Source organism: Flavobacterium fluviatile (genome assembly GCF_010645065.1).
Classification (GTDB): Bacteria; Bacteroidota; Bacteroidia; order Flavobacteriales; family Flavobacteriaceae; genus Flavobacterium; species Flavobacterium fluviatile.
In genome coordinates, this window is the sequence record NZ_JAADZW010000018.1 from 57,672 (window position 1) to 114,214 (window position 56,543).

Sequence of the window (56,543 nt, forward strand, 5' to 3'; positions counted from 1 at the left end):
TATACGAATGAAACTGTGTATAAACAGGATTTGCAAATCCGGCAGTTGACATATTTGTCCCATCTACATCAATCGATGCATCAGAAGTCTGCTGTGTCACCTCTAATGTTGGTGTAGAGCGATAGGTAAAACTCTTTTCATAGTGGTATGGTTTTCCTATTTCCTTTTTTTCAACTGTTCCGTCTGTATAAGTGAATTCAGGTGTTACCGGCACCGTTACTTTAGAAAAATCAAATACTTCTGTAGTACCCGTTTTTAATAAAGAAAGAGGCGGTGTAGAACTTGGGATTTTTAAATCTTCCGCTTTCAGATCGTATCGCAATGGCATTACCTCAACTCTATACTCTCCCGATGCGGCGTTTGTTAAAAAGTTAAACTTCGTATAAGGCGTAACATTTGCTCCCACAGGTGCATATCCTAAAGTAAAGCTGGCCTTACCAATATTGTTTTTAGCACTTACCTCAACAGTTGTCGTGTTTCCATTAGCATCTTTAACCGTTTTAGTCACCAGACCTTTGTCTCCAAAGCCTGTCACTTTAGCAGCTTCTACAGGGCCACCCACAACTTTACCTGCTACTACCACTCTTGTATTATCAACAAACACCACCGGCTCATTTGAATCTTCAAAAAACTCTTTAAAGTCATTTGCCGGGAAACGTCCGTTATACGTAAAGACATGGCCTTCTTTTTTTACTGTAATATAATGGTTTCCTATAGGCACACTGATGTCAAAGAACCCTTTATCATCTGTTAGAACCGGCACGTTATTTTTGTCCAATACAATAATTCCGTCTATATACACATTAGCGCCTTGCGTAAAAATGGCTGCATATCTGTCTAAAAAATCATCTGATTTATCTGCAGGAGTACCTGCATCATTCATCCAGTACTGCCCTTTTGCGTATTTTTCGCCTGTAGAAAGTTCATAGTAATTGTAGCCTTCGTCCAGAATGCCGGGACCACTGATCCATGATGTACCCACATTAGAAGCCGTCTTCGTATCAACATCAACGAATGAAGGGAAAACCCCTCTCGTATCATACTGCACCACCCCTTTGAAACTGAAAGAAGATTTGTCTATGAAATTTACCTTATTGACTACCTCAGCACCCTGTCCTAAAAACACCAATTGCTGTGCCGATTCGAACTTGTGGTTTCCGTACATAGGCGTTATGGTAAAAGATTCCCCTGTACCAGAATATGGTATGGCCGTAATTTCGTAATTACCATTTTTATCCGTAACCCCCAAAATACCCAACTGATCTGCGGTAGGGAAATTTACTGCCCCCTTTGCCCAGGAAACATTTTCGAAGCTACCGTGGTTTTTATTGTAATTAAATCCGTTTCTGGACAAATCGTAAGCATAAAGCCCTACTTTTTCATTTGCTCTCAGATAGGCTATCAAACGTGGATCGTTACCGCTAATATAACGGGCGTAATCTGTCCTGATTGCTGTTGATTCCAGTTCTGCTTTCCAAATTCGGATTTCATCGATATAAGCATCGTTTCCTCCCCCTACATTCACTTTTGTCCAATCTGTTGGATTTCCGCCAGAAGACTTCAGTGAGTTTGCCTGAGCAGGAACCGTCACATTAAAATAAGGTGCTGTATAATTTGCATCGACCCCAATTAATTTACTGTTTACAGTTTCTTTATAAGCAGTTGTTACCGGCCTACCATTGATGAACAGCAATGGAGCCTTGCCATCATTTATTACTACAGAGAAATGTACAAAACTGTTGTTAAATTCGCTGACAGGAACCAGAAGATCATCACCCCTTGAATTTAATTTTCCTGACGGGAAGTAATTTTGTATTTCGAATACGCTGTTCCCTACTGCTACCGACAGTTTTTTTGACGCCGCCAGTAAATTGGCCGTTACATCCAGATTCGTACCCTCCAGGTTTACCAGCCTAACCAATCTGATTGGTGTGCCACTGTCGTTTGTAAACTGGTTTTTAGGTTTTACCCAAGCCTGATACGTTACCGCATTTGTAATTGGCGTTTTAGAATTATCAATCTTAACGCTTCCGGCAGCCGCAATATCCAGTGAGCTGCCCGGGTTTACGCTGTTACCGGCAGTACTTGCCATGACAATAACATCCTTAACCGGATTACCCCCTTCATAACTTATATTACCGGTAACAATTGCTGTTGGATTTCTGTATCCATAGCCTGTAATATGAGTCGTGTACAGACTTTCCATTTTGCTTACACCTTCTGCGACTACCTTATACTGAAACAGTACGCCTCCTTCTGCATATTTATCTTCGTACTGGGTTACACTTGGTGCCACACTGCCTACAAAAACATATTTGCTATCCGGTTCGCTGTATTCTTTTTTGTAAATTTTGATACTGCTGATGAGCTCAAAATTGCTTCTCAAATCCCAGGTGATCAAAATTTTATCTCCGAAATACCCTTTAGAAACATCAAAAGATTCTTCTGCAAAAGTATTGTACAGGTATAATGTTGACCATGGGAACCTTACATCTACAGGCTGTATTGTTCGGGTTGCGCTATTTTTATTCTGCCCTAAAAAAGGAAGTCCTACCTGTATGGTGAATCCATTGCTCTGAACCGCCTGTGATGAGTTTACCACTCTGGCACCCTGACCCACCTGCGCCCATAAGCCCGTAACCATCAGCCCGAAGACTAACGTTATAATTAATTTTTTCATCATTATTAGGATGCTTACAGTTTAATGATATAGTTTACACCATAATTGACTGGTCGGGTTTCAGTACCACCCGTTGCAGCTGTTGAGCCGGAGATGGTGTGGGTATGGTTCCCTGCTGCAGCAATTACATCAGTTTGTGTACCACCAATTCTTGTAAATTCAGCGTGGCTGCCCCCGCTACCCGAGTCATCCCCTTCTGTTCCGAAGTTCCAGTTATGTGTGTGGCTACCATTTGTGCTATTCACAAGATTCCCTGACCCGTGGCTGTGTGATTCCAAATCATCATTCTGAGTCCCTTTTAAAGCCGGACCTGCCTGAGAATTCACCGGACTGGTTCCTGTTCCCCTCAAAAACATACCCTGCAGGTTTGGAGCGGTATTTGAGCCCAACAAGGCAATTAAATCTGCAGCACCAGGAACAGATACTAAACTTTGTCCGTTACAGATTACCCATCCCTGAGGCGCTGTTGTACCAATAAAAGGCATTATTGATCCCGTAGGCACTCCATTGCTGGCAGAAATTGCATACGGAACATGACGTAATTTTTCATCTGAGATCAGTACCTGACCGTTTTTTATTCTTAAATATGCTACATTGTTAGCAAATTTGCTGTTATTAGCAGCAGTCGGATCAATTACATAAGAGAAAATACCAAAAGTATCGGTCATTAAATTTTCATCTTTTTCATAAATTTTCTGCTCAATGCTTGAAGCATCCAGATAATATAAAGTAAAAGTTAGGTTGATATTTTTGCTTGCAATAGCTGTGTTATTAGCATCGCGGGCAATACCCTGTACTGCAATGCCGGCCTGGGTCGCTGAAACCTGAGCATAATTTGATGCTACAGCGCATAACATTAAAGATAATAGAAAAAGTAATTTTGACTTCATAGTTAAGGATTTGTTAGGTTTTGTTTATGTTAAATTATTAATCTTATTCTCAAATTTTTTGCAAATAAAATATTTATTTTTCAATTGAAATAATCATTTCTATATAATAAACAGTTAAAAAAAATGATTATCAGGTCAACTCCTGAAAATAAAGGAAAGAGGCTTTTTAGGGTATTTTTGTTTCTGTGGGAAATTATTTATTTTGATAAATTTTCATGATAAAAGTTATCAACTCCTAATAGCTTTGTGAATGGTTATATTCTTATTGCAGGTGGATGAAGCAGGAAGAGCCACACGAAAGGATTCGTAGCGGCAGCGGGGCAAAGTCAGAGACATCAACGCAGCTTTTCATAAGGAAAATTTCGGACAGCTGATAATAAAAGCCATACAATTCCATCGCTTTTTGTGAATAGATTTATACGTTTACCTCGCCGGTAAATTTAGCAGGAAGCTGTACTACCTTATTTTAAAAAAAAGTGTTATATCTATTGCAAATTTTATCATTTTAAAATTCATACAGTTTCTATTTTGTTTTTTTGAAGTAATTATTTCGAATTTAACATTTAATATCGATTAAAAATATCATTTTATCGATTAAGTACACATGTAAGCATATTTATATTAAAAATCAAAACAGGTATTGTGGCATAATAATTTTTGGTATTCTTTTGCATTTTATTAACATCTGATTTAAATGAGAAAGATTTTAACCTTTTTAATGTTTGTAACGTTCTTTTTATCTGCCGCACAAGATAAACTAACGTTTTCATATGATCCGCTGACCGGAAATCAAATCGTCAGAGCACTTTGCTTAAACTGTCAAACCCAAAAACCTGCCAAAGATGCTGCAAATGAAGCCATCACCAACGAAGATTTACTTCAATTTTCGTCTGAAGATGTGATTTCTTATTATCCTAACCCGGTAAAAGAAGAGTTGTACCTCAAGTGGGAACTTACTAATGACAATTCTGTCAGCTCGATACAGATAACAGGGATAACCGGTCAGGTATTAGCCACATACCGCAATACCGCTACTGTCGATTCTTTTAATATTCCTTTTCAAAGTTACTCAGGCGGGGTTTATATTGTTTCACTGACGTACCGAAACGGAGCGCCTAAAACAATAAAAATTATAAAAAAATAACAGCATAAAGCAATTTTACTTTTCGATATTATTTCTAAGTTTTTCACTTTTTATTTCTGCCCAGACCAACCCAACAGGTACATCTGCCGAAACCGGTGTTACAACGGGAGATCTGGCTGTTACCTTATCTGGTGGTGCATCTTATACTATACCTATTGCAGTACCTCCGGGAATTAACGGAGTTGTACCACAAATTACTCTGTCTTACAATAGCCAGAGCGGTCCCGGGCTTGCAGGTTATGGATGGAATGTTTCCGGAGTTTCTAAGATTACCCGTATTCCTAAAACTAAATTTCATGATGAAAAAATAAAGTCAGTAGATCTTTTAGATGACCGTTTTGCTTTAGATGGTGAACGATTGGTTGTAAAAAAAGGAACTGGTGGAATTTATGGGGCAAATGGTACGCAATATGAAACTGAAAACTTCTCTAATGTCAAAATAACTTCATATACAAATCCAAGCTATCCCTATTCGGGACCAGTTTATTTTTTGGTAGAATATCCAGACGGATCAAAAGCTTATTATGGATATCAAAATGGCGAAGGTACATCTTTGGAATGGGGAATTACTTATTGGGAAAATGCACAAGGTGTTAATATTAAATATGAGTACACTCAGTCTGGCTTTAACGGTTGGAAAAACATAACCTCAATTAAGTACGGTACACGTGGATCTTCAACACCTATTAATGAAATTAAATTTACTTATGAACCAAGATCCCGTAAAGAAAGTTCCTATATAGGAGGAGCCAAATACGATCAGGAGTACCGATTAAAGGAAATTCAATCCATAAGTAACAATATAGGATTTCGAAATTATTTGCTTGAATACACTCAAACTACACAAAATTATGACCAATTAAGTAAGGTTACAGAAAAAAATGGTAATAAATCAAAAAGTTATAATCCAACTGTTTTTCAATACAATACTACTGAAAGTACTCTCAATTATATTCCTAATCCAAATACTATAGACGTTAACAATGTTTCTTCGATAAATGCTTCTACAGTATCGGGTGATTTTGACGGCGACGGTGCTATGGATTTTATTTTATATCCTACTACAGGATCTGATGCTAAAAAAAAATACTGGCTTTTTACCGGTATTAGCCCTAATACTGGTGCCCAAACCTATCCAAACTTTGGACAGCAAATACCAGAGGAATACGGTTTTGATGAAATTTTTCCGGTTTCTTTTTTAACGCAAAATAACAAATACTGGTACAGTAAGGGCTGGACGGTTGTAAAGAAACTGGTAATGGCAACAACTTTTGATACCTATGCCACTGACGGTTCCACACTTATTTATCCACAAGGTTCTAAGTCATATGTTTTTCCTACATTTTCACATCCATTTACTGATTGCAACGGTACCAGTACAATGACAGAAGATATTCCTAAACTTTATATGAACGGTGATTTTAATGGAGATGGAATAACTGATGTTGTCATCATAGAAAAGACGTTTACTTATTATACAAGAAATTGTATTGTTGGTCCCAAAACAACAGGTACGTATAATGGCGGTAAATCGTATTTTGTCAATTTAGACAGAAGACTCGTTTCAAATTATGCAAATGAATCAGGCACACTACCCATTACTGCACAAAGTCAATGCTATGTAGCGGATTATAATGGGGATGGAAAATCGGATATTTTCGTATTTGATACCGGAGTCTTGAAAGTTTATACCCTAAATGAAAATAATACTCTGGTTAAAATATCCGAAACCATTAATTCAGCTATCAGACTGGACGTAAAAATTGTAATAGGAGATTTTAATGGAGACGGAAAATCTGATTTTATCATACCAAGCCCCGGTACTGCTAACTTGTGGTACAGGTTTCCATCAAAAGGGAATGGATATACTATAGAAAACTTACCTAATTATGCACCCTTTACCGCTAATGATTCACGTAACAGTTATAATTATTTTGCAACTGATTATGATAATGATGGAAAAAGTGATTTAACAATAGTAAAAAACACAAGAAAAACTTTTCCCCTTGCCGGAACTATTCAGGTCAGCACCTATACGGAAACGGCACCTAATACCTACATTACTAAAACTGCAATTAGTTCTGAACAATTTAATATTGACATCTATGCATTACCTGTATATTTACCATCCAATGACCAACATCTTCCACGTTTTGAAATTGCATTTATCAACAAAAATAAATTACATTTTTTCAGTTCCCCAAAAGATACTTCCAAAGAATTGCTAACCCGAATTACAGCCGGAAATGGCGTACAGGAGTTTATCACGTATCAGCCCTTAGACGAGATGTATGAAAATGATTATTATTCCATCTATAAGTCAAGTCTTGGAACAGAAACCTATCCATACAGCGACATCGTGTCGTCTCCCAATTTTCAGATTGTTACACAGTTAGAAAAAAAGAGCGGCAGTGTTTCCAAAAAGAAATTATATGGCTATTATGGAGCAGTAAGCCATTTAGAAGGCCTTGGTTTTATGGGATTCAAATCTATGATGGAAACCAACTGGCATGACAGCAGCAACATCATCATGAGTTCTGTAACCAACAGAGACTTAAAATTAAGAGGCGCAGTAACCGATAGTTATGTGCTGCCTTACCTGACATATCCTTATGCTGGTTTTTCACCTTCAAACTTTACTTCTAAAACTACTTTGTCTTACACACCGTCAACCGCAGAGGTCGCTTTGCAGGAAAATAAAGTCTTTAAACTACAAAACACAGACAGCGTACAATATAATGGTTTAGATAATACTAGTGTTACTACCACCAATACTTTTGATACTGAAAATAATATCAAAAGCATCGAGACTGTGACTCAGGGATCTGGTGACACGCACACTGCCCTTACCACAATAGATTATCAGGATCCTATTATAAGTCCGATTTACATCTTAGGAAGACCTTCTCAAAAAACCCAAAGTGTGAGCCTTAGCGGTGCCCCTACTATGAGCAGTAAGGAAGTTTATACCTACAATTCCAATCAGTTACTTTCGGACATTGATAAGAGCGGAACAGGAACAGCTACCATAAAGGAACATAATGATTATGATTCATTTGGAAATATTACCAAAAAGACCATTACAGCACCACTTCCTTTACAGCCAAGGAGTACGATGTATGAATATGATCCATCCGGGCGCTTTGTAACCAAAATAACGGACAATGATTTATTGTTTTCTACTTTTGAATATGACATCAATGGGTTACTAGAAAAAGAGACGGATACCAACGGATTTTCCACCTCTTACACCTATGACTCCTGGTCTAAGCCTTTAACCGCAAAAGACGATCAGTTAAATTTGACAACCACGACAACTTATACGCAATTATTTCATCCTCAAATCAGATCACAAACTACAATTACAACAAATGCACCTGATGGCAGTGCTTCTGTGCAAATATTGGATGATTTGGGACGTAAAATAAAATCGGGAGTAAAAGACATCAATGGTGCTTTTTCATACGTATCCTATTTATATGACATTTATGACCGTGTTTACAAAACAAGTGAGCCTTATTTTGGATCGGCTCCTACACAATGGAACGAAACCAAGTTTGATATCTACGGCAGACCAACAGAAACAAAACAGTTTAATGGCAGAACAACAACAGTCAGTTATCCACTAGGCCTTGTCTCTACTATTACTGATGGCTTAAAAACCAAAACCATTACTAAAAATGCCGTTGGGAATGTAGTTTCTACTAACGAAACACTGGGCGGGACAATTAATTATTCCTACTTTGCCAACGGGAATTTAAAACAAACCCGTTACAACGATATAAGTATCGATATGGAGCAAAATGGCTGGGGTCAAAAAACTGCCCTTATTGATCCTTCTGCCGGTACTTTTAGATATAAACACAATGACTTTGGAGAACTAGAAGAAGAAACTTCACAAAATGGCAATGTAAAAACCACTATTGTCCGTGATGGAAGCGGAAGAATTACTAAAAAAACAACGACAGGACCGGGTACCAACAGCGAAACTACTTATACATATGATGGTGCAAAATTACCGTTGACCATAAGTTACAAAGATTTAAATGAACCATCCGGAGCAAATGATATTTCAACTTCTATCATTTACGATCCTACATTTAAACGTCCAACTTCTATTACAGAACAAAAAACCGGAGCTTACAAATTTATCAAATCTTTTGATTATGACGCTTTGGGAAGGGTTATTACAGAAACCAAAACTGCCGAGGCCGGCGGGAAAAGCAGTACTGTCGTAACTAAAAATGTATATAAAAACGGTGCTTTGCATCAGATTCTTGATGTAAACAACAAAGTATTATGGCAGGTCAATACCGTTAGTGCTAAGGGGCAGCTACTCGAGAGCATCACAGGAAATGGCATCAAAATGACCAATACCTATGATACAGACGGTTATTTATCTAAAATACAACATGATAAAACTACACAGCCAACAGACAATATCATCACGCTTACCACTAAATTTGATAAAAATACAGACAATCTGGACCAACGTATTAATAGTGCTTTTGGTAATTATACAGAGGATTTTGACTATGATGAGCTTGGAAGATTAAAAGAATTCACTAATAAATACAGTGTTCAGGAAACCCAAACTTATGACGCTTCGGGAAAAATAACGAGCAATAATCTGGGCACTTACGATTATGATCCGAACAAAAAATACCAGAATACAGCCATCACTTTAAACCCTGAAGCTACCGGTTATTATGCCAACAGAGAAGGAATTTATAATGACAGTATGGAAAGCCGAACCGGATGGGGAACTGAAAAACATCCAAATAACAACTTTTTTAGTTATGACGATACCAAAGTGCCGCATGGCAAAGGAAAAAACACTTTAAAGTTATCCAACACGACTACTACCGAACAGTATGTTTTTTCAGACAAATGGATTGCAATTGATAATGCAGTCCCAACAGCGTATACTTATTCGGCATGGGTGTATAGTGACGGTCCCGAGACACAGCTGTTTTTGTTTATGGAGGACGGGCTCAACGGTATTACACATGATAACGTAGTCAGCAATGTTACTGGTGCATGGACCCAAATAACCAAAACTTTTCTGGTACCCGCCTCTGTAAAAAGAATACGATTGCGTTTGGACAATAATGCACAAGGCAACATCTGGTTTGATGACGTGCAAATCCGTAAAACCAGCAATGCCCCTACAACTGAACGCAAATTGAATATTACTTATAACGCCTTTAAAAGCCCAATACAAATTGAGGAAACCGGTGTCGAGAAAATCAGTTTTACTTACAATACCGATGAACAACGCAGTACGATGTATTATGGCAGTTTAGAAGACAAAGAATTAAGACCTTTACGCAAACATTATGCTGCTGATGGCAGTATGGAGATCAAACAAAATATAACTACCGGTGCCATAGAATTTGTAACTTATATTGCCGGTGACGGATACAGCGCTCCTATTGCCGTAAAGAGCGATGGTATAAACCCTGCAAATTATTTATATTTACACCGCGATTATCAGGGCACCATTTTGGCCATAACCAATGATGCCGGTGCGGTTGTCGAAAAAAGATTATTTGATGCCTGGGGCGACCTTATAAAAGTACAGGACGGAGCGGGTAATACCCTTAACGGATTAACTGTTCTGGATAGAGGTTATACAGGTCATGAGCATCTGCAAAGTGTTGGGCTTATCAATATGAATGCCAGACTGTATGATCCTTTATTACACCGGTTTTTACAGGTTGATAATTATATACAGGATCCTACTAATACGCAGAATTATAATCAGTATGGGTATGTATTAAATAATCCGTTGTTGTACAGTGATCCTAGTGGAAATTTTTCAAATTGTGATATTTGTCCAAATAATAATATTAAAAGCAATGAGACTAATCAGAATAATGGACCAAGTGATACCCAACAAGGTATTATGGGAGGTATTTTTTCTACGCTCGTAAATAATTGGGATAGTTGGGGAATCAAAGACTGGGCGAATAAAAATATAAGCTTTAGAAAATGGGGAGTCAGTGACTGGACCAAGAAAAATTTAAATTTAAATAACTGGGGAAAAAGTATTTCTAAATGGTTTGGTGGCGGAGACGGACCACCTCCTAATTTGAGCAGTTATGTGAATTTGAATAATAATAATAATTTTGATTTTAAAGCAGCAAATAATATAGGTAGTAATGAACCCTTAATAACGCAATATAGTCAAAATCCGAAACCTGTTTTCGAATATGATACAACTGGAGGTGTCTTAACAACAATTGGTACTACATTGTCATGGGCTGAAAATAAAATGTTTAATAATCAAACTTGGTACAGCATTAAACAAATGAAAACATACAGCCAAAATTTTAATGGAAATGGTTATACAGGAGGAAAAATAGCATCAGGTTTAAGGATTGCTAATAGATTTAAGTGGGCAGGAAGAGCTTTAGGCGCATACAGTGGCTTGTCTATTTACAATGATTATCAAGATAATAAAATTAATGGTTTTACTTTTGCTACAGAACAAAGCTCAAATATTTATAGTACTTTCGGTGGACTTTATGGAGCTGCTTGGGGAGTTGGATGGGAAGGAGGAAGGTTTATAAGCAAAATGAATTTTTACCAAGATTGGAAACAAAGGATATGGTTACCATACAGGAAAGAAAAATTCGGATATTAATATCAAATATTTATATGAAAGTTATATATTATTACAGTTTTTTATTTTACACAAAATTTGTGAAGGACGATACTCCTCATTCAACAACTATTTGGGCAATAGGCATTGCTGAAGGTTTTTTTGCAAGTGCAATTTTTAATTTATTAATAATTCATTTTTTTTGTTATAATACGGGAAAATGGCCCATGATTGGAATTACTTTGATTTTTCTACTAATGAACTATATTTATTTTTCTAAATCAAACAGATCGAAAATTATAAAAGAAAAACCCGTTTTTTTTGGCAGTCATAAAATCTCAATCCTACTAACAGCTGTTTTTTATATAATTTTATTATCTTCCTTATTTTTGGGACCAATTTATGGAAAGTATCTTTTAAACAATTGTTGAAAGTAACTGCTTATGTTGGTTTATTTTACATATTCTTACTATCGAAGTTACAATACTAAAATATTTCGGGACTAAATTCCCCCCGCTGGCGCGAGCATCATGCTCGTGAACGCAAAGTATATCTTTTACAGTAACTCAAAACTACCCAACTCTTAAAAGAGAAGTATTTCTTACATTAGCTCAAAAAAATAAATGAGCAGAAAATACAAGTTTGGAGAAAAGACCGGAGCATACTTTATAAGTTTTGCTACAGTTTACTGGATAGATGTATTTACAAGGGATGAGTATTTTGGAAATATTATTGAATCATTAGACTATTGCAGTAAACATAAATCAATGGAAATTTATGGCTATTGTATCATGCCTAGCCATATTCATTTAATTTTTAGATCAGCAAGCGGAGATCCTTCAGGATTAATAAGAGACTTTAAAGGATTTACATCCAGAAAAATGCTCAAAGCAATCGAAGAAAATCCACAAGAAAGCAGAAAAGAATGGATGCTTTGGATGTTTGAAAGAGCCGGAAAGAAAAACAGCAACGTTAAATTCAGGCAATTTTGGCAGCAAAACAATAAACCCATTGAAATCTGGTCTCTAAAAGTTTTTGAGCAAAAATTAAATTACATCCATAATAATCCGGTCGAAACTGGCTTTGTAACGAATCCTATAGACTGGAAATACAGTTCTGCCAGAAATTATGGCAACAATGACCAAACTGTTTTAGAAATTGATATTAATTAATTGATTGTGCGTAAGTGCACGAGCGGGACGCTCGCGCTAGCGGGGGGTTATATGGCATAGATTTTTTAATCCAGTAAAAAAAAGATAATGATAATTGATTTCAGTTTTCAAAGTAGTTATAGTATAGAAGTTTTAGAAAAACTTGGGACAGAGGATAGATATTACTATCCGAATGGAACATCAAATGGAGGAAAAGACGGATTGATTGTAAAAGTTACTCCTTCAAAGGGTAAAGCATGGATTGGGGTCTTTGCTTTTGGTGAAATAAGCCATAATGGTTTACATGGAGTTTATACTACCCCCAATCTTGATAAATTTTGTGTAATATCAAGAGGAGCAGGTTATATTATTTCATCTTTAAATCCAAATGATTGTGAGGAAGTGCAATCTATACCTATTATAGATGTTCGCTCTATGAAGTTTCAAAGCATTATAGTTTTCGCTGATTTTACTGATCTGATAGCCTATGATGAAAATGGAATTAAATGGCATACTGAACGCATTGCTAATGATGGCTTTAAAATAACAGAGGTAACAGATAGGTATTTGAGAGGTCAATTTTGGAATATCCGTAATGAAGCTAATGAAACATTTGAAGTAGATCTTTCATCTGGTTATCAAGTCGGAGGAATCAAAGAAATATGAAATGCCTCCCACGATTAATATGATTTAAGCAAATAAAAACTATAAAAATTTAACCTCCGCTCACCGAAGAGTTTCTTATGAAAAAGCTGCGCAAATGTCTCTAGAATGCACCCAAAAGTTTAGACGAATTTATTAATTAAATTTGATAATAATGAGCCCGATATTGTATCGGGCTCATTCCTTTTAGATTTAGTTTTATTCTGTCGTTATATAACCGATTATATCCCACTTCTTTCCGTTACCTTTAAATTTGATAATAAAACCGTTTTATCTTATAAATGATTTTGCTTCTGCTCTTCATATTTTTGAATTACCAGAATTTCTCAATTTAATTACCTGAAATCATCTTAACATATTTCAGGCTATATAGAAGTCAAATTAAAAGATAAAATTATGAACACAACTTTTAAAAAAAATCAGGAAGTACGGCAGGAATTTGGCGGGCCTGTAATGAAAGTAATTGGTTTTGAACCTGAACTAATTGAAAATGTTATTACCCAATGGGAAGATGAAGAAGGCACTATCATTACCGGAAAATTTATGGATTCTGTGCTTGTACCGGCAGATGAATAACCGGAATTTACTTCCGGTTACATCACCTGCTTATCCTTTATTTTTCCGTATTTCGTTTACTTCCCTCTTTACATCTAAAATCAATTCTTTCAGGTCCTGAATTTCATTTAATTCCTGTTTCTTATCTGTACGCCCAATATTGCAGCGGTACTCCCAGATTTCTATAATGTCTGAGAGCCTGACTTCATAATTCGGATAGAAATTATTATCTGATTCTAAAACCAAAGCGTTTTTTTTATTTTTATTCAGACGCTTGTACACCATTCCTTCATTTTTAGTAATGAGGATGTAGGTTTTGCCGTCCTGTACATCTCCCAGCCTTTCTACATAACGCCCTACAATGATGCTCCCGTCTTCATGCGGCGGCATGGAATCACCTTCGACAGGAAACCCCCTGTGTTTGCCCGGTCCCAGAAAAGGAAGTGAAATCTGCTGGAGGCTTTCGATATATTCCGGGTCTGAGTAGCCATTGAGATAGCCTGCTTTTACTTTTTGTGTTACTATTTCTATAAAATTTTCCCCGCCATGATCTACGAGAATTGGCAGAACTAATCTGTTGCTTTCGAGTTTAATCAAATGCTGCATGTCAATTTTTCGGATATCAACCGAAAGCAGCAGATCAATACTCATGTGATAGTAGCGTGCTATTTTTTTTAAAATTTCATACGGAGCTTCAGAAGTACCGTCTTCGTATTTGACATACCTTCCTCTGGTAATGTGAAGGTTCTCTGCTAATTTTTCCTGTGAGATTTTTTGCCTAACCCTTAAAACCCTGATGTTATCTGAAAATAAGGACATAATCTGTTTGTTACAATTTATAACCACAAATATATAAAAAATTGTTATTATCTGTGCTAATTTTATGTTTTCCAAAAAGCAATGAAAATGACACTTTTTAACGATACCGAACTGTTTTCGAGCGGTACAGGAGGCAAAAAGCAGTTTGATGTTCCTGATGCCGACTTACTTTTAATCGACAACTTTTTCTCAAAAGAAGAATCCGATTATTATTATACTGTTTTGCTAAACCAAACGCAATGGCATGAATATGATATGCCTATGTACGACAAAATAGTTACCGCTCCCAGAATGATTTCGTGGTACAGTGACGCCAATTTAGACGGCCACAATTCCAGTGCAAACTGGCCTGATGAACTGCAAGATATCAGGGAGCGTGTTGAAAGGGAAACCCATATACAATTTAATGCCGTACTGCTCAATCTTTACCGAAACGGAAAAGACGGTGTGGGATGGCACAGCGATAAGACCAAAAGCAGTAACAAGAACATGGATATCGCCTCTGTTACTTTTGGAGAAACCAGAATGTTCAGGCTCAGGCACAAGTTTAGAAAGGAAATTCCGCAGATTGAAATTCCACTGCATCACGGCACATTCTTACTGATGGCAGGCGCTACTAACAGTTTCTGGCAGCATCAGGTTCCTAAAACCTCCCGTGACGTCCTGCCGAGAATTAACCTGACTTTCAGAAGGGTTAAATGATATTATTTATTGCTATTAAAACCTTTCTCGTTTAAAAAAAATATTCCTAATAATATTATTTGTTATTTTTTTTAGTAGTCCTTTTTTTATTGTTGTTTTTTTTCAAAAACGTCTAAAAAAAATAACCCCTTCTTTTTTCCTGTTAATTTTATCTTATATTTGACCGCCCGTTAAATCAATTATTATTAAGTGATTATTTACACGTAAATCCAACTGTAAATAAAAACTTAATTTCAACTTAACCTGTGTCAAATTTGAAAAAAATTACTTCTAAGTCTATTTATTGCGTATTTAGTTTTGTTTTATTTATAATCAGTAGTACTTCTTTTTCGAATACTAACGATACAATTGTAGGTCAAAAAAAAGATAAAGTAATCTTACATAAAGCTGCATCTGAACTTCATGTACTAACGAATTTTTCTGAACCTGCGACTTCCGAAAGCGAATTTACCAATGCTTTTCTCAAAAAGAATTTCCCTATTTCGGTACAGACTAATGATGATTTAAGCAAGGCGATGGCCACCTGCGAAGAAATCGACAAGAACATGAGCCTTCTTACTGATTTTTTAGAGCCCAACAAATTTTCTACCCTGCCTTTAGGAATAAAGAAGACGATTGGTGGAATACAGTACCTGCTAGGCATCAGTAATGCTAAATTTACTCCTGAATATACCGAATTAACCGCTTTTGTCAGAATTACTATCCCACAGGATGAAGATGGCAAACAAAAACAATTATTTTTCGGTGCTAATAATATCAAACTTTCGCACAAAGGAGGTTTAGTAGGTGACACTAATCTGGTTTTATTAGGTGATGTTCCGATTAAAATTAATGGTGAAAATTTATTGCTCGTACTCAAAGGTGGCATGGAAATGTCTACCGGCGAAGTTAAAAACAAAACCTATGTTACGATCGATTGTAATGGTTTTAAAGAGCTCGGTATAGATGCTGAAGTCGTTTTTTCGAGAAGCTTACTGGAACCGGTTGATGCAAGCTACAAGCCACTTCCTGATACAGAAAGAGTTAAAGCATCTTTTAAAACGGTTATCACCAATTGGAATGATATTATGGTAGAAGTATCCCTGCCAACATTTCAACTCACAAAATATAAAGGAACCTGCTTTGAACTCAACAAAGCTGTAGTTGATTTTAGTGATATCAGAAACTCCGGCAATATCGTCTGGCCACCTGATTACCAAAAAGATTATTTAGTTCCAGGAAACGAAAACCTATGGAGGGGATTTTATGTAAACTCCTTAAAAGTTGTACTGCCTCCTGAATTCAAAGACAAAGAAACCAATAACAGGATTAGCTTTAAAGCAACCAACCTGTTAATAGACAGAATGGGAGTTTCGGGTAATTTTTCTGCAGATAATGTTTTAGATTTAGGAAAAGGAAGTGCTGCAGGATGGCAGTTTTCCGTTGACCATATCGAAATGGAATTTAAAGCAAATGCATTAATGTTTGCCAAATTTAATGGCGCTATTGTCTTGCCTTTAACGGACAAGTCAAAGAAATGTTCTGCCAAATCCCGTGGCGAAATTGCCTATAATGCGCTTATAAACCCAATAGACAATGAATATCTTTTAAAAGCCGAAGTAAGTGAAAATGTCTGTTTTCAGGCATTTAAAGCTACAGCAAAATTCGATAAAGGTTCTTATATAGAATTAAAAGTAAAAGAAGGCAATTTTCTACCTAAAGCTTTCCTGAACGGAAGCATAGCCATAAAAGGCAGCAACAAACCAAATGCTGACCAGGAACCGGAAACCAAAAGCCCTGAATTATCAGGCATGGGAATCGCTATGGCACAGGGAACACAAGTAAAAACCACCGCTCCTGCCTCCACTACTCCTGCCCCTCCTGAGGAGGATGAAGATGAGAAAGGGGCTGTCGCCTTTAAAGGGATATTGTTTCAAAATTTAGAATTACAAACCGTAACCCCTATTTTTAAGGCCGATTATTTTGGTTATAAAAATGAAGCCGAAACCGACCCTAGCTCTTCTAAAGTCGCTAATTTCCCGATAACGATTCATGAGATTGCGCTTACGGCAGATGATGTATCCGTCTCCCTGAAAATTGATCTATCCGTTAATTTAATGAAGGACCAGTTTAACGGAAGAACCAAATTTAATATTGTCGGAAAATTCGGTAAAGATGAAGGGATACAGAAATGGAAATTTTCTCATTTAAAATTTGAGCGGGTAGACATTGCAGCCGATTTAGGCGGAATGAAATTCAAGGGAAGCATTGAGATAATGGATAATGACCCTGTTTACGGCAAAGGTTTCAAGGGATCCCTAAAAGCAGATTTTACAGGAGGCATATCGGTTGAAGCTAATGCTATTTTTGGTTCTACCACTTTCAGGTACTGGTATGTGGATGCTATGGTTGACAACCTGAATATCCCTGCCGGAGCCATTACTTTTAAAGGTTTTGGAGGCGGAGCCTTTTACCGAATGAAAAAAGACGGATTCAGCAACCGATTTGCGGCTTCCGGATCCAACTATGTACCGGATTCAGATTCAGGGCTTGGGGTTAAAGCCATGATAAAATTTGCCGGCACCGCAACTGCTGATGCTTTTTGGGGAGGCGCAGGTTTTGAAATTGCGTTTAATAATCACGGAGGTATCAACAGGATAAGCCTTTACGGGGAAGGCCATGTCATGCAGCCATTTGAAATTCCGGGTGCTGAAGAATTGACCAAAGTGTTAAAAGCGGTTACAGAAAATGAATCCCTGATGTCACAAGTTGCTCTTGAGGCATTAAAAACATCAGATTTATCAAAGGCGGCAGAACAGCTTTATCCTAATGATGTAAAAAACTCGATGGGTATCAATGCCTTTGCAGCTATAGAATATGATTTCAGAGCTAAAACACTGCACGGTTCCTTCGACTTATATATTGATACCCCTGGTGGTTTTATAAAAGGCCGCGCTTCCGGAAACAGAGCCGGGTGGGCCGTTCTACATTTCGGTCCGGACAAATGGTATATTCATATGGGAACTCCAACTGACCGTTTAGGTATTAAGTTAGCAGTAGGATCAATTGAAGTGGAAGCCGGAGGCTACTTTATGCTTGGTGATGATATTCCCGGAAGTCCGCCACCTCCAGCAATTGTTGCTCAAATCATAGGTGTTGATGTTGCCAAGCTTGACTATATGCGTAATGAAAATATGATTGCCGCAGGAAGAGGTTTTGCATTTGGAGCTGACTTTAGCATGAAAACAGGTAATATGAGTTTTTTAATGTTTTATGCCAGTTTTCAAGCCGGTTTTGGTTTTGATATCATGGTCAAAGACTATGGTGAAGCAGCCTGTAAAGGTTCCGGACAAATTGGTCTGAACGGATGGTATGCCAACGGACAATCCTATGCTTATATGCAGGGAGAACTGGGAATCAATATAAAATTATTCTTTGTACGAAAGAAAATAGCTATAATTAAAGGACAGGCTGCCGTTTTACTACAAGCAAAATTACCTAATCCATTGTGGATTCGGGGTTATATGGCCGGTAAATTCAGTATTCTGGGAGGGGCAATAAGAGGCAGCTACAGATTTAAGCTACAATTTGGAAAAGAGTGCGAATTTATAAATGCAGACCCACTCGCAGGATTGAAATCTATTGCTGACATAACACCAACCGAAGGTTCAAAAGACGTAGATGTTTTTGCTATTCCACAGGTTGCCTTTAATATGCCTATCGATAAAAACTTTACACTTGAAGATGATGCAGGAACCAAAACATATCGACTCAAACTGGAAGAATACACTATAAAAAAAGACGGAGTTCCTATAACTGGTACTTTAAGTACAAACACCTCCAAAGATTTACTAAGTTTTAATGCTACTGATGTGTTGCCTCAAAACTCTAACCTGACATTAACTGTAAAAGTAAGTTTTCAGGAAAATGTAAACGGTACATGGAAAACTATTATGGATCAGGGCCAGGTTGCTATAGAACATGAAGTAAGGAATTTTACAACTGGTGCAGCTCCTAAAAATATTCCTGTAAGCAATATTGCGTATTGCTATCCTGTTTTTGACCAAAAATATGTCTATCAAAACGAAAGCAAAGAAGCTTATATCGTATTAAAACAAGGTCAGCCTTATTTATTTGACTTAAAGCCGGGACAATCCCAAAAAGCTTTTTATAAAACAGGGAATAAAATTGCCAATAGTGCCATTAGATATAATAATGATTCAAGAAAAATAAGTATTGATATTCCTCTACTGGAAAATACAAAGCCATATAATTTATCCTTGATGACACTTGAACCTCAAAGTGATGCCAATGGTAATCTGACTGAAAATTACCAGTCCCAAAATCTCGAAGATGACAACAATATAGATGTAAAAGATAATGAGCTTAAAGAAGTTGTTTCCGGAGGAGAATCAATCGAATTGGTACAGTACAATTTCAATACCAGCCAATACAATACTTTTCAGGAAAAGATGGCCGCCAAAAAGCCTAAACAGACATTAGTAGAAATCATTTATATGGATGTCCATGCTTTGCAGTCTTTAAACAGTTCTACAGAGCCTTTTGATGAAGCAGAACTTATTGGTAATGCCAAAACCTTGTTTCAGCCGTTGGTAAGTACAGAAGCTATTTTGGATAACAATTATTACAACAACGAAATTTATCCACTAATTTATAAGGGATATCCTTTAGAAGCTGATTTAAAACTGAACAAAAGCAGTAATTTGGCTTTAGGCATTCCTCCTGTAAAGGGTGTAGAAACCATGGCCTGGTATCAGGATTATATATTTAACAACCCAACCAGTTTTATGCTGAAAGAATATCTCCCTTATCGTTACAATTTGCCATTTCATTTTAAAAATGATTTTATTGATTTAAGATATAAAATCGTAAACAAATATGTTACTACCAATAATCAGGCTATGATAGCGAAATACGATTATATCATCAATGGGGAATTTCCATATATAAAAAAAGGCACTTATAACATTAAACTAAATTATACCCTTCCGGGCGGTCAGGCAGGAACAAGTTCTATTTTTACTTTCAACAAATCAAATTAAGCATGAGAATCCAATTTTCAATCCTATTCCTTTTTATAATAGGTTTTACCAGTTTTTCCCAAAGTAAAAAAGATACTGTTTCACCTGAAAAGAAACCTGAAATACAAGTAATAGCCAGAGTACAAAAAGACAGGATCTTATTGAGATGGGCTGCAACGACGCCTATTGCCTGGAAAAAATTAAACACTTATGGCTATACTGTAGAAAGATATACCGTAACCCGCGATAATAAGACATTACCTCAGCCTGAAAAAGTAATTTTAGCAAAAGCATTTAAACCAGAACCAGCTGAAACATGGGAAAAAATTATTGAAAACAATGATAATGCCGCTATTATTGCCCAGGCCATTTATGGTGAAAGCTTTGCGGTAGAAGGTGGCGGTACCAGTACTATTGAAAGCATTGTAAATCTTTCTGAAGAAAATGAGCAACGATTCACATTTGCCCTATTTAGTGCCGATAAGGATTTTGAAATTGCCAAAAAAGCCGGTCTTGGCCTTGAAGACAAAAATGTGAAACTAAATGAAAAATACGCCTACAGGATATTATCAAATGTGCCGGAAAACGAACTAAGCATTGATTATGGTGGAGTGTTCGTTAGCTTAAAAGAATATGAGCCATTACCGCAGCCTATGGACTTTACTGTTCATTTTACAGATCAAAGCAGTATGCTGAGCTGGAATTTCAAAACATTGTCGCAGGTTTACGGAAGTTACTATATCGAACGTTCAACTGACAAAAAAACTTTTGAAAGAATTACAGATAAACCCTATACGAGCCTAAATCAAGAAAACGCAAATAATAATCGTATTTTTTACGTTGATTCTATTGCGAACAACAAACCATACAGTTATCGAATTCAGGGAATTTCTCCGTTTGGGGAATTAGGACCTTATTCCCAAATTATTACCGGAAAAGGAACTTCTATTTTAAAATTTGTCCCTCACCTGAGAGTTAAGGAATTTAAAGATGACACAACGGTAACCTTATCATGGGAATTCCCGGAAGAAGGCGACAGCGAAATCTCGGGATTTGAATTAAACCGTTCTGACAATGACGATAAAAATTATACTACCGTTGTAAAAAACATACCTCCCAAAAACCGCTCTGTTACGTATAATAAACTTTCTTCAACCAATTATTTTACTATTACCGCCATAGGAAAACAAGGGAGCAACAGGACTTCATTCCCTATGCTTGTTCAGCCCGTGGATTCAATACCTCCTGACAGACCTGTTGGTCTAACAGGTGTTATTGACAGTCTCGGAGTTGTAAAATTAACCTGGACCCCTAATAAAGAAAAGGATTTATTTGGATATCGTATCTATAAAGGAAATACTGCTCAGGAAGAATTCAGCCAAATAACCGTTAGTCCGCATGAATCTAATTTTTATACAGATAAGGTTATCATTAAAAACTTAAACAGCAAGGTATTTTATAAAATCATTGCTGTTGACAACCGCTATAATATGTCGGCATTTTCAGAAGTACTGATTCTTAAGAAACCAGATGTTATTCCGCCGACGTCACCAATATTTACCAATTTTGCAATAAAAGAAGGTTCTGTTTTCCTTGAATGGATTAACAGCCAGAGTGAGGACGCTGCCAGTCATCAGCTGTACAGAAAAGAAAATGACCAAAAAGACTGGAAATTAATTCTGGATACCAAAAATAAGGAAGAAAAGTATCAGGACAAAACCGTTGTGGAAGGCAATACCTACCGTTATGCGATTTTTGCCAAAGATGAGAGTAACCTGATTTCTAAACCATCGCCAGAGATCGCTATGTTTGTTCCTAAATACTCGGTAATACCTCCTGTAAAAGGCTTTTTTGCGCAGGCGAATAAAACCACCAATACCATCGACTTATCATGGGAATATCCTAATACTGAAGTGGGCAGTTTTGAAATTTACAAAGCTTCTGATACAGAACCTCTTCAGCTTATTCAGGTACTTGCCGGTAAAATAAAACGTTTATCAGATCCTACGATTACTATTAATACCACTTACAAATATGGTATCAGAGCGGTGTATAAAGATGGAAGGACATCTAAAATGGATTTCTTTAGTTTAAAATTTTAAATCGTCATAATAAATTGACTATGAAAAAACTTCTACTCTTTTTTGTTTTTATAAATTCTTACTGGACATTTGGACAGCTTACTTATAGTTTTGATGCTGAGTATTATTCGTGTGGAAACTATTATTCACAATATTGCCAGCCTAATACCACTATTACATCAACTGGATTTTCGGAACCTTTTAATGTTTTTTCCTGGAGTTTTGGAAATGCCAGCGATGATTACCACAGAGGCAGCAAATCATCCACTAAAAAAATTACTTCAACAATAGCAATTGATTATGAATTTATTCTTACTACGAATTATGATTATGATAACTCATTTTATACTTTAGATGCTAAACCGCCTGGAAGAGCTGTTTATGAACCCAGCTGCGGTTATTGCGATTACAAAAAAGACTACGCTAATGAACCCTGGAATAATCCGGGTGGCGCCAGATATTATAGTGAATCCAGAGGGCGTATTTTTTTTCAGGGAAGATATATTAACTGGAATTATGAAGCTTACAGGGAACCACAAAATACATCAGGAACGGCAGATACACAGGACTTTTTATCTGTAAAAATACCTATGACCAGAATGGCTGGTTCTAATTGCTATGACAGTGATTACTGTGTAGAATGCTCAGTTGTTACAGGAGGTATTGCCTATGATAGTGCTGATGATACCCCTGACGGTCAAATTATACTAAGTAACTTCCGCCCAAACGACTTAGTTATATCAAAACCCGGATATAATCCTTATGCTACGGGAGTTTACACACCACCTGAAATTTTAGCAGGTGAAACTTTTGATTTAATAGCATCAACTCCCAGCGTAAATACTACCATGTCGTTCCCCGATTTTGTATACCACTGGCAATATCGTCCAGAAGGAAGCCAGTCCTGGGAAGATGTTCCTAATACTGTTATAAACACATTACAAACCAACAATACTCCAAGACCAGTTTTCACTATGCGTGACTTACCTTGGGCTCCATTTGGAGCAATTGATTTCAGACTCGGTTATGGTCCTGATGACAGAGCTTTTACTACTGCCTATCGTATTATTTATAAACCCGGCGCACCGGTAATAACTAATATAGAATATGTTCCACCAAAATGTAATGGAAATGCAATAACAAGCATTGACGTATATTTTAACCGGGATTTAGTTTCGGGAGAATCTTTTTCGCTTTTTAGAATTGTCCCTTTTCCTAAAGTAAGCGGTGATGCCGTTAGATTTTCTCAGCCTGAAATAAAAAATCTTATTTATGATCCCATAAAAGATCAATACAAATATTCTTTCATAATACCAACGTCAAACAACACCTTAGAAAACAACAAAAAGTATGTTGTGGAATATCAAGCAGCATTAAACGGAGTTCCGAAAGGAACGATGGCTGAGGCACAACCTTTCCTATACCAAGACCCTGAAGAACTTACTTTTTCAATAGTACCTACAGATCCCTTATGCCATAATGGTGAAGGCGGTCTTACCCTAAATGTTAAAGGTGGATCCGGAGTCTATAGTTACTCGCTTGACGATGGTACTGCAATCCCGTTTACTGTTACAACCGTTGAAACCTCAACTACTACAAACAATATTACCACTATAAGCCGGACTGCGAGCCAGCCTATAATCTTACCTGTAACTGACACCAAAAAAAGTTATAAAATAAAAGTAACTGATAAACATGGGTGTATTGAAAAAACGCTTTAGTATATGAAAAAACTTTACTTCTTATTGTTTTTTTGCTTTTTTCTGAATGGATTTGGGCAAACACCAACATATACGTTCACCTACAGTATAGATTTTTTTGGTGATCTTGGCTGCCCTTCTAATTATTCAGCAGGAGATTATTATTGTTCTTTTAATGGTTATGTAGATCGCGATATCCTTCCTGATCCTGTTATAGGAAATGTTAAAACAAAATTTGTTACTTATACAAATGTACCTTCAAACCTAAATCAATCTAATTTTGAACTGACCTTTCATTGTGAATGCGAAGACGAAGAGTCGTACTATAATCCTCCCCGCCAGGAAAGGATTTATTTATTTCCTGTTGGCAACTTTATAGAAAATGGTTTATACAGTTTTACCAGTATGATTTGCCCTATTAGATTTTATAATGCTGACATAAAACCCAATAATCTCTCCATAAATAATATAGGCTCAAAAACTGAAGTGTGTGCCGGAGAAATGTTAAATCTTGCTGTAACACCAGATGGATTTCATAAAGAAGTTTATCATTGGCAATACTCTTTAGATAACAAGGCTACCTGGAAAGACGTACCTGCAAAAAAAGTTAATGGACTTGATATTACGAATGTAAAAACTTCCAATTTTACAATCTATGATATTTTGGGGGACGATCATGTTAATCATTTTGGGCCAATCGATTTTAGAATCGGCTATGGAGGAGGAAGTCTTACCCCTATAAATTACTCCAGTTATCATAATGATGGTCCAAGCAGACCTTTTTCAACCAATACTATCAGAATAAATTATATTCCTTGTGCTCCCGTTGTAACCGATGTGAATTATGAAGGTCCTAAATGTAATGGTGATGCTATACAAAAGCTAGAAATTTCTTTTGACAGACCTTTGGATGCTTCAAAGGGAGAGTCAATATATCAATTATATATAAGAGAAACAACAAACAATGCCTCTCCGATTAAAACAACGCCAATGTTTTCTGTAGGTAATGTAACATACCCTGATGATTCTAAAATTTATTCGTATTCAAACTTCTTACAATTTTCAGGTTTAGAAAATGGTCGCGAATACGAAGTAATGTATCAGGCACAAATGAACCACCCATTTAGCACTGAAAAAATACCAAAAGGATTAATGGTTTCTGCAAAGAAATTTACTTATAATGAACCTGCTGTCCTAAAATTTGAAATAAAAAAAGCAGATAACCCTATATGTTTTGGAGATCTTGCAGAAGTATCTATTGCTGTTACCGGCGGAACAGGTGACTATAAATTTTATGTAGATGGTGTAGAAAAAACAAGCCCTAAACCTGTAAAGGAAGCTGACGGTTATTATCATGTCAAAGGATTAGTCCCAACAGCGGTAAATAGTATTAAAGTAATGGATGAGAATAACTGCATTGAAAAAAATCCTTAGTTTATGAAAAAAATATGCTTATTATTTTTTGTTTTTTTCCTGAATAGTTATATACAGGCTCAGGCTACTTACGACATCGTTATTGCCTACGAGCGACAGCCATCGCCTGAAAAAGCTCAAGAGTACTCTAATACCTATCCCAGTGTTTCAGCTGAAAATCTATGCTGGGCTTTAAATGGTAACAGTAACAGATTGATAAAGATGAAAAGTAGTGACAACAATTACGACAGTCATATTGATGATAATCTTGGTTATTACATAAGAAAAACTTACGGATCAAATCTAACCTATATCAACTTTCTAAATGTACCTGCGGAGAGGGAATTTATCGATTATTTTATCGATGTTTCATTCGTATTTTATAATGGAAAAAATTTATATCATGTAGATTCTGGTGAATATAATATTGAGTTTAATAATTTACTAATGGCTGGCAATGTCAATGAATTTGATAAAATTCACACTTATATGGGAAATTTTTATGTAAAATCATTTAAACCAAATGTTTCTATAGCTTTCCCTCCAAACAGAAATCCAGCTACTGGAACTAAAACTATTTGTGCTAATGAGCAATTTGGGGTATATGCCTATCCCGAAGAGTTTCCTGCAGAAATTTATAACTGGCAATATAGTTTAGATAATAAAATTACATGGCGTGATGTACCCTCAGAATTTCATAAAGCTAATCCAGGTTTTACGATTAATGATCTTTTAGGAAATAATCATTTGAATTACCTTGGTAAAACTATCTACTTCCGTATGGGCTATGACTCAATGGTTTTTGCAGGAGGTACAGTATTTCCTTTAATCTATTCAGCCTGTGGACCAACTGTTTCAGAAGTTTCTTTTGAAGGCCCTGGATGCAATGGGGATATCGTAAAATCATTATCTGTAACATTTAACGAGAAACTGAATTCTGTTATAGGAGAACAATTGGCTTCAATTTCTGTTGTAGATATCAATAATGATTCAAAAATATTCATGCAGGTTGACGGACCTGTATCATATCCCGATGACAGCAAAAAATATACATACACCAATTTTCAACAATTAGAAACTGGACATACCTATAGGATAAAATATCAGGCACAAATACCAAATCCTAATGCAGCTTCAAATCCTATTATGAGAGGAGTTTTATATTCCCCGCCAGAATTCAATTTTACCTACACAGAACCTAAGCCTCTTACTTTTAAAGTCAAGGCAGATAATCCAATATGTTATAACGATAAAGTTGACATAACCATTGAAGCAAGTGGCGGTATCCCACCCTATTATTATGATCATCTAAACGGAGAAACTGAAATTATCGATGGGGTGTCACAGGTTAAAAGAATCCGTTTTGATTCTTCTGACATAAATAGAACCACAGTTGAATTAAAAGATTTGGAATTAAAAAAATACAACATCAAAGTAACTGATACCAATAAATGCATCGAGCAATAATCCTAAAATAAAACTATGAAAAAATATTTACTCTTACTATTGGTTTTCACAAGATTTTTGGGTTACTCTCAAACAACTCAGGCTACTGTCTCTGGCTTATCAGAAGGATCAAGAACGGTAACTTTTGTTAATCCTGTGCCTATTGAGATTGATGGAACTCCTACCATTATTTCAGCAACAGTATTTGGGGGAAATAATGGGGCTATAGTTATTACTTTTAAAGGCGGATCAAATAATTATAATTATATCCTCACAAAGAAAAATGTAATACCAAATACTCCTATTTCTGATTTGACAAAACTAACGGCAGGAGATTATATTATTATAGCAGAGGAAAAAGAATCCGGGTGTAAAAGCGAACCTTATGAGTTTACAATAAATCAGCCAGACAAGTTGGTTGTTACTATTGAAGGTACTGCAATAAAGTGTCATGGCGGAGACACAGGAACGCTTTCAGTTTTACAAACCCAAGGAGGAACTATAGGGACAGGTTATACGTATGAATGGTTTAAACACGATGGAAGTGAATTTGTAAGTACAGGCCGTACTGGAGCATCAATTTCTAAGCCATTGACAGCAGGAAGATATAAAGTAGAAGTAACCGATAAGTCTATTCCTGCTAATACTGAATCGTCTAATGAGTTTATAATAACCCAACCATCAGCTCCTATAACGGTAACAGAATCTAAAACAAATGTAAGCTGTAATGGAGGCAGTAATGGCACCATATCACTCACCATTAATGGCGGCACTGCCGGATATTCCATCCTTTGGAATGACGGTGTCATTACAACTCATATTGCAGGACAACCAGACAGAGCAGGTTTAGTTCCAGGAAATTATTATTACACAATCTCGGATACTAATGATTGTAAATACTATAGTACTGATGATATCATAATCACAGCTCCCCCAGTACTAAATATCTCTTCCATAACACCAACACAACCAACAAATGCAACCAGCAATGATGGAAAAATAACGATTACAGCTACCGGAGGAACAGGCGCTTATACCTACTTCCTTACCAAAGGAGGAATTACTACAAACTACAGCAGCAATACCATTACAAATCTTGAAAATGGGACTTATGAAGTTTTTGTAAAAGACGCCAATAATTGTACTTCTTTATCTTCTACAGTAAAATTAGAAGCATTGGCGGTAACTTTAGTAACCCAGCAAAATGTGTTGTGTTATGGTGTCAATACCGGTTCATTAAAGGTTCAGGCTAGCGGAGGAACACTTTCCAGTAACTCTGAGTATAAATATCAATGGTATAAAGGTGCTGATAAAATTGATAATGAAACAAATGCAGAGATAAAAAATCTTTCAGAAGGTTCTTATACCGTTCAGGTAATGGATGATAAAATGATTCCAGTAACTTCTATAACCTATACAATTACATCACCTGTACAGGAATTATCCGTTACAAGTAATGCTGCAACCCAGCAACAAAATGTTTCCTGTAATGGCGGAAATGACGGTAAAATTGAAATTAGTGTGAGTGGAGGAACATGCGGTTATACGTACAAATGGAATGATGGCCCAACAAGTAAAGACCGATCAGGCTTAACCGAAGGAACGTATTCTGTTACTGTTACAGATGCAAATGGATGCGAAAAAACACTAACCGGTATTGTAATTTCTGAGCCCGAAAAAATAACCATACCTACACCAGCAATTAAAGATGTTGCTATCAACGGTCAAAGTACGGGATCTATTCTGTTTCCTTCTGACCCATTGGGCGGAAATGGAAATTATAGCTACCAATGGACATCCAATAATGGTTATTCGGCAAGTACAAGAGATTTAAATGGCATAAAGGCAGGCACTTATTACTTAACGATATCTGATAAAGAATTATGTTTGTCAACTCCATATACTTTCACTGTTGATGAGCAGCCTAAACTGGAAGTTACTATAAAAGAATCTGCATTTATTAAGTGTAATGGAGATTCTAATGGCAGGCTGGTCGCAGAAGTTACAGGGGGAGTTGCTCCTTATAAATACAGATGGGAAAAGAATGGGGTCACACTATCCGGGGAAAATTCATCGAGCCTCCCAGCTATAGGATTTGGCGACTACAGCGTTTATGTAACAGATAGTGCAAACCCTGAGCCGGGACCATTTGCTGCTGCACAACAACTCAATTTTAAATTGACACAGCCTGACGTATTAAAAGTATCACTTGCCAAACAAACCAATGTTTTATGCCATGGTGACACAACCGGAGCCATCGAAATTGCTATTGAGGGAGGAACTGCTCCTTACACACAGCAATGGACTAAAAATGGTGTGATCTATACAGGTAATTTAAATCAGCTTGAAAAAGGCGAATACAATGTTATTGTTACCGATGCCGTTGGGCACGGATGTACTGCTACTCTCAACCAGCCTGTTACAATCACACAACCTGCTGCCCCACTACAAGTTTCAAGCCCTGGACCTGTTCATCTGAAGGGTTTTGAAACCGCTGACGGAAGTATATCTGTTACAGTTTCCGGCGGAACCCCAAATTATACTTATCAATGGCGTAAAGATACATCGGCAACGATAATTGGTACCGGATCTTCAATTACCGGTTTAGCTGCTGGCGTGTATCATTTACTTGTAAAAGATGCCAATAACTGTACACTACCGGAAATTAACTATACCGTTAATCAACCTGATAAGTTAGAGGTGGTTAGTTTAACCCAGACTCCTTTTACAGACATAGCCTGCAAGGGAAATCTTTCGGGAGAATATACCATGATAGTAAAAGGTGGTGTTAAAGAATACAGTTTTGAGTGGCGAAACACAACAACGGGAACAAAATATACTTCAACTGAGACAATTTTAGCAGAGTCAACGACTTCAAAAGCATCTGGTTTAGGGGCAGGTAATTATGTTGTTACCGTTAAGGATGCTAATAGCAATACCCTTTTTGGTACCAATACCTTTACTATCACTGAACCGGACCTATTGACTTTTACTTATACTACACAAAATGTATCCTGCTTTGAAGGCAATAATGGCAGTATAAAACTAAACATTTCAGGCGGAACGAAAAGTTCCGACATCACAAAACCTTACACTATTTATAGCAGCGGAACAATAGACTATCAAAATGGTATCATTTCGGGTTTAAGTGCCGGTACCTACATTATAAAAGTAGGCGATGCCAATAATTGCCAAACTCCTGAGCAAACTATTACAATTACAGAACCTTCTGCTTCAGTATATATTGCAAACAGTACTGTAACCCCTGCTACAGGTTTTGGACTAACGACCGGAAAAATAGCAATAACGGCTTCAGGAGGTACTATCGGATATAACTACCAATGGAAAAACAACTCAGGTTCTGTAGTGGGAGCCAATAGCCCGAATTTAATAAATGCAGCTGCGGGAACTTATAGCGTTTTGGTAACCGATGCGAGCGGTTGTACAGCTTCGGGTGTTTACACAATTGACCAGCCTGCAAAACCTGTTCTTACCGAAACACATCAGAGCTCAAAATGCAACGGTTTATTAGGTTCATTAGAAGCCACAGCAACGGGAGGAGCGACTTACAATCAGAATCAGGCGGACAGAGTTTATACTTATAAATTGAAGAATAAAACTAGCGGAGCTGTTAACTCGATCAGCGGGAATATTGCTAGTTTTACCAATATTGCTGATGGTGAGTACACCCTTACTGCTACTGACATAAGCGGAGTTGACTCAAATACTGTTGATGTACTTTTTACGCAGCCTACACCAATTGTAGTTTCTTTAGTTTCAAAAACCAACGTTAACTGTTTTGGAGATAAGGATGGTTCAATAACTATTTCCGTATCAGGCGGAACTCCGCTTACGACTGCCCCTGAATATACCTACCAATGGAAGAAAAAAAATACAGTAACCAATATCTACGAAAACTTTACTCCTACTGCATTAAACCAACTGTATGCAGGCATATATGCTATTGAAGTCCGTGATGCAAATTATAATGCCAGCGATGCTGTTCATTGTATTGGTATCCTCGAAGATATTGAAATCACACAGCCTGATGATTTTAAATTTGATATCGATAAAATAACTTATACGAATCCTACTGCATTGAATGGTAATGATGGTACACTACATTTTGAAGTTACGGGCGGAAAACCAAATTATGAATATAAGTTTTATACAAAAAATACTTCAGGAACTGAAATAATACTAAAAACGATTTCTGATAGTTCTTTAAAAACAGCAGATTTTACAGGGCTGGTTAAAGACCATTATTATATCTCCGCGAAAGATGACACGGGGTGTACAAAATATACAGACTTTGATTTCAGGGATAATCCATTAACCATTAGTGTAAACCAAACTCAAAATATAAGTTGTTATGATGCCAATAATGCTATTATAAAAATAAATGCAGATGGCGGATATGGGCAGAAAAAATATTCATGGTACAGAAATAATGCTTTATTAGTCAACGAGGACAATGATATTCTTTTGAATGCAAAACCGGGCAATTATTATGCTGTAGTAAAAGATTCCAAAAAGGTGGAAGTGACAAGTAACACAATTATTGTCACTCAGCCGGATCCGTTAGCCTTCACAACTACACAAGAACCTGTAAAATGCTTAGGGGACAGCAACGGAAAAATTACACTTACTGCTTCAGGAGGAAATGGAAATTTTAGTTATCGCTATTTTAATAAAGGAATATTAGTTAAAGACTGGCAAAGTTTTACCAATGCAACCAATACTACTATTTCAGATTTAGCACAAAGTGATTATACTATTTATGTTAAAGATTTTCAGGGATGTGAAAGTCCAAACGCTATTATCAAAATTACTTCTCCAACGGCATTAAGCAGCACTGCCAGCACATCTGCTGCTACCGGAAAAGGGCTAAGCAACGGATCTGCTGCTATTACTGCTCAGGGCGGTAACGGCAGCTATACTTATAAATGGTTTAAAAGTGACAATACTAATATCAGCCAAAATACTAACACAGCAACTAACTTAGCTGCTGGGAAATATTATGTGATCGTTTCAGATGCAAAAGGCTGTGAATTGACCTCGCCTTTATTAGAAGTAACAGAACCTCCATTGCTGGAAACCGTTATTGCTGTTCAAAATGTTATTTTATGTAATGGCGATAAAAACGGAAGCTTAAAACCAACCACAACCGGCGGATTTTTAAAACCCGGCGATTCTTATACCTATCAGTGGTTAGAGAATGGAAATCCAACTGTACTGGCATCAACTACTATTTTAAACGGGATAGGCAAAGGTTCTTATTTTGTAATTGCTACCGACTCTAACGGCAATAAAGCTACGAGCCCAATTTTAACGGTTACCGAACCTGCTGTTTTAGCCAATTCATTAACTTCAGACTACGTGCTTTGCGGGGATTTTAATGACTGGACAATTAATGCAACACCATCCGGAGGAACCCAGCCTTATAATTATGCCTGGAATACCGGAGCTAAAACAGCCAGTATTCAAAACGTTCCTCCGGGAAATTATTCTGTTGTTGTAAGTGATAGTCATGGCTGTACTATTACCAAAACCATTACACTGACAGCGCCTGTACATCTTGACGCTTCAGCAAATACAAAAATACCAACCTGCTATGGCGGTTCTGATGCAACAATTACAGTAACTCCTATTGCCGGAATTGCTCCTTATACTTATTTATGGAATACCGGTGAAAAAACAAATACTTTAAGTAACGCCCCGGCAGGAGACTATTCAGTTTCTATTACAGATTCTAAAGGCTGTGTTATTTCAAGAAATTATACCATTGTAGATCCTCCAAAAGATGTCATAAATCTTGGTGATGATGTAACACTGTGCTGGGAACAGACTCTGACAATTAACGCTGCTATAAACGATGACCAGGCGACCTATAAGTGGAAATCTGATAAAGGTTTCTCAAGCAACAATGCTATGATTACAGTTTCTGAACCTGCCAATTATACGGTGACCGTGACCAACAAATTAGGTTGTGAGGCTACTGATACGATTCAGATATTTAGTCAAAATACCGCTATTAGCGCTGAATTTGCGGTATCAAGTCAGGTATTTCAAAACGAAAAAATTGTAATTGTAGATATCTCTAATCCAGCTGCTGATGAAATCGAATGGATTTTGCCAGCCAAAGCAAATGTTATTACTAAAAATAAGGATTATGCTGAAATCAGTTTTAGCGAAGCCGGAACGTATGATGTTACTTTAAATACTAAAAAAGGAAACTGTACCGCTTTTCAGACGAAACAGATTCTGGTTACCGAAGGTGAATATGAAGGAAACCCTGATGACGAACCAATTAATGAGAAAAAGTTTGACCTGAAAATTTATCCAAATCCGTCACAGGGAATTTTTACAGTAGATGTAACTCTGGATAAAGTCATGCCTGCAAATGTAAAAGTTTACAATCTGAACAACAATCTGCTTATCGATTCGAAAACTGGAGACGGTAAGGATAATTACCTGTTCAATTTTAATCTGGGCGGACTTCCTCCGGGATTATATTTTGTACTCTTTGAATCGCAGCAAGGAAGCAAACTGAGAAAAATTATCATTCAGTAATTTATTATCAAATACAAACATCCATTTCAAGTAATAATTAAGAATTCAAAAAGCGAAATAACTTTCGGGTATTTGATGCTCATAGCAGATAAAGAATGATTTTAAAGAAACTATTATTTAATACAGCATTGCTTCTTATAAGTGTATTTGGTTTTTCACAGAACTTCAATGTACAGGAACTAGGCAAAGCCAAATTAGTGAATGTAAGCGGCGGGGCATCTGCCAGTTCCGTTTTCTATTCGGGGAATGCAGTCAGGGATCCATTCAGTTTTTTTCTTAATGGAAACATCAATTTAAATATAGCTGGTCTATACAATTTGCCATTTTCGTTTTCCTACACCAATCAAAAATTTGGATATGGCAAACCTTTGCTGATGAACCGGTTAATCATACATCCTTCTTACAAATGGATTACCGGTCATATTGGTGATGTGAGCATGACTTTTTCACCTTATACGTTAAGCGGTCATCAGTTTTCAGGAGTTGGTGTCGATCTTACTCCTCAGGGCAATTTTAAAGTCAGTGCGATGTACGGACGATTATTAAAAAGCAGCGAATACAACATTGCTTATCCTGATATTGTACCGACCTACAAAAGATTAGGGTACGGTTTTAAAACCTCTTACGCTTTTGAAAAAGTAAATCTGGGGCTGACTTTCTTTAGGGCAAAAGACGAAGCCAGTTCATTATCAACCCCGATTCCTTTTGAATTAGGTGTATCTCCAAAAGAAAATGCTTCCATCAGTATTGAGTCTTCTTTTAAACTTTTAAAAAAATTACAGGTTTTCGCAGAATATGCCAACAGCAGCATTACCGAAGATACACGTGCTGATGGGAATGGAAAAGGAAGCAGTCTTTCTTCTTTATTTTTAAACAAAAACAGCACTACTAGCAGTTATGATGCTTTTAAAGGTCAACTGACTTATCCTGCCGGAAAAGGAACGCTGGGACTGGGTTATGAAAGAATCGACCCTAATTACAGGACTTTAGGAGGTTATTATTTCAATAACGATCTGGAAAACGTTACCGTAAATGCAACACAGAATATATGGAAAGACAAGGTTTCATTAGCATTAAACCTTGGACTTCAAAAGGATAACCTTGACAAGCAAAAACAAAGTCAGATGAAACGTCTGGTATCCTCCATTAATGCTGATTACAGACCTAATGAAAAATTGAACCTGAGTGTAAACTATTCGAATTTTCAATCCTATACCAACAGCAGAAACCAGTTTGACTACATCAACCAGACTTCTGATTACGAATATTTGGATACTCTGAATTTCAGACAGGTAAACCAGAACGCTTCTTTGAATATCAATTATTTATTAAAAAATGACAAACATTTAAAGCAAGCCCTGAGTGCTAATTTTTCTATGCAGGATGCTATAAATCAGCAGGAAGGCCGAACAATAGAAGGCGGTGCTTCAACCTACTATAATTCGGGAGTATCTTATATGATTGGTTATCCCGAAAAGGACCTGAACTTTACCGGATCTATAAACAACACCTACGGAAACACCGGTTCGGGAAACAGTTTTATCATTGGACCAACCATTGGAGCTTCAAAACTGTTTTTCGATAAAAAACTGACTGCCAATGCCTCAACAAGCTACAATACCAGTTACAACAATGGCGATAAGCAGAACGATATTTTAAACTTCAGGCTTAACGGATCTTACATCTATCTCCAGAACCACAATTTTAATATGGGTGTAATTTCATTATTCAGCAACTCAGCATCCCAGAAAAACAATGATTTTACCGCTACCCTTTCTTATACTTATTCATTTGATAAAATAAAATTACGCCCGAAAAGGGAGCCTGAAACAGAAGCGGTAACAGAGAAAAAAACTGCTGAACCTGTTTTAAAAATCAATTTTAAAGATCAGCAGTTTGAAGGAACAAGAGATCAAATTATTGCACAACTGAAAGAGAAACAGCTTGACTTGCATTCTTTACCTGCAGAATCGACAGCCCATTTAGAACATTTAATAACGCTTGCCACCCTTACTCCCGATGACAAGGATTTAAAAGAAAAAGTCCTGGATTATCTGGAAGCCTATGCAACTGAAGCAGAGACTTTAGAAAAATACAACGACTATTTTGTCCAGGCGTGTCAAAAGCTGGAAAATGACATGAAACAAAGAGACGAAAGCCTTGAAAATGTTTATGTAGCTGCCCTGGGAAGGGTAAACGGCCATCCGATGCACGGGGTAAATGAAGCTGATGCGACCAACAGAACGAGTTATAATTCGTATCTAAAACTTGCCGAAAGAAGCGACAACAGCCGCAACCAGCTAAAAAATCACAGATGGATGCTCAACGAAATAGCATTAGCCGCAAAAACACCTGCAAAAGAAATCCAGCAGAACGAAAATGCAGCTGCGTTTGGCGAACAAGCTGTCGGCGCTATTTTTAAGTTAATAAAAGAAAAGAAAAATGCAGCCGAAATAGTCAATGCTATCCAGACAAAAGCAATTCCGTTTTATTATGATCTGGCGATTAAAAACGCTTCAAATGATGAAATCGATTTAAAATATATTCAAAAATAAAAGCATCTCGTAAGATATAAAACTAACAAAATAATGGATAAACCTCAATTACCCAAAATGCTGAAAAAATTACATCTGTACTTATTATTGTTGAGTTCCCTTATCGGATTTGGAACCTATGCACAAACCTTTCCTATATCGGTATCTACACAAATTTCGCAGCCCTCACCTATTTATCTGAGCCATTATGCAGATCCTTCTACCATAAACAGTCCGATAAAAATTCAGCTGGTTTTAAACGATTTGACCATCTCCAGCAGGCAGGTAAAACTGAAAATTTATTTTCAGGGCAACGGAATTTCTTTCAGTACAAATGATTTTGTTACAGGAGCGCGTCCGTTGTATCTCGAAGGAGGTGTTCCATTACAGTTAACCAATATCGATCTTGCCCCTTATTTTGAATATCAGAACCTGTTGGGACTGAATCCAAATCAGTATGCACAGCCATTGCCGGAAGGTGCTTACAATATTTACGTAGAAGTATCTGATTTTGCTACAGGCAAAAAACTGTCTAAAAAAACCGGAACCAGTACTATTATTTTTCAGAACGAACCTCCGTTTCTAAATCTGCCCCTGAATAATGCTTCTTTTATGCAGCAGAATATTCAGAACATTGTTTTCAGCTGGACTCCCCGAAGCATCAACGTGAGCAATGTAGAATATGAGTTTTCGATAGTTGAAATCTGGGACAAATACACGCCGGTTCAAAACGCATTTGCTTATTCCCCTCCATTATATACTACCACTACCAGAAATACTACACTGCAATATGGCGTTAGTGAACCTCAGCTGCTTCCGGGCAAAAAATATGCCTGGCGCATCAAGGCAAAAGCTATTTTTGGCGCAGAAGAAATTGGTGTTTTTAAGAACAATGGCTATAGCGAAATCTTTTCTTTTGATTACGAATCTTTTTGTACTGCCCCACTTGCCATAACCACTTCGGGAGTCAGTGAAAATCAGGCCAAAATAACCTGGAGCGGGAATATCGACAATTATGATTATCAGATAAATTACCGTGAAAAAAATGCGGACTCAGAGTGGTATAAACTCGTTACCCCAAGAGAAAACATTACAATAAGCAATTTAAAACCAAATGCAACCTATGAATATACCGTGGGGGCATCCTGTGATGTTGGCAAATACACCCACAGCACCATCAAAGAATTTACAACCCTTGTAAGAGATGAAATTGCGTTTCAGGGTTGTGGTATCAAGCCTGATCCTAATGATTTAGCCAACAAAAATCCGCTTCCTGAGCTTTTCCCGAATGATGTCGTTACGGCAGGTGACTTCCCTATTGTAGTCCTTCACAGTACCGGAAGCAACGGCACCTTTACCGGAGACGGTTATGTAACCCTGCCTTTCCTCGAAAAATTCAGAAAACTGATTGATGCTGCCGATGCCCTTGGCGGAGAGAAAATCAATATTGGTCAATTCTCCCGTATCAAAATTACTTTTACCAATATTGGAGTCAATACCGATTTCAAACTGATTTCGGGTGAGATCGTTGCGAGTTATGACAAAGATAATTGGGATAAGATGCTCGATGCAGATAAAGTCTTTAACGATGTTCTTGGCAGTAACGGAAAACCAATTGAAGGCAAAATATCTTATGAGGTCAAAGATGCCGTATTAAATCCTGACGGAAGTACTACGATACTAGGCGCCAATGGTGAATCTACAGTGATACAAAAATCGGTTTACGATCAGGTTTATACGGATAAAAACGGAAATATTGTTAACATTCCTGCCAATGGCAATGGCGAACCTACGTTTATCAAGGGAGCCGAAGGCGGCAAATCAGTTGCGGCTAATACCAATGGCGTATCCAGCAGCGGTGAAGTAACACAAATCTCCTCGCCTGATGTTACGATTACTTTTGAAGATGCTCCAAAAGCGCTCTATGCTTTTGATGAACTGCCTAAGTCGGGCCCTGAAAAACTTAAAGCTACTTATGAGACCATTCCGGTAAAAGGCGGCGGTACTTATGCAGTTAATTACAAAGCTGTTTCAGATTTAAATGGCCCGGATAAATTAATAGCTGAAGCCGAATTTAAAAACGGAAAAACAAAAGACGATATCTTTTTTAAAACCAATACAGGAGTTGCTGTTGATGTAAAATGGACAAGTGCCACAAAAGCCGAGATAACAGTCAAAAGAACTTTAAACTTTTTTAAAGAAAGTATCCTTGCTACCGTAAAAGGCGCAAAAGAAAAAGATCCAAAAGATGCCGCCAAAACAATTGACGGAAAATCAGACATTGCCGGAAAAGTAAACATCTGGCAATTAACCCAAAAACCTGCTATAAATATTACCCTTTTAAGCGTAAACGGAGCAAAGACACCAGCCACTGATGAAGCCAAAAATTTCTTTAACGAAGTCTATAACAAAGTTGGGATTACCTTTGATGTTACGACCCAAAATGTAAAAATTTCGGGAGCATTACCAAACGAAATACAATGTGGGGAAAGCGGAGTTTTTGATGTTTATACACTTGATCAAAACAATATCATAAGCGCTATAGAATCCAGTACCGATTTTAAATACAACGACAAAACCTATTATGTTATCTACACCGGAAAATCAGGGCAGAATGGCTATCAGGGCTTTATGCCTCTTGGGGGACAATATGCTTTTGTATTTAACAACGGTAACCTAAAAACGGCCGCACACGAATTAGGTCACGGTATTTTTGGCCTGAAACACCCATTCTCAACTGAAGCAGAATCAAGAAAAACGGATCTTTTAATGGATTATGGAGACGGTACTGTATTGTCTCATAACGACTGGGATATTATCCATAGCGGTGGGTGGAAGTTTTATGGGTTTCAGAAGAGTGCTGATGGAGCTTTACTTAGTGGACTTTGGTATACAACGAGCTGGAAAGCCTTTGTAGGAAAAAAAGAGTATATCCCTGTTGTTGAAACTTCTGGAAACCTAAGACCAGAAGGAACTATTAGAAGAATTTACATAGCAAAAGAAAATGCCTATTACACTTACTTTCCAGAAAAGGGAGATTACTATAAAGACAAAGATACAATAAGGCTTAAAATAGATACCTCAGTTAAATTATCTAATTCCAGTAAAAATCCTGTATACTTATACAAGTATGAAGGAGGCTGCGGAAAAGATACTTATTACAAATCGACTCATGACATTGTAATGACTAATAAAAATAATATTAACAAATTACTACAAACATTAAAGCCTGAGGGAGTTTTCTCATGCGGAAAACCTTCTCTTGAAGATTTGAAAGATACAGGAAAAGAAATATATGCTTATAATAAATCTCAAGTTCCGGAAAAAGATGTACAAATTTTAATTGAGATTGCAAGTATTGGTGATATAATTGGTAAAGACAATTACAATAGTTATATAACAAAACTGAGGAATGATGGAAATTTATTCTGGTCTAACGTCAATAAATCTGCACCTTATACAACTGAAAATTTAAACAACACGCTTAAGAGTTTAAAAGATTTCTCAGATGCCATACAACGAATCAAAACGCATAACTATACTACAATTGAATCTTTAATAGAAGATGTAGACAGCAACTTTAAAATAACAAAAGGATCAGACAATATTTTTGTTTTCCCTTCTGATATGAGATTGACACGTTTACTAACAACTCCATTTGCTGATTTAGATGCAAAAAGAAGCAAAGATTTGATCGATCTTATAGAAAATGCAAGATTTATTACAAATCATAATATTGGTGATCCTATATGTGCCGAACAAATACTAACTGTCATTCTTGATAAAGTCGCTAAAGGAAATGATTTAGACAAAAAAAAGCAGATTATAAATCATATAAGAGCTAAAAAATATTTATTCCATTTTATCAATGGAATAAGCGGAATTTATTATGAATCATTTATTAACTCTATGATTTTAATGACACATCAAGTCTATCCTGCTCCTGAATTTAGAATTAATCCTGCTAAATATTTAACCTTCAGTCCTGCTTACCTCAAGCTTAATAGTGAATCAATATCTATAGATGGAAAAGTAGAATTAAAAGTAAAACAATGGTTTTCGGAAAATTTATATAACATAGTTGAAGATCCATATGAATATGTCACCGTAAATTTTGCTGATGATGTAAATTTTGGAGGAAACTTTCAATTTAAGAAAAATCAAACAGTTCAAATGTCAGCAATTTGTGCATATCAATTATTTCATAAAGATACAAGAGCTGCACAATGGAAATCTGCAAAAATTGCTGGTGAAGTGGCTTTAACTGTAGTTGGTGTGGGAGAAATTACTGCTGCCATAAGACTTTATAGAGCCGGACGGACTGCTTATGCAACATATCTCGGTCTAAAAGCACTTGGCGATGTTGGTTTTGGTCTTACTGATGTCTACATCAATAACTCTGACAACTCATTAACTGATGCCCAAAAAGAAAAATGGAACAAATTTTTTATGATTTATTCTATTGCTTCAATATCAACTACCGGATTAGAAATAGCAACAAATAAAGTCATGACAAAATTAAATAAAGGTGGTAACTCTTACAATGAATTTGAAAACGCAGTTGAAGAAGCAGATATCGATATTGATCAACTTTATAAAGATAATATTGAAAATCCAATCAGAGTTCCTGGAAGTTTCGAAGACCAAATTAAATTATTATCAAAAGATGACCGCATACCTGCTACATTAAAAAAACTGTTTGAAGAGGATTTTGCTAATGCGGGAGAAGAAGTTGTAAAACTATTACAAAAAGAAGATTCAGGATTACTGAATGGTTGGGTAAAATATAGAAAGAAAAACCCAACCGCAATTTTGTGCAACTAATAATTAACAAAATGAAAAAAATATTTATTGTTATAATAATAAATCTATTAAGTATTTGCAGTATTAATGCACAATGTTGGTTTACCCAGCTTAAAAAAGATTTAGAGGCAGGAAGTGCTGAATTTCAAAAATTTATAAACGAAAGTGAAGACGGTTTTGGAGTTTATCAACGCTTGTATGATGGAGGAAGTACTTACGTTCTTAAAAATGCAACATATCTTAAGAAGTTTGAAAAACTAAGCCCTGATGCTCAAAAGTTTATTTCTCAACTTACTGATGATAAAGCAGGTGCAACTCTTAGTAAATTTCTTGATGATTGTGATAGTGACTTTGTTGCATTATTAAATTCTGACAATCGATATGCACAAGCAATAGTTGGTCATAAAAATAAATATACAAGAGCCGATTATGAAAATTTCGCTGATGACATTGGAGAATTAGCCTCCTCATCTGCTTCTAAAGAAAAATTAGAAAATTGGATAAACAGAAGCTCAAAAATATCTAATTTTGGAGATGTAGTTGCTACCGGTAATCGCCTCAGCAAAAACATTACTGATGCAATAAGACTTAAATCAGGAAAATTATTCGAAGATTTAGCTAAAAATTTAGGTTTAACAGTAGATGAGCTTAAACTTTATGATGTCTTAACAGAAGTTCCTCTTGTAACTACTGGAGGATTTATGAAAGCTGATGTATTGTTAATTAAGAAGAACGTACTTGGAAAAATCGAGGATACCATTATAATTGAAAATAAACTTTCTCAAGGTACTGCTTTAACAAAAAGACAAAAAGAAGGATTTGGGGCAATAATAAATGGACAAATTAGTATGACGATAAAATATGATAAACCAGGTGAAATTTTAGTACGTGAAGGTCCATTGACTGTTTCAAAAAATAAAATTTTTAAAATTTCAGATGCAGGTACAGATAATATTGCCAATGTTAAAATTGAAAAAATAATAAAAGTAAACTAGACTATGACGAAATCAGATAAAAAAGAATTTGTATTTGAAAAATTATCACAATCATTAAAACCTAAAGGTTATTATTTGGTTAGAACAGGTTTAGATCCTAGGTTTGTGTTAAAAGAAAAGGAAAAAGTAATATTTTTTATTTTAAATTTTAATGATAATGGATCAATAGTAATGTCAAAAACTATGATTTCAATACTAATAGTTGAGGAAATAATGATTGAAATAAAAAAACCCAACCAAGATTATTCTTTTTTAGATGATAAAAAATATTTTTTAGATACACTACTCGATAAAAACACTTCATTTGAAGGAAAATATGACAATGGCTCTATAAATCATAATGTAAATGATAAAGAGCAATTAGATTATTTTACTAAATCAATAATAACTTATATTGAAACTGAAAGTCAGAAGTTTATAGAAAAATATAGTTATTTACCTAATGTTTTAGCGGAAATGGATAAATTAGAACTTGAAGGAAAATATTGGAATGAGTTATTAGCAGGAGGTCCAGAATTTTTGTTTAGAGGATTGATAATTTCTAAATTATGTAATGATGAAAAGTATGACGAAAAATTATCTTATGTCGAATCTCTTCTGATTTCCATGGCTGATGATTTCCTGCCGTATTTTGAGAAATTAAAAATAAGATTAGATGATTTAAAACCTAAATATAACTTATAAGGAGTAATTCTAATACATTCCCCCCGCTCCACGAAGTGTTCTCATGAAAGGCTGCGCAAATGTCCCCCGCTCCACGAAGTGTTCTCATGAAAGAGCTGCGCAAATGTCTCCGACTTTGCGCCAGTTTTTTTTATGCCCTTATAATCCTAAACTTCTCAAAAGTCTCCCGACTTTTTACCTAAAATTCTTGTATTCCAATAAAAAACAAATACTTTATATTTATAAAAAATTTTAAAGTATTAAGCTGTAATTTCAGGGATATAAAAATTGAAAAAGCAGATAACCAGTGGTCGATCTTTTAAACCCTAAGTCACTTACAAAATATAATTTGTATTAATTATTCGTTTAAAGTCGGAGACTTTTACAGGTATTGGTATTGGGTTCTTAAGAAATTTTAAAATGGCGCAAAGTCGGAGACATTTGCGCAGCGTTGGTGAACTGAATATATCTTTATTTTCAAAAAACATAATTTTAAATCATCTTCTGAATTTTCTATTGCTTATTTTTACGGTATTAAACAACCGGATTAATTTGTTTCTAAATTTCTAATTATGTTCCAGAAAACTGCTTTTGCACTCGTTTTACTTTTCTTTTTAAATTCATGCTCTGTCCACCAAAAAAGTCTGTCATTGAATGACTGGTATGCTTTTACAAAAAAAAGTACTGAAAGACAGCAGCCATCAGAAGTTTATAATTTCTCAGATAATATGATCAGAATGTATGGCGAAACAAACGGTTATCTGATGACAAAAAAAAGCTATACCAATTTTGAACTTAGTTTGAAATACAGATGGAATATTGAAGAAAAGTTTAAAACCAAAAGCAAGAAAAACAGCGGTGTGATGTATAACATCCCTGCTGATTATCCTGATAAAATCTGGCCAAAAGGAATTCAGTTTCAAATCAAAGAGAATACTACGGGCGATTTTATTTTTTTGGATCAGGTAACGGCCAAAGTAAACGGAAAATTAGTTGAAGCCGGTGCAAGCGTTACTTCTCCTAAATTTAGCGAAAATGAAAAACCTTATGGCGAATGGAATTCTGTTGTAATCAAATCTCTTAATGGCAAAATTACACAATACCTCAACGGAAAACTGGTAAACGAATGTACAGAAGCTTCTTCTAATGAAGGCAGAATCTCATTAAATTATGAAGGAGCGCCTATTGACTTCAAAAATATTGTCATTAAAAATATTTCTAAAGAGTAAACCAAAATCGTTCTCCGATACATTTTTTGTTCCTTTTCTCTGCATAAAAAATCACCCGAACTAACGGTTTTGAAAATTATTCACTGGCTATTCTACGTTTCATTTACAGGAATATAAATGTCAAAAGTGGCTCCTTTGCTTTCCTCACCGGATGCTGTAATAAATCCATTATGATTGTCAACTATCTTTTTTACGATAGCCAGTCCTATTCCTGTTCCTGTGTATTCCAGTTTTCCGTGTAAACGCTGAAACACTTCAAATATTTTAGCACTGTATTGCTGATCAAAACCAATTCCGTTATCTGAAACACTGATGTGGCAATAGTCACTGTTTTTGTTTACTTTTTTATGATCCAATGCAGAACCAGGGATTATTTGGCTATCAATTTTTATTATTGGGGCAGTTCCCACTTTAGCAAACTTCAATGAATTACTCACTAGATTATACAGCAGCTGCCTGAACTGAAATGGAATAATATCTGCCACGCATGTTCTGTTTTTTTCGATTACTCCACCTGTTTGTTCCAGCTCTTCTTTTAAGTCTTCTTTTACTTCATCAATAATTTTTGACAGATCAGTTTTCTCAAATATTCTTTCCTGAACATTGGTTCTCGAATAGGCTAAAAGGTCATTTATTAAGGTCTGCATACGCTTAGCCGCATTTTGCATCCTTTGAAATTTATCTTTTCCAACATCCGATAAATTACGAGATTCCTTATCAATAATCTGCGTTGCAAAGGTTTGTATTTTTCTTAGCGGCTCTTGCAAATCATGACTTGAGATATAGGCAAAAGACTGAAGCTCTTTGTTCATTTGCTCCAGCTCCGCATTTTTTTGTTCCAGTTCAGATGCATTGAGTTTTAATTTGTCATCTGCTTTCTTTTTTTCTGTCAGATCGTGCGTCACTTTTGAAAATCCGATGAGTTCCTTTTTTTTATTATGCACAGCTGTAATTACAACACTAGCCCAAAAACGAGTCCCATCTTTTTTTACGCGCCAGCCTTCCTGGTTTGCTTTGCCTTTTTCTTCTGCCAGTTTTAATAATTTCTGAGGAAGACCTGTTTTTCGATCCTCTTCCGTATAAAAAGTGGAGAAATTTTTCCCAACAATTTCTTCGGATTTATATCCTTTAATTTTTTCTGCTCCGAGGTTCCAGTTTTCAACCAGACCATCAGGGCTGAGATATAATATAGAATAGTCCTGTACCTCTTCTACCATTAAATGGTAGCGTTCTTCACTTTTTTCAAGAGACTCATTTATCAGGCTAAGTTCTTTTGTGCGTTCCATGACCTGTTTTTCCAATTCATCTGTAAAGGCTTTCTGGTCATGTATATCGGTACTTGTACCCACCCACATTTGTATTTTTCCGTTTTCATCTATTCTCGGGGTAGCGCGGCTCAGTTGCCAGCGATATTCCCCATCATATCTCCTGAACCGGTGTTCAAACAAAAAATCTTTTCCGGTGGTGATAGCATCCGTCCATACCTTTATATTTTCTTCCCTGTCGTCAGGATGTACTATTTGCAGCCAGCCATGATCCCTTATTTGTTCCGGTGTCAAACCAGAATAGGCATAAACAGACTGGTTGTAATAATTCAGATTCCCTTCAGTATCTGAAGTCCAGATATGCTGCGGCATTGCACCGGCCAGAAGCCTGAACTTTTGTTCACTTTCTTCCAGTTCCTGCTGGTGTCTTTTTAATTCTGTAATATCCCTTGCTGTACCAATTAATCTTTCCGGTTTGCCTTCTTTGTCATAGAAAACTTTACCTTTCGCTTCTACCCAGTGAACAGACTTATCAGTCCATATTACTCTTGCTTCATAATAAAGAACTCCGGAAGTAATGGCTTGTCTAATCGCTTTTTCCCTAATGTGCAGATCATCCTTATGAACATGTTTGAGTAGTTGCTCATGGGATAATTCTAAATACTCTTTATATCCGCCAACAATCTCAAGGTATCTCTGCGAATACGTAAGCTCTTTTGTTTTCGCATTCAGTTCCCAAATGCCCAGCTCACTGGCTTCAACTATAATATTAAGACGCTGTTCGTTCTGTTCTGTCTTCGTTCTTGCCTGCACTTTCTCCGTTACTTCTGTTGCAGTTACAATAATGCCTGAAATTTTTCCGTCTTGTTCTTTCAGCGGATGATAAAGAAAATCAAAGTTGTAAATACTTTCTATACCTTGCCTTTTAAGCGGAACAGGTAATTCATTTCCATGATATGGTATTCCCGTATTTAAGACATCATCTAAAAGCGAACTTACAGTTTCTTTTACTTCTGGCAAGGAATCAAATAATGGTCTGCCAACAAAAGAGGTTTCTTCTCTGTCAACCAGTTTAAGATATGCTTCATTGGCCATTTCTACTACATGGTCAGCACCTCTTAAAATAGTAATACCAACCGGAGCCTGCCTGACTGTATTACGGAATCGTTTATCTGCCTCCTCAATTTTTTTCTTAGCAAGATTTAAATCTGTCAGGTCAACTCCTGTATTCATAACGCCATAGATGTTTCCCTTCAAATCATATAATGGCGTAAATCCGTAATTAAAATAATACGTACCCCATTTTCCGTCTACCAGCAAATCCAGCGGCGTATTTTCGGTATGAAAGGGCTGTCCGGTTTTATATACATTTTTGATCTGCTCAAACACTAATTGACTGGTCAGCTCGGGCAAAAGATCCATGAATGATTTTCCTATTACATCATTCCCTTTTCCCCAAATATTAATAATAGCTTCGTTAGCCAGTTCAATAATCATTTCTTCGCCCGTATATACTGCGATAGCAAATGGTGCATTTTCTACCAATGCTCTTATTTTGTGTTCGCTTTCCTCTATTCTTGAACGGGCTTCAATTTGTTCTGTTACTTCAATAGCTATCGCTACTATACCCGAAATTGTTCCATCGGATTCTTTTAGTGCTTCATATACGAAATTGATGTAACTGGTTTCTATTTTTCCGTTTCGCGGAAGGTTAACAGGATGTTCATTTGCAACAAATTTTTTCCCTGTTTCATACACATTATCCAGTAATGACTCTAATCCCTGCCCTTTTGCTTCAGGCAAGCCTTCAAATATCGGTTTGTTTATGACTTCTTCTTTGCTTTTTCCCCAAATCTCAAGCATCATATCATTGACCACTTCTACAATATGATTTCTCCCTCTGAAAACACACATGGCTGTTGGAGCCTGGATGATATTATTTAAGTAGCGGTTATTACTTTCTTCTAATTTTTTTAAAGAATTTACATTTTCTGTTGTTTCACTACAGATTACCATTACCCCGGCAATTTTTCCAGATTCATCGTGTACCGGACTGTAGCTGAATGTCCAGTAAACATCTTCAATCTTACCGTTTCGGTATATTGGTATAAGCTGATTTTCACTCCATATTGATTCTTCTCCGGCCAATACCTGCTGAATAAGAGGAGATATAACCGGCCAGATTTCAGGCCAGGCTTCCTCTGCATTTTGTCCTAAAATATTTGGGTGCTTACCTTCATTTCCCAGACTAGGACGATACGCATCGTTGTAAAAACACGTAAGTTCTTCTCCCCACCACAGAAACATTGGAAATTTTGAATTTAAAATAATGCCGAGCGTAGTCCGAAGACTTTGTGGCCAGGTATCCGGAATCCCTAAAGGCGTTTTACTCCAGTCTTTGCATCGAATAAGATGCCCCATTTCGCCTCCCCCTTCCAGAAAGTAATGCTCTTTATTTTTCATGCGTATCCAGGTAAATTTAGGGTTGAAGAATAAAATTCTCTCTTTCCGGCTTTTTGAAGTTATTCTCAGAAGTTATCTGAAGCGCATTGGCTATTACCTGCTTTAATTTTGAAAAATCACCGGGTTTGCGAATGTAATATAAAGCACCTTTGTCATACATCGTATTGACAATTTCCATATCCAGAGAGGTTGAAAAAACAATTACCGGAAGCTCTTTCAGTTCTTCAATTTCTTTTATTTCTGTGAGGCATTCATATCCATTTTTACGTGGCATGTTTAAATCCAGAAAAAGAATGTCTGGTAAATTATTTATAGCCTTTTCATCCAGAAAACCCATAAGTTCAACGCCATCATTAACTGTTACAAGTGTTACAGGAAATGACAGATCATCAAGTGCTTCTTTAAAAAAAGTACAATCATCCTCATCGTCGTCAGCTAATAGAAGATTGTAAATCTGTTTATTCATTTTGTATTAGGATAAGTTATAAAAATTTCAATCTGTACTAAAATCATCCAGACAACCAAACCGCTTTGTTAAGAAGGCAATTTGTATCTTTTCAATAATTTCAGAATCATAAAATATTTTGTTTCTGCTAAGATAAAACTAATTTTACTATCCGTAATCAATACCCTGCTGATAAATTTAATTCCTTTTGATAAAAGAATAAAGAACTTCAACTAATTTACCTTAAAAGCAATGTTTTACGAAGGATTTTAATTTTAGATTCTATCTTTCTTAACAAATGATAATTGCCAGCCGGAAAACGGTTGCTACTTTTGATAGAAATCAAAAAAAAAGACAATGATTCATGCCTTGTTTTCAGGAAGAGGATATGGGGCACTTTTTTCTACAACCTCAGATATTTTTTCATCAAGCTGGTTGCAGGACTTTGAAAGGTATTCTAATAATTCGGCACTTTCCGGATTTCCAGGATCCGTTTCTTTAATAAGGTTCAATATTCCCATTATATTCGTGAGCGGCGCCCTGATAATATGTGAATGGCTAAACGCAATTTCCTGAAGCTTCGAATTTTGACTTTCTATTGCCTGAATATAATGCAGGGTTTCTGTTATTTCATTTGCCACAACAAGACTGTATTTTACCTTATCAATATAGATAATATTACTTACAACTTCAACATATAATATTTTTCCATCCTTATTTTTGTGGCGATAAATTCCATTAGTAAAAAGCCTTTTATGTTTTCGAACGACATCCAGAGCCTTTTCCAGTTTTGCCAAATCTTCCTGAGGGCGTATATCCTTTATTGTCATTTGCATAAACTCCTGTTTGCTGTATCCGTATCTGCGCACAGCTGCTTCATTTACGCGCCAGAATTTTAGGGTTTCCAAATCATAAATCCACATAGGAACCGGATTCATCTCAAATAAATTATTGTATTTGCGTTTTAGACGGTTGTATTTGACTTCAGATTTATTTTTTTCACTCAAATAAACAATACTTTTAAACAGCCACAATGAACTCAATTCGCTTTTTGGCAGATAATCGAATATATTGTTATTTCCATCTGTAGTTTTCAAATTCCCGAAACTTTCTTCTGTCAGGATATCCGAGATTAGTATTATTGTAGTACCGCTTGTATTTTTTTCAACAACATATAATTTTCCGATCTCGTTTACCTGATTTATGCTTACTAAGATAACATCAAACTTATTTAGAGATAATAAGGTATAAGCATTTTCAAAACCGGCTTCAGTAATCTTAGCAGAAATAAACCTCTCGTGAATCAAATCAGCTATATACTTAAACTCCAATAAATTACTGTCAATTATAAGAATACGATATGGAAAAGAATTTTTCTGCATATTTCATTGAGGTTGGTGAGTCAGTCTTATAAATTTAAACAAAAAAATGAAATGTTTTGCTGTAGTACATCGTTTAATGTCTTTCGTTCACATTTATATTAACCACCAGATCACAATGCAGAATTAGGAACTTAATAGAATGTTACAGAGAACGAAAACAAAAAAGACTGTCCGAAAATTACATTTCAAACAGCCTTTTTAGTTTTCAGCCTCCTTAATCAGATCTTCACCATGGCAAACATCCTGATTACCTAATTCAATTTGTGAGACATTACCAGTTTTTACTCCATGGACCGTGGTTTTTGTAAGCGGGACCAGTTAATTTTAATCTTTCAGGATTACCTATTTTTACTTCAACAAGTTCTTTTTCTGAAGTGCTTACCACCGGATAAGCGTTTTTGTATGCTGGCCCCTGCAATGTTTCTTTATTGTTTTCTGAATATATTGCAGTAGGTACTGTTTCGTGCTCCCAATGTTTAAAATTTTTAAAAGCCGGTCCTTTTAAATCACTCTGTTTTACTTTAGTTGGTTCATCTTGTGCAAAAGCGCTAAAAGAAACTAATAAAACTCCTAAAATCAATGCTATATTTTTCATGACTGTTACTTTTTATTGTTTTTTCAAAGTTACAATCAGTAACAGGCTTTCAGGATTATGTGAATCTACCCTATTTGCATCCGTATTTATACGGATAGTGCGGTCTTTAATTTTGTTATATTAAAACCCGTTGGGTGAAATCAAAATAAGTGTCAGGCTGAGTCCATTCGGCTTTGCTCAGGATAAAATTAGTCGAAGCCCTTTTGAACTCTTAAGCCTTCGACTCCGCTCAGGATGACATCAATTCTTTATGTTATAAATGATGTTTTACTCATTATTTTATACTTTTAATTCATTTTAAATCAATTGCACCCAACGGCTTATATTAAATTCATTTTTGCTGCTTTTTTAATGAGTTCGGCGGTGTTTTTAACTTCCAGTTTTTTTAGAATATTGGCACGATGGGTTTCGATGGTACGGGAGCTTACAAATAGTTTCTCAGCAATTTCTTTTGTTGTCAACCCTTTAGCGATTAATCCTAAAACTTCAGTTTCCTTATTAGACAAAACATTTTCACTTATGCTTTGTGTTGACATAAAGTTGATCATCTTTTCAGAAATCTCAGCACTGAAATATTTTTTCCCATTATCAACACTTCTTATGGCCAGGATTAATTCGGCTTCATCCGTATTTTTTAACAGGTATCCGTAAGCGCCCATTTTAGCGCATTTTGCAATATAATTACCATCACTGTGCATCGAAATTACAATAGGCTTTATATCAGTAGCATTGTTTTTTAATTCTTTTAAAACCTGAAAACCATCCATATTGGGCATTGTAATATCCAGCAATACAATATCTGCCTTAAATTGACTATTAATAAGCTCCATAAACTCTGAGCCATCCCCAACGCTTCTGACTATTTTTATATCTTCATGCTTTCTTAGCAGTTCTGCAAGTCCTTTTCTAAATAGCTCATGGTCATCCGCTATTATTAATTTTATTTCTTTCATAATTCTATGGGTAACTCGATTTCAAAGGTTGTATTTCCGGGAGTCGCATTGATTGCAATGGTACCATTGCAAATTTCTACACGTTCTTTGATGTTAACAATTCCTAAACCTAATTTAACAGTCGTTATGTCAAAACCAATTCCATCATCAAAATAAAAAAGGGATATGAATTCCTCAAATTCCGAAAGTGTAATCCGTATGTTTTTTGCGTCAGCATGTTTTAATGAATTGTTTATAAGCTCCTGAGTGATTCTAAAAAGATTAATCGCCTGATGGTTGGTGATATTAGAACTTTCCTGTTGGGTCAAATCTTCATATTCAATAGTAACAGTTGTCGATTTTTTCAGCTTTTCAATAAAGTTTGTTAAGGTAACTCCAATTCCAAAATCATCTATTGAAGCAGGCATTAACGCATTAGACATCAATCTGATTTCAGAAATGGTATCATCCACTATTTTTTTCATTTCTGCTTTCTTCTCTTCATTTTTAACCCTGTTTTCAATGTAGTGCTTCAAAGAAGTCAGATAGGGACCAACACCATCATGGAGTTCCCGCGAGAGTCTTCGCCTTTCATCTTCCAAACCGTTTACCAGCATGCGTTTGGATAATATTCTGGTATTCTCTTCATTATTTCTAAACTCTATAAGCTTGTCTCTCATTGCTAAAAGGCTTTTTCCCAGAAGATCATTTGAACTTTTAGGTTTAAAATCGGTGTGCAGATTCATCTTACCAATATCGTCAGAGAATTTTACAGCGCCCTGTAAAGAAGCTTTCAAATTTGCCAAAGCCTCAAACATTTCCTTTATTTCTGTAGAATTTTTAATAAATTCATTGGTTTGGTTATAGTCTCCCTGAGCCATAATCCGGAGACTTTTTTGCATGTTCTTAATTGGATTGGTAATAAATCTTGTCAAAAAAAGAGAAAGCATAACACCCAGCAAAAAAATACCCAGCGTTAAACCTAAAAGTCTTTGTTTCAACTCTTTTAAGGGGAGCGTAACCTCATCAACATCTATTTCAGATAAGATGACCATTTTCAGTTTTCCGACTGTAATGAGACTGTACACACTATAAACATCAATCCCCCTGTAATCTTCAAAAACGCCTCTGCCATTTATGCCTTTTAAAGCATTCGCCACTCCTTTTGTTTTAACGAATATGGTATAAGGGGTTTTATTAGGATAAAAACGCGACTGAGAACGCATCCGGAAATCCTGACCCACAAGATACGATTCGCCACTGTCCCCCATTCCGGTGCGTTCCAGAAGTATTTGTTTGATTTTGTTGTAATCTAAAACTTTAACAATAGTACCTCTTTTCGAATTGGAGATAAAACCTATGGTCGTTTTTTTAGCAGGATGATAAGGGGTAAAATCGTGAATTCCGTTGCTTTTTTTTATGCTATCGGGAAGCTTTAGCAAGGTGGTGTCACTGTTTTGCCTGTACGATTCGGAAGCCTCAAACCGCTCCCACTCTGATTTTAACAGATGTTCAATCTGGTTTTGCTTGAGTGTTTTAATAGAATTTAACTGCAGTAAAATACGGTCGTTCAAAACGTTAGAAAACTGCTTGTACGAAGAAAAAGACAACAAAGCAATTACCAATGCGATTAAACTATTGATTATGATCAGTATTAATGTTTTGATGTTCATTAAAATCTATTTTTAAAGATAAGGTGGGTCTTGTATGGCTGATTCAGGTTCTAAATATAACTTTTTCCAGTTTTTTTTCTTTATGTAAATATACTTGGTTTGGGGTTTTAAAAGAAACTTTGAAGCAATAGCTTTGCTTAATTCTTTAAATGCTTGTGTGGATTTAATAAAATATTGTGGGACATTTAAGGCATACTGGTTAAAAGTCAGGCGACTTTTGAGACTTTTATGGATTGGAACATGATTTTTGAAATTGGCAAAGTCAGAGACATTTGCCTTTTCATGAGAACACTTCGTAGAGCGAGGGCTTTATTTAAGCTAAAGCGCTGCGTTTGAGGCAAACCGAGTTCAATTCATGCCAGAAGCGCTGCATCTGAGACAAACTGGGTTTTATTTAAGCTAAAAGCGCTGCGTTTGAGGCAAACCGAGTTCAATTCATGCCAGAAGCGCTACATGTGAGGCAAAATAAGTGTAATTCATTTTAGAAGCACTGCTTTTCGCTGGCGCGAGCATTTTGCTCGTGCAATTATGTTATTTTCATTCTGTCTTTATGTAGCCTATTAACTTTTCAAGTTCTTTTATGTCGCCCTTGTGTCTGCTTAATTCGGTGGTCATTTTTAAGAACCATTCTTTAGTTGATTTTCCAATGCACCAAATTTTTACAGGTGTCCAGTTTTTTGTTTTTACTAATATTGCTAAATAGTTTTCAAATTCAATTCGTTCAACCATTAAGTCCTCAAGGTTGTAATTCAATTCAGTTTCTTTAATCCAAGGTCTGTCCAAAATTTGTCATTGTCCAATTGAGTTATAGGAAAATCGGAAGCTAAGTTTATAATGCAGTTATTGCTTTTACCAAATTGAAAATTATAACTTTTATCGTTCCCTGAAATCGTCTCAGTTAAAGTCCAAGGTAATGGTATTTTCTCAATAGAAAATCCAAAGTCAGTCTTTAAGCTATTTAGTTTTTGTTTTTTAATTTGGTTTGATTGGAAAGGTTTTAGCAATGGTGGATTTAGATAGTCGAATAAGTCTTCTATGTTTGCTAAAACTTCACAGTCACAATAACCACCGTTGTCGGCCAACCATTCAATCGCATCGGTTGTATTTGATACTTTATTCTTGTCTAAAAATGTCTTTGTCAATATAGTCGTATGATTACAACCATTTTTGTTTAATTCGATATCCAAAAAGTCAAATAGTTTAGGAAAAATGTTTTCGTCAAAAGGTAAGCCTTTTCTAAATTCGGCTAATTCCTTTTCAGCAAGTTGCTTTCGTATTTCTTTTCGTTTCTGTTTGTCCATGTTTGATGGTCGTATTTATAATTACCGTTAACGTCAGTCTGTGAAAAAACTTCCGTTTGTTGAGTTCCAAATATAGCAAAACAATTGGTTATAAGGCAGAAAAGGTTTATATTTAATAATGCAATATATCACAGGAATTTCCCGCCATCAAATGTCTTTTTCATCTCTGGAGGATACAATTTTACCGGACAATCCGGTTCGTTTTATCGAAGCTTTTGCAGAGGCTATTGCTGAATCTGGTGCTCGTTTGTAACGAGTACCTGTTACTTGTGAAAACGAATTAAAGCGTTTGCGACTTTTTAGATAAATCGTCACATGAACTTTATAAGTAACCTTTGTTTTAATAGCCGCGTTAAAAACGCTATAAATTTTATGTAGGTACTCGCTGCAAACGAGCACCAGAAAGGTTTTATTTTCTTTACGTCAATTTACTCGTTTTTATGTCTTCAATTATTTCGTCTGTAATGGAAATTAATTTATTCTCTATTTGCTTTGAAAGTTCATCTAAGTCATCAAAGTCTGGTTTTTCAATTAAAGTAGTTTCAAGTATAGAGTATTGAGGTCTTGTCGTTCTGTGTTTATTCCACTTTGTAGATTTAAAATACTCCCAATACTTCTCTTGAAGCGGAATTGTCTGACCTAAAAGCCAAATTTCAAACTGCATTTTTGAATGGTTCAATACAAGTCCCATTTTCAGTTTTCTCTTTTTCAAAAAGTCGTTTGTGTAATAAAAGTATGTATAGTCCATATACCCTTGAAAAAGACTTCCGAATGAATAGTTTTCTGAAAGGTTTTTTGATAATGTTGTTCCAAGTCTTGTCACATACTTAACAAGTCCAACGTAGGCTTCTTGAATGTCACCTTTGTCAAGTTGTTCTTTGTAAATGGCAACGTATTGATTTAAGTTTTTCATTCTTAATATTCCTTGTTTGTTATGTCATTCCTTGTTTTATATTCGGTTTTCGGTTGGTCGGTTAACTTGCACTCAATCGAGTCAGGTAAGGAAATTTCCCCCTTACATTCTCACGGAACGGTACGTAAAAGTCTCCCTTCATAAGGCTCTTCATAGTATTAAGTCACACAAATGTATTAAACACTTACGGATGTACCAATAATCAGTGTAAGAATAAATTGGGCTTTTCTTGAATCTGGTGCTCGTTTGTAACGAGTACCTGTTACTTGTGAAAACGAATTAAAGCGTTTGCAACGCGACTTTTTAGATAAATCGTCACATGAACTTTATAAGAAACTTTTGTTTTAATAGCCGCGTTAAAAACGCTATAAATTATCTTTTAATTTTATGTAGGTACTCGTTGTAAACGAGCACCAGAGAGTTTTAAAATGGCGCAAAGTCGGAGACATTTGCGCAGCGTTGGAAAGAAACACTTCGGAGAGCGGGGGTTATCTTTCGGATTTGCCAAATCTTCCAAATACAAACCAATTTTTCCATTAAGCCAAATCCCCAAATTGCTTGTAGCGTGTGTTGGCAGTAGTTTTTTATTTTTCCTTTGTTAATCGGTCAAGTTCTTTAAGTAAAGTTGGAATTCTATATACTCCTTCCATGCTTTCTATTTTCTTCACAGCATCTGTAAGTTCAATTCCGATTGATGTAATAAATAATGGTTTTTTGCTTTCACCTCTAAATAAAGGCTTTTTATATTTTTCGATTGTCGCAAAATTAGTTTTTGCTACACCAATTATTGGAATTTCTTTATTTAGTTTTTCATACAAATAACCGCCTAATCCGAATTTCTTTTCATCATCTAAATAAACAAAACCATCAACAATAATTGCTTCAACCTTTCTTAAATCAATTTGCTTCAATACACTAATAATGCAAGGTAACTCTCTTTTATAAAACTCTCCTGGAATATACTCTTCAATATTATCTATTATTTCTGTATAAATTTTGTAGATTTTACTTTCATTCCATTCAGCAAATTCAAGACAAACCGTTTTTGCTTTTTGTTCAAAATAATATGTATCAAAAGCTAAAATCATAAATTTAATATACGTTTATATATGGTTCAATTTTTTCTTTAATCATAATTATATCATCAGAAACCATATCAAAAATAGTTTGACTTTTTTCGTGTAATAAATAGGTTGTATATAAGTATATTTCGCCATTGTGAATGTATTCTTTTTCAGCACCGTGATTGTCATAACCAACTACATTTTCATCATCACCGTTTAAAATTAATAAATTTCGACCTCCACAACATTCAGCAAAAGAAATACAATAAATTAATAAGTTATCTTTTTGAGGAATTTGATTATAGACTTCTTCAATTGCAGTTATATTAAATTTTTGAGTTTTGTGGTCAAAATATCCATCTTCTATATCTGATTTAGCTATTCCAAAGTTTATCAAGATTTTTACAAATTCTTTTGAGAAGAAACATTCAATAGGATGATAAGGAATTCTATGATTAAAAAGATCAGAATGAGAATAACCTTTAGTTCTAAAAATTCCAATTACACTTTTTAATTTTTCAGAAAGAATAACATTAAATTTTTTTTCAAACAATTTAGCTTCATCTGAAAAATTATAATAAAATTTAGTTGACTCAAATAGAATGTCTTGTAAATTTTTGTTTTTTGCGACTAAACTTTTTTTTGTGTCAAAATCAATTTTAGAAGCTATAATTTTTAGCTCTGTAATTTGTTTGGATATTTTTTCTAATTCTTCCATTTACGATTCTGTTGTAAAATTACTGCCAACGTCAGTCTGTGAAAAAACTCAAAATGAGCCTCTGAGAATCGGCTGTATGAAATTTTTCTCCGACAGGTATCCGTATAGTTTCTCTTTTTTAAT

General features: G+C 35.9%; 32 protein-coding genes and 1 pseudogene (1 of these 33 only partly in view). 19 read left to right on the forward strand and 14 right to left on the reverse strand.

The window, feature by feature from the left end:
* Together GXM17_RS16220 and GXM17_RS16225 are read right to left on the reverse strand one after the other, a co-directional pair.
* A protein-coding gene (locus GXM17_RS16220) for a LamG-like jellyroll fold domain-containing protein (protein WP_163400455.1) crosses the window boundary here: on the reverse strand, positions 1–2,680 show its start. 5,873 nt of this gene lie to the left of the window's left edge; the window shows 2,680 of its 8,553 coding nt (coding positions 1–2,680); the start codon lies at positions 2,678–2,680; its stop codon lies off the left edge, out of view.
* A 14-nt stretch (positions 2,681–2,694) separates the two neighbouring features.
* On the reverse strand, positions 2,695–3,570 hold the full coding sequence (locus GXM17_RS16225; protein WP_163400396.1) for a tail fiber protein: 876 nt from the start codon (positions 3,568–3,570) through the stop codon (positions 2,695–2,697).
* A gap of 694 nt (positions 3,571–4,264) precedes the next feature.
* Here GXM17_RS16225 and GXM17_RS16230 point away from each other — a divergent pair.
* The 6 genes and pseudogenes from GXM17_RS16230 to GXM17_RS16250 all read left to right on the forward strand — a co-directional run bounded on the left by GXM17_RS16230 (position 4,265) and on the right by GXM17_RS16250 (position 13,711).
* Positions 4,265–4,714, forward strand: a complete 450-nt coding sequence (locus GXM17_RS16230; RefSeq protein ID WP_163400398.1) for a T9SS type A sorting domain-containing protein — start codon at positions 4,265–4,267, stop codon at positions 4,712–4,714.
* Positions 4,715–4,826: 112 nt separating this feature from the next.
* Positions 4,827–5,066: pseudogene (locus GXM17_RS22010) on the forward strand (SpvB/TcaC N-terminal domain-containing protein); the annotation flags it as partial.
* Positions 5,067–5,072: 6 nt separating this feature from the next.
* On the forward strand, positions 5,073–11,363 hold the full coding sequence (locus GXM17_RS16235) for an FG-GAP-like repeat-containing protein (protein ID WP_163400400.1): 6,291 nt from the start codon (positions 5,073–5,075) through the stop codon (positions 11,361–11,363).
* Positions 11,364–11,944: 581 nt separating this feature from the next.
* Positions 11,945–12,493, forward strand: a complete 549-nt coding sequence (locus GXM17_RS16240) for an REP-associated tyrosine transposase (protein ID WP_163400402.1) — start codon at positions 11,945–11,947, stop codon at positions 12,491–12,493.
* Positions 12,494–12,580: 87 nt separating this feature from the next.
* Entirely contained in the window at positions 12,581–13,138 is a 558-nt protein-coding gene (locus tag GXM17_RS16245; protein WP_163400404.1) for a hypothetical protein, read from the forward strand.
* A 393-nt stretch (positions 13,139–13,531) separates the two neighbouring features.
* Complete coding sequence (locus tag GXM17_RS16250) at positions 13,532–13,711, forward strand: hypothetical protein (protein WP_163400406.1); 180 nt, start codon at positions 13,532–13,534, stop codon at positions 13,709–13,711.
* A 30-nt stretch (positions 13,712–13,741) separates the two neighbouring features.
* Here the strand turns inward: GXM17_RS16250 and GXM17_RS16255 are convergent, their stop codons facing one another.
* Positions 13,742–14,509 (reverse strand): XRE family transcriptional regulator, encoded by a 768-nt coding sequence (locus GXM17_RS16255; protein ID WP_163400408.1) that lies wholly within the window; start codon positions 14,507–14,509, stop codon positions 13,742–13,744.
* An 87-nt stretch (positions 14,510–14,596) separates the two neighbouring features.
* Here GXM17_RS16255 and GXM17_RS16260 point away from each other — a divergent pair, with 87 nt between their 5' ends.
* The 12 genes from GXM17_RS16260 to GXM17_RS16315 all read left to right on the forward strand — a co-directional run bounded on the left by GXM17_RS16260 (position 14,597) and on the right by GXM17_RS16315 (position 43,669).
* Positions 14,597–15,211 carry an alpha-ketoglutarate-dependent dioxygenase AlkB family protein gene (locus tag GXM17_RS16260; RefSeq protein WP_163400410.1) on the forward strand — a complete coding sequence of 205 codons (615 nt, stop codon included), beginning with the start codon at positions 14,597–14,599 and terminating at the stop codon, positions 15,209–15,211.
* 254 nt (positions 15,212–15,465) lie between these two features.
* Positions 15,466–20,253, forward strand: coding sequence for a hypothetical protein (locus tag GXM17_RS16265; RefSeq protein WP_163400412.1), 4,788 nt, complete (start codon positions 15,466–15,468; stop codon positions 20,251–20,253).
* Between the two features lie 2 nt (positions 20,254–20,255).
* On the forward strand, positions 20,256–22,334 hold the full coding sequence (locus GXM17_RS16270) for a fibronectin type III domain-containing protein (RefSeq protein WP_163400414.1): 2,079 nt from the start codon (positions 20,256–20,258) through the stop codon (positions 22,332–22,334).
* A gap of 20 nt (positions 22,335–22,354) precedes the next feature.
* The gene (locus GXM17_RS16275) at positions 22,355–24,034 is read left to right on the forward strand and encodes a SprB repeat-containing protein (protein WP_163400415.1); all 1,680 of its coding nucleotides are present in this window, start codon (positions 22,355–22,357) and stop codon (positions 24,032–24,034) included.
* 3 nt (positions 24,035–24,037) lie between these two features.
* The gene (locus GXM17_RS16280; protein ID WP_163400417.1) at positions 24,038–25,447 is read left to right on the forward strand and encodes a hypothetical protein; all 1,410 of its coding nucleotides are present in this window, start codon (positions 24,038–24,040) and stop codon (positions 25,445–25,447) included.
* Positions 25,448–25,450: 3 nt separating this feature from the next.
* On the forward strand, positions 25,451–26,893 hold the full coding sequence (locus tag GXM17_RS16285; RefSeq protein ID WP_163400419.1) for a hypothetical protein: 1,443 nt from the start codon (positions 25,451–25,453) through the stop codon (positions 26,891–26,893).
* 15 nt (positions 26,894–26,908) lie between these two features.
* Positions 26,909–33,445 (forward strand): T9SS type A sorting domain-containing protein, encoded by a 6,537-nt coding sequence (locus tag GXM17_RS16290; protein WP_163400421.1) that lies wholly within the window; start codon positions 26,909–26,911, stop codon positions 33,443–33,445.
* 95 nt (positions 33,446–33,540) lie between these two features.
* Positions 33,541–36,000, forward strand: a complete 2,460-nt coding sequence (locus GXM17_RS16295; RefSeq protein ID WP_163400424.1) for a TonB-dependent receptor — start codon at positions 33,541–33,543, stop codon at positions 35,998–36,000.
* 33 nt (positions 36,001–36,033) lie between these two features.
* Positions 36,034–40,803: a fibronectin type III domain-containing protein gene (locus GXM17_RS16300; RefSeq protein WP_163400426.1), complete on the forward strand. Its 4,770-nt coding sequence runs from the start codon at positions 36,034–36,036 to the stop codon at positions 40,801–40,803.
* 11 nt (positions 40,804–40,814) lie between these two features.
* Positions 40,815–41,777: a hypothetical protein gene (locus tag GXM17_RS16305; protein WP_163400428.1), complete on the forward strand. Its 963-nt coding sequence runs from the start codon at positions 40,815–40,817 to the stop codon at positions 41,775–41,777.
* A 3-nt stretch (positions 41,778–41,780) separates the two neighbouring features.
* Positions 41,781–42,461 carry a hypothetical protein gene (locus GXM17_RS16310; protein ID WP_163400430.1) on the forward strand — a complete coding sequence of 227 codons (681 nt, stop codon included), beginning with the start codon at positions 41,781–41,783 and terminating at the stop codon, positions 42,459–42,461.
* Positions 42,462–43,012: 551 nt separating this feature from the next.
* Positions 43,013–43,669, forward strand: a complete 657-nt coding sequence (locus GXM17_RS16315; RefSeq protein ID WP_163400432.1) for a 3-keto-disaccharide hydrolase — start codon at positions 43,013–43,015, stop codon at positions 43,667–43,669.
* 92 nt (positions 43,670–43,761) lie between these two features.
* Here GXM17_RS16315 and GXM17_RS16320 read toward each other — a convergent pair whose 3' ends face one another.
* The 8 genes from GXM17_RS16320 to GXM17_RS16355 form a co-directional block, all read right to left on the reverse strand.
* Positions 43,762–47,397: a PAS domain-containing sensor histidine kinase gene (locus GXM17_RS16320; protein WP_244307420.1), complete on the reverse strand. Its 3,636-nt coding sequence runs from the start codon at positions 47,395–47,397 to the stop codon at positions 43,762–43,764.
* Positions 47,398–47,413: 16 nt separating this feature from the next.
* Complete coding sequence (locus tag GXM17_RS16325; protein WP_163400434.1) at positions 47,414–47,863, reverse strand: response regulator; 450 nt, start codon at positions 47,861–47,863, stop codon at positions 47,414–47,416.
* 341 nt (positions 47,864–48,204) lie between these two features.
* On the reverse strand, positions 48,205–49,224 hold the full coding sequence (locus tag GXM17_RS16330) for a PAS domain S-box protein (protein WP_163400436.1): 1,020 nt from the start codon (positions 49,222–49,224) through the stop codon (positions 48,205–48,207).
* Positions 49,225–49,495: 271 nt separating this feature from the next.
* Positions 49,496–49,819, reverse strand: coding sequence for a hypothetical protein (locus tag GXM17_RS16335; protein WP_163400438.1), 324 nt, complete (start codon positions 49,817–49,819; stop codon positions 49,496–49,498).
* A 320-nt stretch (positions 49,820–50,139) separates the two neighbouring features.
* On the reverse strand, positions 50,140–50,772 hold the full coding sequence (locus GXM17_RS16340) for a response regulator (protein WP_163400440.1): 633 nt from the start codon (positions 50,770–50,772) through the stop codon (positions 50,140–50,142).
* A complete protein-coding gene (locus GXM17_RS16345) occupies positions 50,769–52,424 on the reverse strand; it encodes a sensor histidine kinase (RefSeq protein WP_163400441.1) in 1,656 nt (551 codons plus the stop codon). The genes GXM17_RS16340 and GXM17_RS16345 overlap by 4 nt, the downstream gene beginning before the upstream one ends.
* A gap of 537 nt (positions 52,425–52,961) precedes the next feature.
* Entirely contained in the window at positions 52,962–53,177 is a 216-nt protein-coding gene (locus GXM17_RS16350) for a hypothetical protein (protein ID WP_163400442.1), read from the reverse strand.
* Entirely contained in the window at positions 53,174–53,725 is a 552-nt protein-coding gene (locus GXM17_RS16355) for a DUF2695 domain-containing protein (protein WP_163400443.1), read from the reverse strand. The genes GXM17_RS16350 and GXM17_RS16355 overlap by 4 nt, the downstream gene beginning before the upstream one ends.
* Positions 53,726–53,843: 118 nt before the next feature.
* On the opposite strand from GXM17_RS16355, the gene GXM17_RS21915 reads away from it, so the two are divergent.
* Complete coding sequence (locus GXM17_RS21915; protein ID WP_280115308.1) at positions 53,844–53,978, forward strand: hypothetical protein; 135 nt, start codon at positions 53,844–53,846, stop codon at positions 53,976–53,978.
* A gap of 165 nt (positions 53,979–54,143) precedes the next feature.
* On the opposite strand, the gene GXM17_RS16360 is transcribed toward GXM17_RS21915, so the two are convergent.
* The 3 genes from GXM17_RS16360 to GXM17_RS16370 form a co-directional block, all read right to left on the reverse strand.
* On the reverse strand, positions 54,144–54,638 hold the full coding sequence (locus GXM17_RS16360; protein WP_163400445.1) for a DUF7000 family protein: 495 nt from the start codon (positions 54,636–54,638) through the stop codon (positions 54,144–54,146).
* Between the two features lie 584 nt (positions 54,639–55,222).
* Entirely contained in the window at positions 55,223–55,726 is a 504-nt protein-coding gene (locus GXM17_RS16365; protein WP_163400447.1) for an endonuclease V, read from the reverse strand.
* Positions 55,727–55,730: 4 nt separating this feature from the next.
* Positions 55,731–56,420 carry a hypothetical protein gene (locus tag GXM17_RS16370; protein WP_163400449.1) on the reverse strand — a complete coding sequence of 230 codons (690 nt, stop codon included), beginning with the start codon at positions 56,418–56,420 and terminating at the stop codon, positions 55,731–55,733.
* Positions 56,421–56,543: the final 123 nt, after the last annotated feature.

What these genes read in the sequence shown, in the direction of transcription:
- GXM17_RS16305 (WP_163400428.1), top strand. Translation starts at nt 40,815, where the DNA reads ATGAAAAAAATATTTATTGTTATAATAATAAATCTATTAAGTATTTGC.
- GXM17_RS16285 (WP_163400419.1), top strand. Translation starts at nt 25,451, where the DNA reads ATGAAAAAAATATGCTTATTATTTTTTGTTTTTTTCCTGAATAGTTAT.
- GXM17_RS16230 (WP_163400398.1), top strand. Translation starts at nt 4,265, where the DNA reads ATGAGAAAGATTTTAACCTTTTTAATGTTTGTAACGTTCTTTTTATCT.
- GXM17_RS16255 (WP_163400408.1), bottom strand. Translation starts at nt 14,509, where the DNA reads ATGTCCTTATTTTCAGATAACATCAGGGTTTTAAGGGTTAGGCAAAAA.
- GXM17_RS16280 (WP_163400417.1), top strand. Translation starts at nt 24,038, where the DNA reads ATGAAAAAACTTTACTTCTTATTGTTTTTTTGCTTTTTTCTGAATGGA.
- GXM17_RS16245 (WP_163400404.1), top strand. Translation starts at nt 12,581, where the DNA reads ATGATAATTGATTTCAGTTTTCAAAGTAGTTATAGTATAGAAGTTTTA.
- GXM17_RS16335 (WP_163400438.1), bottom strand. Translation starts at nt 49,819, where the DNA reads ATGAAAAATATAGCATTGATTTTAGGAGTTTTATTAGTTTCTTTTAGC.
- GXM17_RS16300 (WP_163400426.1), top strand. Translation starts at nt 36,034, where the DNA reads ATGGATAAACCTCAATTACCCAAAATGCTGAAAAAATTACATCTGTAC.
- GXM17_RS16315 (WP_163400432.1), top strand. Translation starts at nt 43,013, where the DNA reads ATGTTCCAGAAAACTGCTTTTGCACTCGTTTTACTTTTCTTTTTAAAT.
- GXM17_RS16325 (WP_163400434.1), bottom strand. Translation starts at nt 47,863, where the DNA reads ATGAATAAACAGATTTACAATCTTCTATTAGCTGACGACGATGAGGAT.
- GXM17_RS16270 (WP_163400414.1), top strand. Translation starts at nt 20,256, where the DNA reads ATGAGAATCCAATTTTCAATCCTATTCCTTTTTATAATAGGTTTTACC.
- GXM17_RS16260 (WP_163400410.1), top strand. Translation starts at nt 14,597, where the DNA reads ATGACACTTTTTAACGATACCGAACTGTTTTCGAGCGGTACAGGAGGC.
- GXM17_RS16345 (WP_163400441.1), bottom strand. Translation starts at nt 52,424, where the DNA reads ATGAACATCAAAACATTAATACTGATCATAATCAATAGTTTAATCGCA.
- GXM17_RS16240 (WP_163400402.1), top strand. Translation starts at nt 11,945, where the DNA reads ATGAGCAGAAAATACAAGTTTGGAGAAAAGACCGGAGCATACTTTATA.
- GXM17_RS16340 (WP_163400440.1), bottom strand. Translation starts at nt 50,772, where the DNA reads ATGAAAGAAATAAAATTAATAATAGCGGATGACCATGAGCTATTTAGA.
- GXM17_RS16290 (WP_163400421.1), top strand. Translation starts at nt 26,909, where the DNA reads ATGAAAAAATATTTACTCTTACTATTGGTTTTCACAAGATTTTTGGGT.
- GXM17_RS16355 (WP_163400443.1), bottom strand. Translation starts at nt 53,725, where the DNA reads ATGGACAAACAGAAACGAAAAGAAATACGAAAGCAACTTGCTGAAAAG.
- GXM17_RS16370 (WP_163400449.1), bottom strand. Translation starts at nt 56,420, where the DNA reads ATGGAAGAATTAGAAAAAATATCCAAACAAATTACAGAGCTAAAAATT.
- GXM17_RS16365 (WP_163400447.1), bottom strand. Translation starts at nt 55,726, where the DNA reads ATGATTTTAGCTTTTGATACATATTATTTTGAACAAAAAGCAAAAACG.
- GXM17_RS16320 (WP_244307420.1), bottom strand. Translation starts at nt 47,397, where the DNA reads ATGAAAAATAAAGAGCATTACTTTCTGGAAGGGGGAGGCGAAATGGGG.
- GXM17_RS16250 (WP_163400406.1), top strand. Translation starts at nt 13,532, where the DNA reads ATGAACACAACTTTTAAAAAAAATCAGGAAGTACGGCAGGAATTTGGC.
- GXM17_RS16310 (WP_163400430.1), top strand. Translation starts at nt 41,781, where the DNA reads ATGACGAAATCAGATAAAAAAGAATTTGTATTTGAAAAATTATCACAA.
- GXM17_RS16330 (WP_163400436.1), bottom strand. Translation starts at nt 49,224, where the DNA reads ATGCAGAAAAATTCTTTTCCATATCGTATTCTTATAATTGACAGTAAT.
- GXM17_RS21915 (WP_280115308.1), top strand. Translation starts at nt 53,844, where the DNA reads ATGCAATATATCACAGGAATTTCCCGCCATCAAATGTCTTTTTCATCT.
- GXM17_RS16295 (WP_163400424.1), top strand. Translation starts at nt 33,541, where the DNA reads ATGATTTTAAAGAAACTATTATTTAATACAGCATTGCTTCTTATAAGT.
- GXM17_RS16225 (WP_163400396.1), bottom strand. Translation starts at nt 3,570, where the DNA reads ATGAAGTCAAAATTACTTTTTCTATTATCTTTAATGTTATGCGCTGTA.
- GXM17_RS16360 (WP_163400445.1), bottom strand. Translation starts at nt 54,638, where the DNA reads ATGAAAAACTTAAATCAATACGTTGCCATTTACAAAGAACAACTTGAC.
- GXM17_RS16275 (WP_163400415.1), top strand. Translation starts at nt 22,355, where the DNA reads ATGAAAAAACTTCTACTCTTTTTTGTTTTTATAAATTCTTACTGGACA.